General features: G+C 65.0%; 41 protein-coding genes and 2 pseudogenes. 22 read left to right on the top strand and 21 right to left on the bottom strand.

Features of this window, described 5'->3' with window-relative positions; translation table 11 throughout:
• Window positions 1-1,509 (bottom strand): helicase-related protein (locus tag QCD75_RS17405; RefSeq protein ID WP_301230658.1); only part of this gene is annotated, 1,509 nt, incomplete at its 3' end.
• A gap of 101 nt (window positions 1,510-1,610) precedes the next feature.
• On the opposite strand from QCD75_RS17405, the gene QCD75_RS17400 reads away from it, so the two are divergent.
• The gene (locus QCD75_RS17400; RefSeq protein ID WP_301230656.1) at window positions 1,611-3,125 is read left to right on the top strand and encodes a CYTH and CHAD domain-containing protein; all 1,515 of its coding nucleotides are present in this window, start codon (window positions 1,611-1,613) and stop codon (window positions 3,123-3,125) included.
• Between the two features lie 358 nt (window positions 3,126-3,483).
• On the opposite strand, the gene QCD75_RS17395 is transcribed toward QCD75_RS17400, so the two are convergent.
• Window positions 3,484-4,497, bottom strand: coding sequence for an isopenicillin N synthase family dioxygenase (locus QCD75_RS17395; RefSeq protein ID WP_301230654.1), 1,014 nt, complete (start codon window positions 4,495-4,497; stop codon window positions 3,484-3,486).
• 200 nt (window positions 4,498-4,697) lie between these two features.
• Between QCD75_RS17395 and QCD75_RS17390 the strand changes: the two genes are divergently transcribed.
• Both QCD75_RS17390 and QCD75_RS17385 read left to right on the top strand, forming a co-directional pair.
• Window positions 4,698-5,699, top strand: coding sequence for a dienelactone hydrolase family protein (locus QCD75_RS17390; RefSeq protein WP_301230652.1), 1,002 nt, complete (start codon window positions 4,698-4,700; stop codon window positions 5,697-5,699).
• A gap of 203 nt (window positions 5,700-5,902) precedes the next feature.
• Entirely contained in the window at window positions 5,903-6,238 is a 336-nt protein-coding gene (locus QCD75_RS17385; protein WP_301230651.1) for a YegP family protein, read from the top strand.
• Window positions 6,239-6,294: 56 nt separating this feature from the next.
• Here QCD75_RS17385 and QCD75_RS17380 read toward each other — a convergent pair whose 3' ends face one another.
• The 6 genes from QCD75_RS17380 to QCD75_RS17350 all read right to left on the bottom strand — a co-directional run bounded on the left by QCD75_RS17380 (window position 6,295) and on the right by QCD75_RS17350 (window position 14,372).
• Complete coding sequence (locus QCD75_RS17380; protein WP_301230649.1) at window positions 6,295-7,311, bottom strand: hypothetical protein; 1,017 nt, start codon at window positions 7,309-7,311, stop codon at window positions 6,295-6,297.
• 91 nt (window positions 7,312-7,402) lie between these two features.
• The gene (locus QCD75_RS17375; protein ID WP_226761767.1) at window positions 7,403-7,705 is read right to left on the bottom strand and encodes a DUF4193 domain-containing protein; all 303 of its coding nucleotides are present in this window, start codon (window positions 7,703-7,705) and stop codon (window positions 7,403-7,405) included.
• A 708-nt stretch (window positions 7,706-8,413) separates the two neighbouring features.
• Window positions 8,414-9,325 carry an acyl-CoA dehydrogenase family protein gene (locus tag QCD75_RS17370; RefSeq protein ID WP_301230647.1) on the bottom strand — a complete coding sequence of 304 codons (912 nt, stop codon included), beginning with the start codon at window positions 9,323-9,325 and terminating at the stop codon, window positions 8,414-8,416.
• A gap of 396 nt (window positions 9,326-9,721) precedes the next feature.
• Entirely contained in the window at window positions 9,722-11,188 is a 1,467-nt protein-coding gene (cls, locus tag QCD75_RS17360) for a cardiolipin synthase (protein WP_301230645.1), read from the bottom strand.
• A gap of 67 nt (window positions 11,189-11,255) precedes the next feature.
• Window positions 11,256-11,642 (bottom strand): SHOCT domain-containing protein, encoded by a 387-nt coding sequence (locus QCD75_RS17355; RefSeq protein WP_301230644.1) that lies wholly within the window; start codon window positions 11,640-11,642, stop codon window positions 11,256-11,258.
• Window positions 11,643-11,744: 102 nt separating this feature from the next.
• Window positions 11,745-14,372, bottom strand: coding sequence for a LuxR C-terminal-related transcriptional regulator (locus QCD75_RS17350; RefSeq protein WP_301230642.1), 2,628 nt, complete (start codon window positions 14,370-14,372; stop codon window positions 11,745-11,747).
• Between the two features lie 159 nt (window positions 14,373-14,531).
• Between QCD75_RS17350 and QCD75_RS17345 the strand changes: the two genes are divergently transcribed.
• The 4 genes from QCD75_RS17345 (at window position 14,532) to QCD75_RS17335 (ending at window position 17,812) form a co-directional block, all read left to right on the top strand.
• Window positions 14,532-15,092, top strand: a complete 561-nt coding sequence (locus QCD75_RS17345; RefSeq protein WP_301230641.1) for a potassium channel family protein — start codon at window positions 14,532-14,534, stop codon at window positions 15,090-15,092.
• 338 nt (window positions 15,093-15,430) lie between these two features.
• Window positions 15,431-15,859, top strand: coding sequence for a DUF6325 family protein (locus QCD75_RS17340; RefSeq protein WP_301230639.1), 429 nt, complete (start codon window positions 15,431-15,433; stop codon window positions 15,857-15,859).
• A gap of 29 nt (window positions 15,860-15,888) precedes the next feature.
• Window positions 15,889-16,215 (top strand): SHOCT domain-containing protein, encoded by a 327-nt coding sequence (locus tag QCD75_RS22255; protein ID WP_367400670.1) that lies wholly within the window; start codon window positions 15,889-15,891, stop codon window positions 16,213-16,215.
• Between the two features lie 178 nt (window positions 16,216-16,393).
• On the top strand, window positions 16,394-17,812 hold the full coding sequence (locus QCD75_RS17335; RefSeq protein WP_301230637.1) for a hypothetical protein: 1,419 nt from the start codon (window positions 16,394-16,396) through the stop codon (window positions 17,810-17,812).
• A 112-nt stretch (window positions 17,813-17,924) separates the two neighbouring features.
• Here the strand turns inward: QCD75_RS17335 and QCD75_RS17330 are convergent, their stop codons facing one another.
• From QCD75_RS17330 to QCD75_RS17320, 3 genes are all read right to left on the bottom strand, one after another.
• On the bottom strand, window positions 17,925-18,755 hold the full coding sequence (locus QCD75_RS17330) for a class II glutamine amidotransferase (RefSeq protein ID WP_301230635.1): 831 nt from the start codon (window positions 18,753-18,755) through the stop codon (window positions 17,925-17,927).
• Window positions 18,756-18,864: 109 nt separating this feature from the next.
• Entirely contained in the window at window positions 18,865-19,242 is a 378-nt protein-coding gene (locus QCD75_RS17325) for a PLD nuclease N-terminal domain-containing protein (protein WP_301230633.1), read from the bottom strand.
• 120 nt (window positions 19,243-19,362) lie between these two features.
• Window positions 19,363-20,763, bottom strand: a complete 1,401-nt coding sequence (locus QCD75_RS17320; protein WP_301230632.1) for a DUF2252 domain-containing protein — start codon at window positions 20,761-20,763, stop codon at window positions 19,363-19,365.
• Between the two features lie 568 nt (window positions 20,764-21,331).
• Between QCD75_RS17320 and QCD75_RS17315 the strand changes: the two genes are divergently transcribed.
• From QCD75_RS17315 to QCD75_RS17295, 5 genes are all read left to right on the top strand, one after another.
• Window positions 21,332-21,574: a hypothetical protein gene (locus QCD75_RS17315; protein ID WP_301230631.1), complete on the top strand. Its 243-nt coding sequence runs from the start codon at window positions 21,332-21,334 to the stop codon at window positions 21,572-21,574.
• 93 nt (window positions 21,575-21,667) lie between these two features.
• Window positions 21,668-22,054 carry an SHOCT domain-containing protein gene (locus QCD75_RS17310; protein WP_301230630.1) on the top strand — a complete coding sequence of 129 codons (387 nt, stop codon included), beginning with the start codon at window positions 21,668-21,670 and terminating at the stop codon, window positions 22,052-22,054.
• A gap of 93 nt (window positions 22,055-22,147) precedes the next feature.
• A complete protein-coding gene (locus tag QCD75_RS17305; RefSeq protein ID WP_301230629.1) occupies window positions 22,148-24,031 on the top strand; it encodes a glycoside hydrolase family 15 protein in 1,884 nt (627 codons plus the stop codon).
• Window positions 24,032-24,082: 51 nt separating this feature from the next.
• Window positions 24,083-25,237: an AI-2E family transporter gene (locus QCD75_RS17300; protein WP_301230628.1), complete on the top strand. Its 1,155-nt coding sequence runs from the start codon at window positions 24,083-24,085 to the stop codon at window positions 25,235-25,237.
• 39 nt (window positions 25,238-25,276) lie between these two features.
• The gene (locus tag QCD75_RS17295) at window positions 25,277-25,942 is read left to right on the top strand and encodes a GAP family protein (protein ID WP_301230626.1); all 666 of its coding nucleotides are present in this window, start codon (window positions 25,277-25,279) and stop codon (window positions 25,940-25,942) included.
• A 19-nt stretch (window positions 25,943-25,961) separates the two neighbouring features.
• Here QCD75_RS17295 and QCD75_RS17290 read toward each other — a convergent pair whose 3' ends face one another.
• From QCD75_RS17290 to QCD75_RS17270, 6 genes are all read right to left on the bottom strand, one after another.
• Window positions 25,962-26,336, bottom strand: a complete 375-nt coding sequence (locus QCD75_RS17290; protein ID WP_301230624.1) for a PLDc N-terminal domain-containing protein — start codon at window positions 26,334-26,336, stop codon at window positions 25,962-25,964.
• A gap of 197 nt (window positions 26,337-26,533) precedes the next feature.
• The gene (locus tag QCD75_RS17285) at window positions 26,534-28,129 is read right to left on the bottom strand and encodes an MFS transporter (protein ID WP_301230623.1); all 1,596 of its coding nucleotides are present in this window, start codon (window positions 28,127-28,129) and stop codon (window positions 26,534-26,536) included.
• Between the two features lie 103 nt (window positions 28,130-28,232).
• Complete coding sequence (locus QCD75_RS17280) at window positions 28,233-29,975, bottom strand: SulP family inorganic anion transporter (protein ID WP_301230621.1); 1,743 nt, start codon at window positions 29,973-29,975, stop codon at window positions 28,233-28,235.
• A gap of 23 nt (window positions 29,976-29,998) precedes the next feature.
• Window positions 29,999-31,135, bottom strand: coding sequence for a hypothetical protein (locus QCD75_RS17275; RefSeq protein WP_301230618.1), 1,137 nt, complete (start codon window positions 31,133-31,135; stop codon window positions 29,999-30,001).
• A 394-nt stretch (window positions 31,136-31,529) separates the two neighbouring features.
• Window positions 31,530-31,700 carry a hypothetical protein gene (locus tag QCD75_RS22250; protein ID WP_367400669.1) on the bottom strand — a complete coding sequence of 57 codons (171 nt, stop codon included), beginning with the start codon at window positions 31,698-31,700 and terminating at the stop codon, window positions 31,530-31,532.
• A 7-nt stretch (window positions 31,701-31,707) separates the two neighbouring features.
• On the bottom strand, window positions 31,708-32,271 hold the full coding sequence (locus tag QCD75_RS17270) for an NAD(P)H-binding protein (protein ID WP_367400671.1): 564 nt from the start codon (window positions 32,269-32,271) through the stop codon (window positions 31,708-31,710).
• Window positions 32,272-32,419: 148 nt separating this feature from the next.
• Here QCD75_RS17270 and QCD75_RS17265 point away from each other — a divergent pair, with 148 nt between their 5' ends.
• Window positions 32,420-32,911, top strand: a complete 492-nt coding sequence (locus tag QCD75_RS17265; RefSeq protein ID WP_301230616.1) for an MBL fold metallo-hydrolase — start codon at window positions 32,420-32,422, stop codon at window positions 32,909-32,911.
• Between the two features lie 21 nt (window positions 32,912-32,932).
• Here the strand turns inward: QCD75_RS17265 and QCD75_RS17260 are convergent, their stop codons facing one another.
• Window positions 32,933-34,141: an alanine racemase gene (locus tag QCD75_RS17260; protein ID WP_301230614.1), complete on the bottom strand. Its 1,209-nt coding sequence runs from the start codon at window positions 34,139-34,141 to the stop codon at window positions 32,933-32,935.
• A gap of 203 nt (window positions 34,142-34,344) precedes the next feature.
• On the opposite strand from QCD75_RS17260, the gene QCD75_RS17255 reads away from it, so the two are divergent.
• From QCD75_RS17255 to QCD75_RS17220, 8 genes are all read left to right on the top strand, one after another.
• Window positions 34,345-34,980: a hypothetical protein gene (locus tag QCD75_RS17255; RefSeq protein ID WP_301230612.1), complete on the top strand. Its 636-nt coding sequence runs from the start codon at window positions 34,345-34,347 to the stop codon at window positions 34,978-34,980.
• Window positions 34,980-35,456, top strand: a complete 477-nt coding sequence (locus QCD75_RS17250) for an NUDIX domain-containing protein (RefSeq protein ID WP_301230611.1) — start codon at window positions 34,980-34,982, stop codon at window positions 35,454-35,456. The genes QCD75_RS17255 and QCD75_RS17250 overlap by 1 nt, the downstream gene beginning before the upstream one ends.
• A gap of 200 nt (window positions 35,457-35,656) precedes the next feature.
• Window positions 35,657-36,181 carry a hypothetical protein gene (locus QCD75_RS17245; protein ID WP_301230609.1) on the top strand — a complete coding sequence of 175 codons (525 nt, stop codon included), beginning with the start codon at window positions 35,657-35,659 and terminating at the stop codon, window positions 36,179-36,181.
• Window positions 36,182-36,184: 3 nt separating this feature from the next.
• The gene (locus QCD75_RS17240; protein ID WP_301230607.1) at window positions 36,185-36,604 is read left to right on the top strand and encodes a type II toxin-antitoxin system VapC family toxin; all 420 of its coding nucleotides are present in this window, start codon (window positions 36,185-36,187) and stop codon (window positions 36,602-36,604) included.
• A gap of 210 nt (window positions 36,605-36,814) precedes the next feature.
• On the top strand, window positions 36,815-37,123 hold the full coding sequence (locus QCD75_RS17235) for a hypothetical protein (protein WP_367400668.1): 309 nt from the start codon (window positions 36,815-36,817) through the stop codon (window positions 37,121-37,123).
• An 84-nt stretch (window positions 37,124-37,207) separates the two neighbouring features.
• Complete coding sequence (locus tag QCD75_RS17230; RefSeq protein WP_301230605.1) at window positions 37,208-37,576, top strand: hypothetical protein; 369 nt, start codon at window positions 37,208-37,210, stop codon at window positions 37,574-37,576.
• Window positions 37,573-38,673: a DUF7800 domain-containing protein gene (locus QCD75_RS17225; protein WP_301230604.1), complete on the top strand. Its 1,101-nt coding sequence runs from the start codon at window positions 37,573-37,575 to the stop codon at window positions 38,671-38,673. The genes QCD75_RS17230 and QCD75_RS17225 overlap by 4 nt, the downstream gene beginning before the upstream one ends.
• A 121-nt stretch (window positions 38,674-38,794) precedes the next feature.
• Window positions 38,795-40,099: an LssY C-terminal domain-containing protein gene (locus QCD75_RS17220; RefSeq protein ID WP_301230602.1), complete on the top strand. Its 1,305-nt coding sequence runs from the start codon at window positions 38,795-38,797 to the stop codon at window positions 40,097-40,099.
• A gap of 38 nt (window positions 40,100-40,137) precedes the next feature.
• On the opposite strand, the pseudogene QCD75_RS17215 reads toward QCD75_RS17220, so the two are convergent.
• Window positions 40,138-41,039 (bottom strand): annotated as a pseudogene (locus QCD75_RS17215) (rhamnulokinase); the annotation flags it as partial.
• A 27-nt stretch (window positions 41,040-41,066) separates the two neighbouring features.
• Between QCD75_RS17215 and QCD75_RS17210 the strand changes: the two are divergent.
• Window positions 41,067-41,483, top strand: a pseudogene (locus QCD75_RS17210) (substrate-binding domain-containing protein); the annotation flags it as partial.
• A 54-nt stretch (window positions 41,484-41,537) separates the two neighbouring features.
• Here QCD75_RS17210 and QCD75_RS17205 read toward each other — a convergent pair.
• Window positions 41,538-44,258, bottom strand: coding sequence for a hypothetical protein (locus QCD75_RS17205; protein ID WP_301230600.1), 2,721 nt, complete (start codon window positions 44,256-44,258; stop codon window positions 41,538-41,540).
• Window positions 44,259-44,358: 100 nt separating this feature from the next.
• Window positions 44,359-45,386, bottom strand: a 1,028-nt coding sequence (locus QCD75_RS17200; protein WP_301230599.1) for an MFS transporter, incomplete at its 5' end; no start/stop codon positions are given.

Below are 45,386 nucleotides of genomic sequence, written 5' to 3'. Positions count from 1 at the left end.
CTGGTCGCCGGCGACCAGCGCGACGGCTTCCGCGGCGGTGCGGTCGCCCACGGCGGCGGCCCCGTCCAGCAGGGCGCGGGCCAGCCGGGGATCGGCGGGAACCCGGGCCAGCGTCTTGCCAAGATCGGTGGCGAGGCCGTCCGGAGCCACCGCGCCGAGTTCCCGCAGCACCTCAACGGCCTCGTCCATCGCGGACTGCGGCGGCGCGTCCGGCAGAGGCAGTCCACGGCCACCGGGCGATCCCCAGCAGGCGAGAATCAACGCCGCCCCGGTGAGATCCGCCACGGCAATTTCGGGGCTCTGGTGGGCCGGTGCGGCGCCGAAGGTCTTTTGGTCGTAGCAGCGGACCACGCGTCCCGGTCCCTGCCGGGCCGCCCGCCCGGCGCGCTGCTCGGCGGAAGCGCGGGAGCAGGACACGTTCACAAGTCCGGACATTCCGCGGCTGGCGTCCCGCCGGGGTTCGCGCGACAGGCCGGAGTCGATGACCAGCCGGACGCCGGGAACGGTTAGTGAGGATTCGGCGAGCGACGTCGAGACGATGATTCGAGGGCTGCCGCCGGGTTCGCGTCCTGCGACGGCGCGGTCCTGCTCGGTGGGGCCGATCTGCCCGTGCAGCTCCAGGACCTCCGCCCGGGTGCTGCCACGCAGGCGGCCTGCGACGTAGGAAACTTCCCACGCACCCGGGACGAACACCAGGGCGTCGACGTCCAGGCCCGACGCCAGCGCACCGGCGTGCGACGAGGCTGCGGTGTCTGCCACATGATCAAGGAAGGCGCGCGTCACCCCCCGTTCGTCGAGCCGGGGCGCCGCCGCCGGCACCCAGTCCACCGCAAGCGGGTACAGCGCGGAGGGACAGTCGACGACGGGGGCAGAGCCGCCGCCGTCGTGATCCCCCATGTCCCCGCCTGCGCCGAGGAGGGCGGCGAAGCGCGGCGCGTCCACGGTCGCGGACATGGCGACGAGCGCGAGGTCGCCGCGCAGCTGGCGGACCTCGGTGAGCATGCCGAGCAACAGGTCGGTTTCGAGGCCTCGTTCGTGCACCTCGTCGAGGACGACGGCGCTGGCGGTTTCCAGCCCCGGATCCGCGAGGAGGCGGTTCAACAGGATGCCCGGGGTGACGAATTCGATCAGGGTGCCCGGGCCGGCCTGGCGTTCGCCGCGGACCGTGTAGCCGACGCGGTCCCCGACCCGGCTGCCGTCCAGGGCCGCGAGCCGCCGGGCGGCCGAGCGCGCGGCCACCCGGCGCGGCTGGGTGACAATGATGCGCGGCACTGCCGCGCTCGCCAACTGACAGGCGTCCGCCAGGGCCAGGTTGGCCAGCAGCGGCGGAACCAGGGTCGTCTTACCTGTGCCTGGCGGCGCCTGCACCACGGCGGTCGCGGAGGGGCCTCCGGCCCGGAGCGCTCCGGCCAGCTCCTCCAGCGAGTGCGCGAACGCCAGACCGGACCCGATGACCCCCAGTTCGAAGGGCGCGGGTGGAGGGGACAGCGGAACGGCCGGAGAAGTCACGCCTCCATTGTGCCTACAAACGCCGGGCCAGCACGTTCCGCCCGACGACCCCGGGACTTTTGACTCCTGCGGCGCCATGACCGGCGGGCGTAGTTTGGGGCATGAGCACCTCAGGAATGCTCGAGGTAGAGCGAAAATACGACGTCAACGACGATGACCAATGGCCTGCCCTGGCCTCGTTGCCGGGAGTGGACCGGCTGGGGCCGCCCGAGGAAGAATCCCTGGATGCCGTCTATTTCGATACTGCTGGCTTGGACCTGGCTTCCCACCGGATCACCCTGCGCCGGCGGACCGGCGGCCGTGATGCCGGATGGCATTTGAAACTCCCAGTGGCTGTGGGGGAACGTCAAGAGTTCACGGCGCCGTTGGGAACGGACTCCCAGGCGGTTCCCCGGCGCCTGCGGCAGCTCGTGCGGGTCCACACGAGGGAACTGGACTTGATTCCGGTAGCCAGGCTGAAGACCCGGCGCACCGTGCAGCGTCTCTTCGCGGCCGATGGCAGCGCCCTTGCTGAATTCAGCGATGACCGGGTGGATTCCCAGACCCTGCTGGAGCCGAAAGCCCACGCCAATTGGCGGGAATGGGAAATCGAGCTCGTCGACGGTCCCAAGCGGCTGCTCAAGTCCGCAGACTCACTCGTGGCCGCGGCAGGCCACCACAGGTCGGCGCTGCCATCCAAACTCGCCCGCGGCCTGGGCGGACAGTATCCTCCCGGCAATTCGGTGGCCCAGGAAGCGGAGCCTAAGGGACCGGCCTCGGCAGTGTTCCTTGCCTACCTCAGCCAGCAGGTCGAGGCACTGAAAAAACATGACCCCGGTGTCCGGGAGGACAGCCCGGACGCCGTGCACCAGCTCCGGGTGGCCGCGCGCCGGATGCGGTCCGCACTGGCCACCTTCCGATCACTGACCGACCCTGCAACGGCCGGATCGCTGCGCTCCGAACTGCAGTGGCTTGCCGGCGCGGTGGGTGAAGCCCGGGATAACGAGGTGATGCGGGACCGGGTGCTGGGCCTAATCACCTCTGAACCGCCCGAATTGGTGCTCGGCCCGGTTGCTGAACAGGCCGAGGAGCACTTCAGTAGGGACGCACGTGCTGCCCGTGCCAAGGGTCTCGCTGCACTGAATAGTGCCCGGTACTTCCGTCTTCTCGATGCGCTGGATGCTTTCCTGGCCGAACCGCCACTGACCGATACTGCGGCGAAGGACGCCGTCCGTACGGTGGGCCGGCTCGTCTCGAAGGAGCGGAAACGGTTGAAGAAGGAAGTAGCTGCTCTCGACGTCGATCCCGCTGATCCAACCTTGGACGCTGCACTCCATGAAGTCCGGAAGAGCGCCAAGCGACTGCGCTATGCGGCGGAGTCGTCGGCCCCGATATTCGGGAAGCGGGCGACCACGCTTGCACGGGCCGCAGAGGAGATCCAGGAGAGTCTGGGCGATCATCACGACAGCGTGGTCACCCGTGACCTGCTGCGCAAGCTCGCCGCTGAAGATGCCGGCGCCAATGCGTTCACTTACGGGAGGCTGCACGCCATGGAACAACAGGCCGGTGAGGAAGCCCGCGAGCGGTTCTTCCGCACGTGGAGCACGTCTCCGCCCGAGCCCCTGAGCTGGAAATAGGAAGCTCTTCCTTACGCTGCCACCTGGCTGCGGTGGCCGGCCCGCATGAGTTTCCTGGCTTGGTGGCGACAATCCCGCCGCTGCTGGTGCGCCTGCCCCTGCTTGCCGTCCATGGAATCAGGCTATCGGGCACCTGCGACATTCAAAGCGGCCACCAAACATGCGAAAGAATAGCCCATTCCGGCGTCCTGTCAGCTCGGACGGTACTCCCCGGGGCCAACGTGGCTCCCAACAGCGCGATTTCGCTACCCTTCCGGGCTGGCGACACGCGGACGATCTGGCGCTGCCGTATACCCGCAGCGCCAGCGCGTTCCCGCGTCATGAGGCTAGTGGCGCCGCGGACACTTGAGCGGGCGGGTCAGCCTTTCTGCAGATCGGAGTGGTGGGCGTCCACCACGTTGGGATGGGCCCGCAGCCGGTAGCGAAGGGCGTTGTCCCCATAGGTCTCAAGAATTGGGCTGTTCGTCGGATCAACCGACAGGCCACGGGCCCTGGACTGGAACTCCGGGCTCACCGCGAGCTGCGGCATCGTTGCGTCCAGTGCCGGATTGTAGAAGAACGGAAGGGAAACACGGTCGGTGCCGCGCAGGGGTGAGATCACGCGGTGCAGCGTCGCCTTGAGATAGCCGTTCGTGGCCAGTTCGAGCATCTCCCCGATATTGACGACAAATGTCCCGGGCACCTGGGGGGCGTCGATCCACTGCCCCTGGTACTCAACCTGCAGGCCGCCCTTTCCGGGTTCCACCAGCAGCAGGGTCAGCACCCCGCCGTCGCGGTGGGAACCCACACCCTGCTTCGGCTCCGGGTTGGACTCCCCCGGGTACCGCACAATCTTGAGCAGGGGAAACGCCCGGGCCGCGAAAGCCTGGTCGAAAGTGTCTTCAGGTGCGCCGAGGGAGACCGCAAGGGCACGCAGAAGGCTCAGCGAGATGGCACTAAGGCGCTCGGTCCACTCCAGGACGATGTCCCGCATTTCGGGGAGGGCGTCGGGCCACAAATTGGGCCCTTCAAGGCGCCAGTAGTCAGCGACGCCCGGTCCCGGTTCCACGGCAGCACGTTCGACGCCGATATCAATCTGTTCCCGCCAGTCGACCGCACCATCCGTGAGTTCGCCGCCGACCCTCGTGTATCCTCGGAACTGCGGGCTGTGGACGTTCTCGACCGCAAGCTTCTGTTGCTCGGGCAGCTCGAAGAAGCGTCGGGACACGCCGAGGATGGCATCCGTCAACTCCTGCGGGATCCCGTGCCCGGCCAGGTACAGGAAGCCGACCTCGTGCATGGCGTCGCGAAGTTCGTCACGGAACCGCGAGGCCTCCTCCGGGCCAGCGCTCAAAAGGGAGAAGTCCAGGACGGGCAATGTTTCGAGGGGCACCTAAATAGTCCTTTTCGATGAACTTGGCAAGCTGCGTACGCTACTTGCTTCAATGTTACGGACCGGTCTCCGCCGCGGACATTCACATGTCGAAATAAGACGGTCGGGCACACGCCGACACGGCGGCCCCACCATCCGGCCCGGCCTTGTCTGGTCACGGACTTCGGAGGAGGATATCCGCACACTCCAGGAGGCCCTTCATGACAAAACTTGGGAAGTACGAAAAGTACCTGATCGAGGAATTCTTCGACGATTACCGCGCCGGCGCGATGAGCCATGGCACGTTTACGCGCCGGGTGGCATTCATCACCGGCAGCATGGCCGCAGCGTCGGCAGCGATGCTGCTGGTGGGTTGCACGCCGGACGAGGTTCCGCGCGGCACCGACCCCATGCCGACCCCCAGCCCCTCGCCGTCGGGCCCGGGCACTGGCGCCGCGCCGGGCCCCGCACCCGGCACCGCATCCCTCGTCCCGGTGCCTCGCGCCAAAAGTCCGCTCTCAGTTCCTGAGGGTGAGCCGGGGCTGGTGACTGAAACGGTGCGGTTCCCGGCGGACGGAACTGACATCAGCGCCTACCTTGCCCGGCCGGAGTCCGGTGCCGCCGGGCCGGCGGTACTGATCTGCCACGAGAACCGCGGACTGACCGCTCACATTGAGGATGTGGCACGCCGCTTCGCCAAAGCGGGCTACGCGGCGCTGGCCCTTGACCTGCTCAGCCGGGAAGGTGGCACGGCGAAGATGGACCGCGACGCGGTTCCCGGAGCCTTGACAGCGGCAGGTGCCCAACGGCACGTGGGCGATTTCGCAGCAGCCTTCGATTACCTGCAGTCAAAGGACTTCGTCGCCGAGGGCCGGATCGCCATGAACGGGTACTGCTTCGGCGGGGGTATCACCTGGCAGGCGGCCACGGAGCTGCCTGGGTTGAAGGCGACCGCGGCGTTTTACGGGCCGTCCCCCGATCTGGAGAAGGTCCCGGCAATCAAGCCGGCGGTCTTCGGCGTCTACGCCGAGCTTGATCAGCGGATCACCGGCACGCTCCCGGCGCTGCGGGACGCCCTGGCCGCCACAGACGTCCGCCACCAGCTCACGGTATATCCCGGCGTCGACCATGCCTTCCACAATGACACCGGGGACCGCTACGTTGAGGCGCAGGCCACCGCGGCCTGGAACGACACGCTCGCCTGGTTCGCCCAGTACGTCTGAGCCGGGTGTTGCACAGCTTTTACCCAGGGTTTACGTGCCGTGCCTTGTGGGGCATCTGGAGGCTGCAACAGACTGGTTAGCACCAGATGAACTGATCTTTTGTGATCGTTCGACAAGGGCAGCGGGGCGAACGCAGTGATGCGTTCCGGCCTGATCCGAGGTATTGACGCCGCGGGGCAGGTTCCCAGACCGGGAGGATTGTTATGGCGGGCACGTTTGAACTGTTCCTTGACCGGGAGTCGAATTTCCGGTTCCGGCTCAAGGCACCTGACGGAACCGTGATGGCGGAGTCGGCTGCGTTCAGTGACAAGTCCGCTGCCGTTGCCGGCATCGCCGCGGTGCGGGAGTGTGCGGGCATGGGGCTGATCACCGACCTGTGCTCCGAGGGAGGCACGCAGAACAGCGTTCAGGAACCGGCACATTCCAGCGACGCACCCCAGGCGCGCCACGACTGGCATAAACGGGCTGACGGCTTCCACACCCGCGCCAAGACAATCCGTCGGGCCGCAATGGCGCCCAGGTGGACGGGCGCGGCGTAGGACGGGCGCGGCCTAGTACTACCGGGATGACCGTGGTGACGGGCCCTCAGGCAGGATTAGGGAGTCTGGCCGTTGTCGTACCAGCGCAGGACCCGCAGCGCCCGCAGTGTGTTCCAGCGGCTGGGCCGGCCGTCGCCATCCTCGAGTTCGAAGTGGGTCGCCCCGGGGTGGGTGTTTTCCAGCAGCCAGGTGCCGTCGGGCTGTCGCTTCGATCGAAGCAGCCCCACCGCCTCTGCAACTCGAGGGTCGGGAGCATCCCCGGTGGACCGGAAGTACTCCAGGGCGCGGAGAACGTCGTAGTGCCAGCGGGTCGGATAGGCGAACTCCAGCCAGGCCGGATCAACGACTTCGCCGGTGCTCTTGCGTCGGAACAGCCTCCGTTCGAGGAGGTACTCCCCGCCGCGTCGCCGCGCCCCGATGGATTCTGCTGAACCACCGCTTGCCCGCTCATGCGCGAGGAGTCCTTCAAGAACATTGATCGTCGTCGCAGCCGACGAAACCACTGCGCCGTGCTCCGCCCAGCAGTTCCAGCCGCCGTCGTCGAGCTGTTCACTGATCAGCCGGGCAACGACGGCGTCGACGTCCTGGCCAAAGTAGGCTCCCAGCCCCACCGCCATGCCGTTGATGCAGGGCTCGACTTCGCCATCGAAAAAGGGCTGGCCGCCCTCTTCCCAACGGCAGTTAGCCCTTACCAGTGCCACTGTCCGGCGTATCTGGTCACTTGCAGGGTCAACGCCGAAGTCACGCAACTGCAGCAGGGTGTAGGTGGTGGCAGTCCAGGGCTGACTCCCGCTGTCGGGTGCCTCGGGGCCACCGGACTCACTGTGGCCGTCCGCAGCGTCGGCTCCATCGGCAGGTTCGACGTCGGGATGGCCGCCTTGCGCGGGGAAATAGGCGCCCCCGGCCCATTGGCCATCCTCCCCGCGCAGCGCCAGCAACCGGGCCCCCCACCCCGCGGTGGCAACCCGTGCACGCTCGGCAGCCACGACGGCGGCCGGGGCGCCAGTCAGATCCCGCAGCGCCTGCCAGCGGACGGAGGGATCAGAATCCAGCAGCCACTCCAGGACGGTCATGCGCCGATTGTAGTGCCCGCAGCGTTTCCTTCACATAGCTTGCTGCCTCTGCTTCGGCGGCTGCTTGCCAGCCCGAGCCCGCAGCATCGGTTTAGCCCTCGCAGTCAATGCAGTACGCGTGGCCGTTCTTTTCACGCGCGATTTGGGAGCGGTGCCGCACCAGAAAACAGGAGTAACAGGTAAATTCGTCTTCCGCCTGCGGGATCACCTGGACCACCAGTTCCTCGGCAACGAATTCTCCGCCCGGGGTGATCGAACCGTCCAGTGAATCCGCCTCGTCCAGCTCGCTCACCACGCTGCGGGCGTCGGGCGCATTGGCAGACTGCAGCGCCTCCAGGGACCTGTCCTGCGATTCCTTGACGTCGGAACGTACTTCATCGTAATCGGTTGCCACTGAGGTGATTCTCTCTTCTTCGGTTTGCTGCTTGGATAGATGTTCAACATACAGAATCCCATCCGTATTCCCTCCCGGCAGAACTTCCTCGGTTTACGACGTGCGCCAGGGCGGATGCCGGGCCGCTTCACACCGAATGCGCGGCCAGGTTCCTTTTGTACATTCGTTAGATATTTGGCTATATTCGGGGTGAGTTTCTTTGGGGGGAATCATGAACAAAGCGCAACGCCGCGCCCATGTCGAGCCGCCTTGCCGGGCGTGCGGCTCGAGGGTCATACCGATCTGGAAAGACGCGCGTTCGCCGGATTCCAACCAGCCCGACTGGCGCGTGAGCGCCCGGCAGTGCAGCCGTCAGGGATGCGGTGTCGACGAAGCCCCGAACTGGCCCGAAGCGTGAGGCTCCAATTTCCTGGCACCGCATTGCAGTGATGAAGCCGTGACTGGGCATCGCCGCGATAGAGCGCAAGGGAGCTTCAGCAACTTTGCGGTGACCACGAGCCCGTAAGCCTGCGAGAAGCGGGCCTGCGCAAGCGGTGAATCCGCCTGCCGGTTCTCGACGGTGCTCTTGACCTGGCGCACGAGCATCCGCTCGCGGAACAGTTCGACAGCGTGTTCGGCGGCACCGAGGCTCGCGGCGGGTGCCACCATATTCAGCAGGTGGCCATGGGGATGTGGATGATTGGATCCGGATGAATCCGGCTGCCCGGGTTATCCGCTGCCCCCAGAAGCGCCCAGTCCAGGGTTAGGTGCTCTGGAACGAACAGCCCGCACTGCCCGGACGTCATTGCTTCCCGCGCCCCTCAGCCCGGCCGTATGCCACACGTCCAGCAATTTGACGTCGGATATCGGGACGAGGCACTGTAAGCGCGTGCTCTCGTGCTGGGCTGCCAGCAGAACCCACCCGGAGTGCATCACCCCGGACGGGAAACTCCACAAGCCCGATATCGCGTAGCCGCCCGGGACCTTCTCGGCAACGCCGACCGGTGCCCCGGTGGCGGCCGCCAACGGAGTGGGTCCCTTCGCGAAGACCGCGTCCTGGACCTCCCGCGGCCACCGCGCCAGCATCCAGACATGCTCGATCAGATGACCGGCAGTCCACGCTGTGGAGGCGCAGCCGCGGGCCAAGCGGCGGACGGCCTGGGCGTACGTCCCGACGCCCAGTCCAAACCCCCCGACAGCCTTGGGAGAAAGCAGATCAAAGATTCCGGCGTCCTTGAGGTCCTCCATCGTGGACTCCGGGATGCGGCGAAGGCGCTCCGCTTCCTCTGCCCGCTCCCTCAGCCGGGGAATGAGTCCGTCAATGCGGCCGAGCATGTCGTCGTGAGCGGGCAAAGTGGCGGCCTGTCCACTGTCCGTGGCGGCCGCCCCGCTAATCCCGGCCGGGAGGGCCTCCGGCCGGGGGCCGACGTCGGTTGGCAGGTCGAGGGTATGGCCGGTGTGATCGCGTCTTGCCGTCAGGCAGCTGCGGTTGGCCGGGGACAAGTGCACCCCGGTGGGGAGTTGTTCGGTGACATCGATGCCGTGGGCGGCAAGCTGGGCGGCCTTGTCCGGGTTGTTGCTGAGCAGGCGGACGGCGGTGGCGCCGAGGGTGTCGAGCATCTGCGCGGCGGCCGCAGTCACAGCGCTGGCTGCCGAACACGTGCCCGGTCAGGCGCTCGCTGTGCAGCCGAGGCCCGGCGCCTCCCGCAGCAGCGCCTGCTCCCACTCGCCCAGCGCGAGCAGCAGATGTTCCTTGCCGTCGGCCAGTCCCCCGGAACGTCAGCACCTCCGCCGCGGCGGTGAAGCCGTCCGGAAAGCGCAGTGGAATGGTGACCCGGTTGCGGACCGTGGCTGGCGAGGCTGCCAACAGCGGTGCTGTCGACTCGGACAATACGGTCATCTCAGGTCCAACCGGGGGGCATGCGGGTCCAATCCGAAAATTACTTGAAGATTAAAGTACAAGGAAGCCATGCGTGGTTGAAACTGCAAGTGATATGACGCCGCTGTTGGCCCCACTCCCCGCCGGACTGCGCGCCGCTACTGGAGCGAAGCGGTCAGGCGCGCCAGGTTGTCAAAGGCTTTCTGGGACACAGGCCGCCGGATCCAGTCCTCAAGCTGTTGCTCACGACTGTTTTCCCGGTACCCGTCTTCGATTTCACGGATTGCGTCCACAAATCTGCGCCCGTGCACAAGCACGGATACTTCCATGTTGAGGTTGAAGGAGCGGACATCCATATTGCTGGAACCGATTACGGCAACCTCCTCATCGATGGTGAAGTGCTTTGAGTGCAGCACCTGGGGAGCGCGGTAAAGGTAGATTCTGACGCCGGCCCGGAGCAGCGCCTCGTAGAAGGAGCGCTGCGCGTGGTAAACCATGCTCTGGTCTCCGACCTCGGAGACGAAGAGCTCGACGCTGAGCCCGCGCCCGGCCGCCGTGATAATCGCCATCAGGATGGATTCGTCCGGCACGAAGTAAGGGCTCGTGATGCTGACCCGACGTTCGGCTTTGTGAATAAGCGTGGCGTAGAGCTTCAAATTGTTGTCGTTGTCGAAACTGGGCCCGCTGGGCAGGACCTGCGCGTCAATGAGCCAAGGACCTTGGTTGAGGACTGCGGAACTGGAATCCAGCGGCAGCAGGACATCCGTTTCGCTGTACCAGTCCGTCGCAAACACTGCATCCAGCTCGCGGACAACGGGTCCTTCAAGGCGCATCATCAGCTCGTGCCACTGGAGCCCGCGCTTCAGGTTGCCCTTCTTGTTGTAGCTGGCGTCGATAAGGTTCTGGGATCCGGTGAATCCCACGCGGCCGTCGACGACGAGGATCTTCCGGTGATTGCGCAGGTCCGGCCTCTGCCATTTGCCCTGCAACGGCCGCAGCGGAAGCATCGGATGATACTCCGCGCCTATGTCCTGGAGGTATTTGATGGTTTCTTTACGGCCGGGAAACATCAGCCCGGCCAGGTCATCGGATAGCACTCTGACGGCGATGCCCCGTCCCGTTGCCCGAGCCAGCGCTTGGAAAAACGGTGCCGTGGTCGGATCAAGCACCAGAATATAAAACTCCACATGCACGTAGCTCGTGGCAGCATCTATGTCTGCGATCATGGCGTCGAAGGTGCCGTTATAGTCGGGCAACAGCTCCGCGCTGTTGCCTTTGACCATGGGCAGCGCCCCCAGGTTGCTGTTCAACACCACCGCCGAATGCAGCCACTCCGGCCAGTCGTGCCCTTGGCTGATTAAAGGGCTTCCCTCCGTTCGCGCCAGGACGAGTTCATTGACTTCCCGCTGTTTCTGCCGGCGCGACCTTGGCAGTTTCGCATAGCCGACGAGGAGATACGCGGCTGCTCCGAGCAACGGTATGAAGATTATGGCCAGCACCCAGGCAATGGCAGATGACGGACGACGATTCGTCGACACGAGGACAGCTGCTACGGCCACGATGACGACATGGGCTGCCAGCAGGAGCAAAGGGATCGTTTCGGGGTTCTGGAAGAATTCGCGCACCGCTATCTTGAGGCCTTTCTGCTGGCGACGACATACGTCCTCCTGATGGGGAGGACCAGAACCGAGTTCAGACCAGCAGCCTGCTCTTTATCCTCGCAAACTCATCAGGGCTGATGGTTCCGGCGTCCAGGAGAGCCTTCGCTTTGGAAATCTCCTCGGCGGGACTCGCTGTCGCGACCTTGGGGATATAGGAATCGGCATCTTCCCGGTTCCGTCGGCTGTGTTCCACCGAGCGCTCGGCCATGCCGTCGCCCCTGGCGGCCAGGTACACCAGCAGAGACACCAAAGGCAGGGAGCACAGGAAGAAGATCCAGACCGCTTTCCACCAACCATTCAGCCCGTGATCGCGGAAGAGATCACCAATGATCGCGAATACGCCAAAAAGGTAAGCGAAGAAGACACTCGCGGTGAAGAACCACCAGAAAATATCCCAAAAGTTCTCCCAGAAACTCATTTGTCTTCCCTGCTTTCAAGTATTGCAATTGTTGGCGCCACGCCGGGGATGGCCATCATCCGCGGCGGGTGAATTCCGAGCAGGCACCCGGGACCGTAGAGCTCAGACAATGCCGCGCTCGGCCGCAGTCTTCAGCGCATCACGACGCCCCGCCGCACCCAGTTTTCGGTAGATGGACCGTTCGTGCGTCTTGACCGTGTTCACCGAAATGAACAGCGCCTCGGCAATCTCAGCCGCGGTCATCACTGAACGCATGTAGGCCAGGACCTCACGTTCGCGGTCCGTGAGGGTCCAGTACGACCTTGCCCGGAGGTGAGGTTGAACTTGCGCGTGGCGTGCCATCCGGGCCGCGATGAACGACTCATGGGTGGTGCCCCATACCGCGTGCCGGCTCAGCAATTCCGCGAGTTCGCTCGTCCGCTCGGCAAAGGGGCGCAGGATGGACTGAGGCTCGGCCCGATGGACTGCATGTTCTATCCGCTCGTGTGTCGTGGCCTCATCCCTGTCCCCGTGGGCCAGGAGCGCCTCTGTCAGGCTGACACTCGTGTCGAGGTAGCTGTTGCGGTCTTGAAATGTCAGGGCCCTGGCGCAGCGCTGGGCTGCGCTGACCTCGCCCCCACGACGCAGGAGTTCTGCGAGCAGCGTATCCACCAGTGGCGTATGCCCCCCGGAACCCAACGGCCGGACGATCGCCAGCGCACCGTCCATGTCGCCCCTGGCTTCGGCGATCTTTGCCCTCGCGATGGTATGGAAGGCGTTCCACGACACACCGTAAAGCCCCCGGTCGTGGAAGGCGCCCAGGACGGTGCTGGAGTTGGCAAGATGCGATTCGTCGCCGGTGGCGCAATCAACCAGGACCCGGTAAACGACAGACACCGCGCCAAGCGTGGACAACTTGTTCCCTAGACGCAGGGCCTTAGCAAGGTGGGCCCGCGCGCCCTTCAGCTCGTCGCGCCAGTAGCATGCAATTCCGCGGGCCAGCCATGCGGCAGCCATCCGGTCCTGCGAACTCCTGTCCAGCTCATCTGCCCACTCCAACGCCTGCGTCGCCAGTTCGTCAGCAGCGTCGAGATCTCCGGCCACGGCATATGCCAGGGCCAGTTCGGCCTTGGCGAATATTTCCGCCTCCTCCAAATGCTTGTCGCTTCGGTCGGCCACTGCTGATTCGAGCAACATGGTGGCCTGATACGCATTGCGGTGCAGCCGGAATTCGGTCTGGGCAAGCAGGAACAGTGCTGTCGAGTAGGTGGCGGGATGGCCTTCCGCGGGGAAGTCGGGAAGTGGCCCGCCGTCGTCGGCCGGGGGGCGCGGATCCAACCGGCTGGCCACAGGCAACGGCTCTAGGAGGCTTCGGCAGCTGTCAAGCATTCCCCGCCGCACAGAATCCAGTTCAGAAGTGCGCGACAACGCACGTTCACTGAGTTCCGAGGCCGCGTCATTGTCTCCGTCAAGCGCCCGGCAGACGGATCTGACCATCAGCACCTCGGAGTCCTCGCTCCACGGCGCCGGCAGGTCGAGACACAATTGCTCGAGGGCGGCGGACCCATTCCGCAGCGAAAACTCAAGCCAGTGCCTCCCGATTGACGTGACAGCCTGCCGGGGCGCATGCCCCTGCAGCGCTTGGTTCACCCCCTCACAAACGTCGGTGTCCTGGTAGTAGCGTGCCGCGACGCGGTGGAGGCGCTCGGCGAGAAGCGGGTCCCGCCGCTCGAGAATCCGGCGGCATTGCGCAGCGAACAGTGAGTGCCACCGGTACATGGATTCACCGCCGCAATATTCGTGCTCCTCAATGAACAGACCGTTGCGGAGGCAGGTCTCCAGCAGCAGCCCGCCCTCGGGCTGGCCGTAAAGCTCGACGGCGAGCCGGCGGCTAAGCCATTCGCACGTCGTGGCGTGCAGCACAAAATCCGCCAGTGGCGGGTCCAGCTGCTCCAGTACTTCCTCCGCAATGTAATTGGAAAGAGGCAGGTTCTCGGGCGGGGTGTGCGTGATCCTGCCCGGCACGTTACGGGCCTGCACCAGTGCGGTAAGGCTCGCGTGGACGGCGACCGGCCATCCGTCTGTCAACTCCCAGAGGGGCCCGGCGTCGAAGGATGCGTCCTGACCCAGCGAATAGGCAACCTGGGCGACTTCATCCTGTGTGAAGGCGAGTTCAGCGGCACAGAGCTCCCCGAGTCCTTCCCCAAACCGGTGCCTTTCCAACTGAATGGGCGGATGGCCGCGCCCAGAGAGGATCATCCGGAGCGTCGGCGGTGCTGAGGCGGCGAGCACTCCGACGATCCCGCCAGCCAGCTCCGGCCCGGCCAGGTGGAAATCGTCGATGACCAGCGCAATCGGTTCCGTGAGCTGTTCAAGGGCGCCGAGCAGGACGTCATAGGACACGGCACAGTCGTCATCGAGGCCCTGCTCCAGGGCCAGCAGCGCACTGTTGCCGGGCAAGGGAAGCTGACAGGCGGCAGCCTGGATAGCCCCGACAACCCCGTGAAACAGCCTTGCTGGCTGGGCATCGAATCGGTCAAGCGACAACCACGCGCAGGGCAAATCGGTGGTGCGGGCCCAGTCGCCCAAAAACGTGGACTTGCCGTACCCGGCCGGAGCAGTGATCACGGTCAGACGGTGAGCATCGGTGGCCGCGGTCAAAGCGTCTCCCAGCCGCGGGCGTTCCAATGCGCCGAGACCGCGCAGGGGCGGCCGGGTCTTGGATTGCGGACCAGGCACAAATGCAGACATTCGAGTCTCTCCCACGTATTTCATCGTAGGAGCCCGCAAATTCGTCCAACAGGGGCATAAGGACCTTGTGTGCTGGTCTGCAGGGCCCACAATTCGGGCCAGGGAAGGGATCCTGGCACCCTGCGGTCTATTCATTTGTTCGCGGGAGTACCATCAGTCATGGCCGCTAAGCAGGGGAGCCGGAAGGATCCGGTTTTTGTACGTGAACTCAATAAGGCCGCCAGACGCCATGTGCTCATCGTTGCCCTCCTGCGGATGGCGGTCTTCCTGGTAATGGTCCTCCTTTTCTACTTCGCTATTCCGGTGGGTGGGTTCAATGAGAGCAACCCCGCCGCCGCATGGATCCGGCTTGGCGGTGTGTTGCTCATTTTTCTGAGCGCTTTGGCCCTGCAATTGCGAATGATCTTCGCGTCCGAAGTACCCCAAATCCGTGCGGCTGAAGCAGTCGTCGAGACCGTCCTGATGTTCTTGTGTCTCTTCGCTTTGCTGTACATGTCGATGTCGACAACGGACCCGGCGGCATTTACCGAGCCGCTGACCCGGATAGATGCCCTTTACTTCACCACTGTCACCTTCGCCACTGTGGGATTCGGCGACATTACGCCGGTGAGCCAACTGGCGCGGGCAATTGTGACGGTTCAGATGATCGCTGGCCTTGGCGCCCTAGTCATGGTTGCCAAGGTCGCCTTTTTCGCGGCGGGCCGGCGTCTCCGCGGCTAATCACATTCCTGCAAACTGCCACCCCCGCACCGGACCGACCATCCCCTGCTGCGCCGGAGCGAAACGTGGGCTCACCCCGAACGGATGAGCGCAGCCACCAACGCCCGGGCTGTTCCTCTGCCGGGGTCAGGCAGCACCGTCGATGTCCCCACTGACACCCGCTGCGACCATACGGACAAGCTTCTCGAGGGGGTGAGGTGCCCGGCGCTCCCTCCGGCTGCAACTCGGATTTCCTGTGCCGGAACGACAGATCACCCCGGGTGGGTGGGGTTGGGCGGACACACCACCGGGACAATGAGGATTGTCCCGACTGCCCTACAGGGGAACAGGAGCACCTCATGAAGATTGGCCCATTGGAAGTGATTATTTGTGCCTTTCCGAAACCGACAATCGACGCACCCGTCATCAAAGCCCTCAGCGAGACTGTCAAGTCTGGTGCGGTGACACTGGCGGATTTGGCCTTGGTGAGCCGGGATGGGCAGGGCGCGGTGCACGTCCGGGACTTGCATGATGATCTGCCTGCGCCATGGTCCGGGATGATCCTCGATTCCCGGCCCCTGACCCTGCTCAACGACGCCGACCTCGAGTTGGCGGCGGAAACAATCGGACACAACGAGATAGCGCTGGTCGCCGTCGTCGAACACCGCTGGGCGCAGCGACTTTCGGAGGAGGTACGGCGCTCAGGAGGCGTGACAGCACTGCAGGCGAGAATCCCCCAGGAAGATGCAGTCGTGGCGATCGAAGCAGATGGCGTCACCACAAGTTGAACGGGCTAAATCGACAAGAGGAACCTCCCATGCCATTTGCCAGAAGCGGCCGCCCTGGGCTGCTCGGGACCGTTGCTCGAACGGCTTCCATTTCGGGGACTGCACAGGCGAATGCCAACGTTGTCAATCGCCCCGCAGCGCGACGGGAACACAAATCAGGGCTTTGGGATGATGCGGCTGGGGACGCGGCCCCGCACGCCCGAACCCCGCACGCCCCGGCCCCGTCAGTTGGCGGAACCCCGTCAGTTGGCGGAAAAGGACTTGCTGAGCAGCTCTCGCGGCTCGCCGATCTGCGCAGCTCCGGCCTCCTCACGGATGCAGAATTCGCACGGGCGAAGGCCCGACTCCTGATGTGACATCAGCCTGGGAAGCCAGGCGTCCTTACCCGAAACCAGAAGTTGGAGGTGGCTCCCGTGTTGCGATCAACGATTCCCGTTCCAGTCCCTGTAGTGAGGGCCGAACCGACCCGTCCCGTCCGGTCGGGCTCGAAAATCGAGTCCGGGCGACGAGACGCAAACCAGGCGGAGCGCCGTTATGTCATTCCATGACGACACCAAGGTCCCCGGCAGCCCGGAGCAGGAAGAAATACTCCGGTTACGCGCCGAAGTTGCCCGGCTTCAGCTCGAACGCGACGACGCCAGAAATTCCAGCCTGAGACCTCCAGGGCGGGGAGCAGTTTTGGCGCGCCAGATTGTCGCCATTGTCCTCGTGGTTCTGACTGCTGTCCTGGCTTGCGCCACAGTTCCTGCCCTCTATCTGCGAAGTGAAGTACTCGATACGGACCGCTACGTGGCCACTGTCGCGCCCTTGGCCTCGGATCCTGCCATTCAGGCAGAGATCACCGACAAGGTCACCACCCAAATCACCACGGCAGTGGACGTTGAAGGCATCACCCGGGATGCGATGACGGAACTCGGCAAAGTAGCACCGCGTGTGGCCGCAGTGATCACCGGGCTGGCGCCGGCAATTGCTGAGCAGACAAAGTCCCTGATCCATTCGGCTGTGTCCAAATTTGTCGCCAGCCCGCAGTTCCAGGATCTTTGGACCCAGATCAACCGGGTGGCGCACCAGGGAATCGTCAACCTTGCTACAGGAAACACCGGCGGCACCGTCAGCATCGACCAGAGCGGCACTCTCACGATCTCGACCAAAGAGATTATTGCCCGGGTCAAGACTCTCCTCGTCGAGCAAGGAGTGGAGATAGCGGCCAGGATTCCGGAAGTTGACACGCAGATTGCCCTGCTGCAGTCGCCGGAACTGGTCAGGGCGACAGACGCCATCCAGACACTGGACCGGACCGCCCCGATACTGGCATGGCTGACCGCGTTGAGCGCCGTTGGTGCCATTGCGGTGGCGCCACCGGGCTGGAGACGGCGCACCACCAGCCGCGTCGGGTTGGGGATAGCAGTGGCCATGGCAGTGCTGGCCCTCGGACTTACTATCGGGTTGGACATTTTCCTCGGAACGATCCCATCGGCCACAGTCTCCCCCGCGGCGGCTCAAAGCCTCGTGGATGCCCTCCTGACGCCGCTGCGGACTGGCGTGCGGTTTGTTTTTGTCGTGGCTTTGCTCATTGCCCTGGGTGCTTTCCTCACCGGTCATTCGCGCCCGGCCGAGTACGTCCGACAAGGCCTCGCCCGGACAGGGGATTACCTGACTGGAAAGGTCGGCTTCGGCGAGGCCCAACCATGGCAGCACTGGTTGGCACGGTTCCGGCGGATCCTGGAAGCCGCAGTCCTCGGCGTCGCCGTGCTGGTGCTCATCCTTTGGCAGTACCCGACGGCGGCCGTGGCCGTCTGGACGGCAGTCCTTACCGGGCTGGCAATTCTCCTCATCGAACTCCTATGCCGGCCCGCCGTTGTCGCTGCCCACACGAACGGCGCTGGGGCCGCCGCCGAACCCGTGATGGGCGGGCCGCCGGAGGATTCCCAGCCAACGCGCCCCATCCTCTGAAAACATGTCAGTTCTCGCAGTTTGCGGGTCTCCACGGTGCACGGAAGCCCCGCACGTACTGGGCGTTCGCGGGGCTCCCAAGGTTCACCAAAGGCTTGGCGCGGTGCTGGCGCTAGGCAGCTGAGGGCGAAAACGAGAACACCTCTTCCCCACCGCCGTGCACAACGACACAGGTGGCGTCCGGTACCTCCCGCCAGGCACCGCGGAGGTCGCCCAGTGGCTCGGACAGGACAATGCGGGTATTGTCCGAGAGCTCCTGGAGTACCGGGTTGTCCGGATACTGGGCGCGAAGCGTGGAGACATCAGTGTTGTGGAAGAGCGACCGGGACCGCCCTTCGCTGGAGTACCGAAATGCCCACGTGGAGTCGCCGTCGGTAGTTGCCACGGTCATCTGAATCGGGAACTCGATTCCGTGGCGCCGTCCGACGTCCTCGATGAGTCCAACCGCTGCGGAGACCCCTTCGCGGGGGTCCCGTTCCAGGCCGAAGGTGAGTGCGAGGAAGAAGAATATTTCCGAGTCCGTTGATCCCTCGATGTCGGGATAGAGACCGGGATCCACGGCCATGGCCAATTCCCGCTTCACTGTGGGAAAGTCGGTGATGAGTCCATTGTGCATCCACAGCCATCGGCCGTGACGGAACGGGTGGCAGTTCGTCTGTTGGACCGCGGACCCGGTAGTGGCCCGGATGTGCGCGAATACCCGACCGGCTGATGCCTGCGATGCGAGCTCGCGCAGGTTTCGGTCATGCCAGGCCGGCTCGGTGCTGTGGAACACTCCGGGAAATGGCGCAGTTCCATACCAGCCGACGCCGAAGCCGTCCCCGTTGGTGGTCTCTACGCCCAGACGTGCGTGCTTGCTCTGCATAACGAGCGAGTTGGCGGGTTTGTAAAGGAGCTCATCCAGGCGCACGGGAGACCCCGAATACGCGAGCCAGCGGCACATGTCATTCTCCTTCTACTCAGTCCGGGATTCCCCCACGATTCCAGCAGTGCCACGGCGCCTGCGCATCATCTTCCGCGGGTGACCCGCCCGCGGCTAGAAGTCTTTCCGTTTACTGGCTGAGTACGCGCTGTTTGAGCGCGGCGAACTCGTCGGCCGTCAGTGCGCCGTCATCCAGCAAGGTCTTGGCTTGGGCGATCTGTTCTGCCTGGTTGGTTCCGGCCGCACGGCGAATGTATTCTTCAAGATCCTCCCTGGCCACGTCGCTCCGGGCAGCCTGCCGCAGGGACATGGACTGCCCGTGGGCGATCAGGTACGCCAGACCCCCGATGACCGGCAGAAAGATCAGAAAGAGGACCCAGACAGCCTTGCTCCACCCGTTGTGGGTCGAATCAGCGAAAATGTCTTTGACGATCAGAAAGAGCACCACAAGGTAGGAAACGTAAAGACCAAAAGAAATCATGAGCCAAAAGAAATCCCAGAAGGTCATTTATTTTCCTCTCAGCCAACTTGCTGGATTGTTGATTCCAATCCGTTGATGCCGCCAAATATTGGCGGCAGTCCGGGCCCTTCGGCACGCCGCATCCGGAAGACCCGATGCCAGCCGGGACTACACGCCCCGCTCCGCAGGCAACCGCCCCGACTTGACCGCTTGACCCAGCGCCGCATGATCAGCTTCTGTCTGATCCGCATAACTCCTGGCCCAGTCCGCCAGCGCATCATCAAAGACCTCGCTTCCGCCCAGATACCCGAGGATAAAGGCACTGCCGGCGCTTTGGGAGTGGGCCCGCGCGAGGAGCCCGCCGCACAGCCTGCCGTAATCCTCAGTCTCTTGGGCGTTCATTTCCGCCAGCGTGAAGGAACCCTTCATGTCACGGAATTGGCGAATGTAGAAGTCCCTTTGCCGCCCGTCTTCCCCCGTCACGTCCTTTATCCAGCCCAGGAACGGATCGGACTGCGCCTGCAGGATTCGTTGGGCACCGACCACCCGGAATCCCTGTCCGCGCGTGATCAGGCTCTTCTCCACCGGCTCGGGCGCGTGGAGAATGCGCCCGTGGGTCTCCAGGACCGACTTTCCGGCTTCCTTGGCCTGCAGAAACAATGGCTCTCCGGCAGGACCTTCAAACAAGAGCACCCAACTGCGTGTCCCTACGCTGCCGACCCCCACGATCCGCCGCGCGAAGTCCACCAGCCGGTACTGGCTCAGCAACAGTGAGGTATCCGGCCGCAGGGTACTCCGGTACGTTTCCACGAGGCTCTCCATCGCCTCGTAATCCATGGTCTCCGGGTGACGAACTATCGGCGGCTGGTCGACGATTCGGGGCTCACCTGATTCCGTCGTTGCCGTCAGCTTAGTGAGCACCTGTTCAGACGTTCGCTGCCGGGCCTTCTTCTCTTCTGTCTTGATTCGTTTGCGCGCCGCCGACTGCCGCGCCTCAAGAAATTCCGCATCCACTTGGAAGTAGTAGCGTTCAGTCGCCGTATGGCTGTACAGCGTTTTGAGCGCCTGTCGATAGTTGCGAACACAGGACTTCACTGCGGTGCGGCATTGTTCCTCCGTGTGGGAACTATTGCGGCCGTTCAGCCAGATGCTTGCGGCGAGGCGTTTGACGTCCCACTCCCAGGGCGCCGGGTAGGCTTCGTCAAAGTCGTTGAGATCGAAGATCAGCCGTCGTTCAGGGCTGGCGAAGAGCCCGAAATTGGCCAGATGCGCGTCGCCACTCGCAATGAGGGTGTGGCCGGTGACCGGGGAATCGGCCAAATCGTGTGCCATGACAGCGGCCGCCCCGCGGTAGAAGGAAAACGCGGTTTCCAACATCCTCCCCACACGCACAGGAATGAGTTCAGGAAGGCGGGTGGCATGTTGCCCTTCGAGGATTCCCACGGGGTCCCGCTCCGGCAACGTGAGGGTCGCGAAGTCACCGCGAGGCAGTAAATTCCGGGCGAGCCGCCCTGCTGCCTGGGCGCGGGCGATCGACTCCTTATGCGCCGGGCCCGGTTCGGTTTTCACGGCTGGCCCGTGACGTAAGGGTGCGCGAATCTACCCGCTCGAGGCTTACACAAGGCCAGTGATTTGATCAGTTCTATGGCTCGCATGTCCGCATCATTGCACAATCATCGCTGGTCCGGAACGGCCCTCCGGCCTCAAACCTGCCCGTCTCCTGCCCGGAGTGGTACGGATAAGTTGGGCACGTTTCGTTGCGCCATTCCCTGGCTGCCGCGCCATCCGATATCACCCCCCGGGGGTGATACGCACGCCCGGCTCCGGGCTAACGATGGTTCTACCTGCCAGTGATTGGGCTGCCAGGCGAATGCCCATCTGAGAGGGGCCTCCCATGTCGAGACCACAACCAGTCCTCGCACGATTGCTGGCAATCGGTGTAATGCTCGCGTTTCTCGCCGGGTGCAGCACTGCCAGCCCGCCAGCAGGCACTTCCAGCCCACAGGCAAGTTCATCCAGCCCGCCAGCGAGCACTTCCAGCCCGCAGCCGACCGTTTCGCCGGCCTGTGCCTCCGCCGACGCCTTTGCAGCCGCACTAACAAGCTTCAAGGACACGCTGAAGAAGCCAAGTTCCACGTTGGAGCAAGTCCATGCGGCCCGGGACCAGGTCGCGACGACCTACAACGCGCTAATCAAGGACGTGGGGAACGCGGCCAAGGAACGTGTGGACGCAGTTACAACGGCCGAGGACAAGTTCGCTGCCGCAGTCGCCAACGTTCCCAACGACGCAACCCTCGCCGAAGCCCTTGGTTCCCTGCGGGACGAAGCAGCAAACGTCCAGGGCGCGCTCAGCGACCTTGCTGCTGAGGTCAAGTGCTAAGGCCGGATTTCTTCGAGGAGCTGCCGTGCGCCTCAACCCCAGCCAAGGCTGCGGCCATAGCAACGCCACATCAAATGAAAGTAGGGAATCCAAATGAGTTTCTGGGAAAACTTCTGGGACATTTTCTGGTGGTTCTTCGTCGTCTATGCCTTCTTCGCATTCCTGTACGCCCTGTGGCTCGTCATTGCCGACGTTTTTCGTGACCATCAGCTGAACGGATGGTGGAAGGCCGTCTGGATCGTCTTTCTGGCTTTCCTGCCCTTTTTGACGCTGCTGGTGTACATGGTTGCCCGCGGCAAGGGCATGGCCCAGCGGTCCATGGAACGGGCCCGCCGCGACCAGCAGGAAGCTGACTCCTATATCCGCAGCGTCGCCACAGCGAGCCCGACCGAGGAGATTTCCAAGGCCAAGGCTCTGTTGGACGCCGGAACCATCAGCCCTGATGAGTTCCAAAGGATCAAGACCAGGGTGACAGCCTGACCCGTCCGGTCGATCTAACAGCCCGCGACGCCTACTCGCGAACATGATCCTCGATTCGGTTGCCAGGTTGAGCACGTCCAGGAGGCTGTCCAGATGAAGGAATACCCGCTGATCGCAGATCATGGTCTTATCGGTGACCTGCAAACGGCTGCGCTGGTAGCCACGGGCGGAACTCTGGACTGGTTCTGCAGTCCGCGTTTCGACTCTCCCAGCATTTTCGCGGCTCTGCTGGACCGTTCCCGAGGCGGCCACTTCAGTACCCGGCCTCTCGACAAGGCCTTCGCCACGAAGCAACTCTACTTACCCGATACGGCTATTCTCGTCACTCGGTTTTTGACGGAGGGCGGGGTTGGCGAACTGATCGACTTCATGCCAACCACCGGCGAGTCGGCCAGCGAACAGCATCGCCTGGTTCGCATGCTGCGCTGCGTGCGGGGACAGATCTCCTTCGACGTCGAGGTGGCGCCCCGATTCGACTACGGCCGGCGACCGCACCGCCTGAGTCTCAGCGGCGAGGGCGCAATCTTCGATAGCGGTGAAACGCGCCTGGCACTCAGCCTCATCCGCGAGGAGGGGGACGAGCTGCTGGGCCCCCTTGTCGCCAGCGAGGAAGGTGACCTGCGCAGCACGGTGAGTCTCCAACAGGGCCAATTGCGCGGCGTCGTCCTGGAGACGGGGCCGGATGTCGCACCCCGGATGTTGCGTCCGCTCGAGGCCCGGAGGATGCTCGATGACACAGCGCACTTCTGGCACGATTGGCTGAGCCGATCCACCTATGCCGGGCGGTGGCGTGAGGAACTCCAACGTTCAGCTATAACCCTGAAGCTCCTAACTTATGCGCCCACCGGAGCCCTGGTGGCAGCACCCACCGCCGGCCTGCCGGAACAGGTTGGCGGGGAACGCAACTGGGACTACCGGTACACCTGGATACGCGATGCGTCCTTCTCGGTGCACACGCTGATCCGGATGGGTTTCGCTGACGAGGCTGCCGCCTTCAGCCGGTGGCTGCGCGACCGCATTACCGAGCAGCTGGAGAGCGACACTGGCCCGCTGAATATCATGTACCGCGTCGACGGCAACCCCGAGCTTCAGGAGGAAGTCCTTTCCGGTTGGGAAGGCTATCGGGGCTCCTACCCGGTGCGGATCGGAAATGGAGCTGCGGGGCAACTTCAGCTGGACATTTTCGGCGAAGCGCTGGACGCCGTGTACTCTCTCGACCGAATCGGGGACGGCATCGGGCAGCCCGGATGGATGGCCATCTGCGAACTGCTGGAATGGCTCGCCGACAATTGGGACCAGCCGGAAGAAGGAATCTGGGAGACCCGTGGCGGGCGGAAGGATTTCACTTACGGGCGGTTGATGTGCTGGGTCGCGTTCGACCGGGCCATCCGACTCGCGTCTGCTCACGGCCGTCCGGCGCCCGTTGCCCGGTGGACTGCCGAGCCTGACGCTATCTACAACCAAATCATGGCCAAGGGCTGGAGCGCCGAACGCGAGGCATTCGTGCAGCAATATGGCGACACGGTTCTCGACGCCTCACTGTTGAAAATGCCGCAGGTCGGCTTCGTGGCACCTAGTGATCCCATGTGGCAGTCGACCCTTCGCGCGATGGATACGGAGCTGGTGTCTGACAGCCTGGTTTACCGCTACGATCCGAGCGCATCACCCGATGGACTCCGCGGCTCAGAAGGCACGTTCTCACTGTGCACGTTCCTCTACGTGGATGCCCTGGCGCGGGCGGGGCGGGTGGATGAAGCCCGCCTCACGTTCGAGAAGATGCTGACCTATGCGAACCACCTCGGCCTGTATTCCGAGGAAATCGCGGTTACGGGCGAGCAGATCGGCAACTTTCCGCAGGCATTCACGCACCTCGCGCTCATCGATGCAGCCATCACGCTGAACGATAGTCTGGACGACGCGGCGGACAAAGGCAGCCGCACCGGCCGGGCGCGGAGGATGTCCCGCGGTCCCCGCTGAAGCGGCTGCCGCGACTCCAGATTGTTTCCGAGGCGAACGAAGGAGGACTCAATGGGGCCGGAACCATCGGAAGCTGTTCCTCGTCCTGGACTCCCCCGTACCGCCATCGTCCTGCTCACCCTGGCTTGCGCGACTGTTATCGCTTTCGGGCTTGCCGCGATGCGGGGAATTGTCGCCCCCGTGTTCTTAGCCTTCGTGCTCACACTCTGCGTGCATCCCCTGCGGCGCTGGTTGCAAGGGCGTGGCGTTCCACGGGGAATCGCCACAGGCTCCACTATCGCGGCGGTCTTCGCCCTCCTGGCGGGATTCGGTGCGGTGTTGGTAGCCTCGCTTGCCCAGTTCTCCGCATTGCTGCCGCAGTATGCCCCCCAAATGGCCGAATTGGGAGCATCCATCGCCCGGCTGCTGGAGTCTGTGGGATTCGGCCCCGAGCAGGCACAAGCAGCTCTGGAGGCGTTTACGCCCGGCGCCATAATCGGGTTCCTCGGAGGCCTCCTGGGCAGTATCACAAGCCTGGTGGGTGGCCTCGTGGTCATTTTGACCATGCTCATCCTTATGGCGGTCGACGGATCGCGCGTCCCTGCTTTACTGACCCATTTGCAGTTACACCGGCCGGCCGTCGTCGCCGCATTTACGGGCTTTGGGGCCGGCGTTCGACGGTACATGATTGCCACCACCGTCCTTGGAGTGGCCCAGGGTCTCCTCAACTGGCTTGTTTTGGTCATCCTGCAGGTTCCGGGCGCGCTGCTCTGGGGTTTGCTCTCATTCATTTGCAGCTACATCCCCAACATCGGCTATTTCATCGCGATCGTACCGCCGCTGTTTTTTGGATTCCTCAGCGGCGGATGGCCGACTCTCTTCGCTGTCTTCGTCATCTACGGTGGGATCAACGGCGTCGTCCAGTCCATCATCCAGCCAAAATACGTGGGCAACGCGGTGGCCCTCAGCGAGACGTTGACCTTCGTGTCCGTGCTGTTGTGGGCCGTCATCCTGGGTCCCGTGGGCGCCATCCTTGCCGTGCCGCTGACACTCCTTTTCCGCACGATCCTCCTCGACTCAGACCCGTCCATTTCGTGGTGGCGGCCTTTGACCGGAGACACGAAGGACCTTGAGGCCCTCCTCAAGCAGGAAGACGACGCCATCCGCGCCCGCCGGACTAGACGGGGCCCGGCCAGTCGCGGCCAAGACAGCCCACCGGCGGCATGACATGCCGTCGCACCATTCCCCAGGCCAGGTGATTTCCGCGTGCTGAGCCTCCTCGCGAGTCTGGTGCTGTTCGCCCTCGCGGGAGCGATCAGCACCGTGCCCGTGAGCATCACCATCATGATCCTGCTTTCCCCCGCTCCCCGCCGCGGAGCCCTGCCCTTCCTGATTGGCAGCGTGGCCGGATCCATCGTGGTTGTCGGCTTGTCAGCTGTCGGGCTGCAGTTCCTGCCACGCAGGCCGAAACTGGGCCAGGACGAGGCCCTGGCTTGGCTTGTCCTGTTGATTGGGGCCCTTCTTATCGGCAATGCCGTTTACCTTTTTGCGCACAAAACCCAGGCGGACAGCGCTGTTGTTGGCAAACTCAAAACGAGGTTTCAGTCCGCACGGACCTGGGAATTCGTGGTCCTGGGTCTTGGCCTGAATCTGCGCCCCAAAGCCATCCTGCTCGCGGTAGCCGCCGGTGCACTGATCGGCGGCCGGGAACCGCCGCCGCTCCAAGAGATCTTATTGGTCCTTGCCTACGCCGTCGTTGCCCAATCTGCAGTCGTCGTGCCGATCGCCATCTGGCTGCACTCCCCGGAGCGGGCCGAAGGGCCGCTGGCCGCCCTCTACACGTGGATGCAGAGCAACGGTCGCAAGATAGCGGCGATCGCCTCCCTGACTATCGGCGTGTTCATCATTGTGTACACCATTTCCCAGCGCTGATCGGGACGCCCTGGTGCGTTCAGATTTTGATCTTTTCGTACTCGTCCGGGCTGATCGTTCCAGCGTCCAGAAGAGCGTTGGCTTTCGAAATCTCCTCGGTGGGGCTCACAGAGGCGACCTGGCGGATGTACGCCTCGGATGCCTCCTGGTACTGGCGGGCCCGTTCCATGGTCCGTTCGGTCATACCCTTGCCGCGGGCAATCAAGTACACCAGCACACTCAAGAAGGGTAAGAAGGCCAGGAGTACGAGCCAGACGGCTTTCAACCAGCCATTCAGCTCTTGGTCACGAAATATGTCACCTATCACGACGAATAGCGCGTACAGGAAAGCGATGAATGCGTACACGCAAAGAAACCACCAGAATATATTCCAAAAGTTCTCCCAGAAACTCATTTAGCTTCCCTACTTTCAGTTGAGGCGGCTTGGTACGGCTCGGCAGCCAACGGGTGTCGGAATGCTCACCGCGTGCCAGGGTCACCCGCCTGCCGGCCTGAGCACTGGCCCTGTATAAACATTTTCTGCCCGGAATCCTGATGAATTCCTCATCCGCTGGGGGTGAACCCCGGACGGAACCGGCCATCGGCCACAGCTCAACCTAGTACCGTACTTTCCCCGGCACCGGAGGGCTTGGGATCCGGAAGCCTTATCATGAGGAAGGACGTGAAGAGCCCCGCGAGGCCGGCCAGTATCGGAACCACCAGCGCGATCTGAAGGGCCAGTGGCCGCGCATCCGTGTTGATGCGGATAATCTCGTTGCGGACTTCCTCCGTCTGGCCAGCGAGGAGTTCCTCAAGCTGCGCATCGCTCATGACCTGTGCATCCTGTTCCAGGCTCCGCGACACCTGCTGCTGCTGGTCGGGCGCCAGAACCGTACTCGACGTCGCCATGCCAATGAAGATGGACGAGAGCGATGCCAGCATGATGCCGCCTGCAAACGCGAGGCCAAGTGATAGACCGAATGACCCTGACGCCGAATTGACGCTGGCGGCCTCACTAACCCGCTCGTCCGAGATCGGGGACAGCGTGTAGTTGTTGAGCTGCGACACCAACAGACCCAGACCACATCCGGCGATGACCAGCGGGAGAAGGAGCCACCACCCGGACTCCGCACGCGGAACGATCGGTATCAGCACCACCAAGCCCACGATCAGGAGCAGAAAGCCCCACCGGATGAGGCTGGCCGGGCGGCGCGCCCCAGCCCTTTTCCCGGCGAGCATAGCCACCGCGAACATGGTCAGCGAGAGCGGCGCAATCGAGAGCCCTGCCTGCATGGCGTTGTAGCCGAGCACCATCTGAAGATAGATGGGCAACACGATCATGGTGCCGCCGAGAGCCACCTGCTGAAGCATTTGTCCCGTGGCGCCAAAGCGGAAGGCTTTCGATTGGAACAGGTCAGGGTCCAGCAGTGCGGCCTTGTCGTGGCGTTTGCGCCTCACCAGCCAATAGATCAGGCCGCCGAGGCCGACCCCACCCACGGCCAGGAGCGCAGCCACAGATTCGCCGCCCTCCTGCCAGACCAGGATGCCAAGCACGATTCCGCCCATACCCACGATGGACAGGACCGACCCGACGATGTCCAACGATCGGGTCCCCACAAACGGCACGTCCTGAACGAGCTTAATGCCGGACAGAACAACCGCGATGATGACGGTCTCCAGCATGAAGGCAACGCGCCAGGACAGGAAGGTGGTGATGAACCCTCCGAGCAAAGGCCCAACCGCCGCGGCGATCGCAGCTGAGGCACCGACCAGGGCATAGACCCTTTTCTGTGCCGCGCCCTCGAAATTCCCATGGATGAGGGACTGCATGGCGGGTAGCAGCAGCGAGGCGCCCAGCCCTCCGACCACGGCCCAGAAGATGATGATCGGGAGCAGGCTCTGAGCCAGCGTCATCGCCACCGCGCCAACGGCATAACAGACCAGCCCGATCACGTAGGCGCGCTTGCGGCCGATCAGATCGCCGATTTTTCCGCCGATCAGGATGAAAGCGGCGGACACCAGCGCTTCAAGCGCTATCGCTGACTGGAGGCCGCTGACGGTGGAGTTGATGTCCTTGACCACGGCCGAGATCGAAACGTTCATGATGGACGTGTCCACAACAAGCACGAACATCGCCATGGCGAGCAGCAGCGCGAGTCTGCCGTTGAACGGCTCGGCCTGGGTGTTGCCGGCGTCTGGCGAGGTCATCTGCGGTCGTCTCCCCGACTTGTCGGATGTGCTGCTCCCCCAACGCTAGCCACGGGGACCAGTGGGCAAATCATTCCCGGCGGGTGAGCTTGGAGTCACGCGGTTAACCGTCCTGGTCGCCGCGCTCCGTCTGCACCGCAGCCTGTTCGGCCTCCACCGCGGCCTGTTCCGCTTCCACCGCCCGGAAGACGTTACCGTGGATCTTGTTCTCGCCGATGCGCTCGATCACGCCGCCCCTTGCAAGGATGGCCCGGACCGCCGGCTTGAGCCGGGCGAGACGCAGGGTGACGTCCGACTCGCGGGCGAGGTCCACGACGTCTGCCAATTTGGCTGCACCTTGGGAGTCGACGAAATTGATCCCGCCGCAGTCGAGAACAATGCCTGTGAGGCCCGGGGTTGAGTGGATGGTCTCACGCAGGCGATCCTCCAGTGCGTCGGAGGTGGCGAAGAAGAGGCCTCCGTCGAACCGGATGACCGCAATGCCCGGAATCACCTCGTCACCGGGGTGCTCATCAGCCTCGCGGAAGACCTGCGTACCGCGTTCACGTCCCAGGGACGGCATCTCGGGATGGGTGGCCACGCCGACAAGCCAAATCAGCGAGAGCCCGATCCCGATAATAACGCCCGCCAGCACACCGAAGATGAGCGTGCCGGTAATGGCCGCGACGGCGATCCAGAAATCAAACTTTTGCACCCGGGCCAGCCGCCGCATCTCAGGCACGTTCATCATGCCCATCACCACGGCTTCGATGATCAGCGCCGCAAGCACCGGCTTGGGCAGGATCGAGAAAAGCGGCGCCAGTAAGAGCAGCGTGAGCAGAACGGTGACACCCGAGGTGAGGGAGGCCACGCCGGTTTTTGCCCCGGAGTGGTCGTTCAGGGAGCTCGCTGACAGGCTCGTCGAGACGGGCATCCCCTTGAAGATTCCAGCGGCCATGTTGGCGAACGACTGCGCGATGGACTCCTGGTTGATGTCAATCTGGTAGCGGTGCTTCGCAGCGAACGCCCGTGCGTCCCCCGCTGTCTGGGAAAAACCAATCAGGACCAGCGCCACCGCCGCGACGGCGACAGTTCCCACGTGGTCCCACATCAGCTGGCCGTCCGGGATTTGCGGCGACGGCAACCCGCTGGGCACGTCTCCCACCAGGGCCACTCCCTTGTCCCCGAGATCGAACACCGCCGCCGCCAGCAGTCCACCCACCACGAGGACCAGGGCACCGGGGATTCTGGGTGCGATCGCCTTCAGCCCGAAGACGACGGCCAGCGAGACGACACCCACCACCACGGTGGTCTGCTGCGCCTCGCCCCAGGTCCCCAGCCACGATCGCAGTTCCTGGATCGGGTTGGAGCCGGTAACCTCCGTGCCGGTGAGCTTCGGGAGTTCCCCAATCACGACGTCGATCGCCGCGCCGAAGAGGAAGCCGGTGACGACGGCCCGCGAGAGGAACTGCGCAATCCAGCCCATCTTCAGGACCGCAAGAAGCAGGAACAGGATGCCTGAGGCCAGAGTGATCCCCGCAACGAACGATGCGACGTCCTGCTCGCTGGTGATGCCGGCCGCGAGCACCGCGCTCGCAGCCACCGCCGCCAGGCCGGAGCTGGGCCCCGTCGAGATCTGCCGGCAGGAGCCGAAGATTCCGTACACAATCGCGCCGGCCGCCGCCGCATAGAGGCCGTTCTGCAGTGGGATCCCCGCGATACCGGCATACCCCAGATTCTTGGGAACGATCAGGGCAGCGACGGTCACCCCTGCAATCAGATCGCCCCTCAGCCAGGCGCGGTCATAGGACCGGAGCTGGCCGGCAATGGGCACCCCGGTCGGGCGGCCTCGCTGCAATTTCTTCATGCCTCGTCCTACTCGTCGGTTCCCTATCGGAACTCCGTGGCGGTCCGGTCCGGTCCGGGTGCTGGGGCGTGGCCGCCGGCGTCCGTCCAATGGAAGGGCGGGCGCGTCGGCTGGTTCGCGTCCGGCTGGTCGGCGTCGACCGCGGCGAGGTTGCGGATCAGGACGATCAGCCAGGCAAAGACGAGCGACGCGGCGATGAGTTCGACAGCGGTGAGGTTGTAGTAGCCGACCGGGAAGTACATCACGACGGCGAAGACGATGACCGCCAGGAACATCAGCCCCAGTACGTTGAATGTCGCCGGGATGGAGGGAACCAGCGACCGCATGCGGACAATAAGGGTCCCGAATACCACCACCATGCCGGACGCTGCTGCGGTGTGGAGCCAGAATTGCTCATCGACGGGGAACAATCCCACGCAGGCGAGGAGAACTCCGATCAGGATGATGCCGACTTCGAGCTGTCGCACCCGACGGCGCGTTAACGCGGTTTTTGCCGTCGATTCGAGAGCCCTGGTGGAGTATCCGGCCAGGGTCGTGACCACGACGCCGGCGATGATCAGTGTGACGTTGAACGCCACCCCGGAGACGTCGGAGCTCATGCCGAGGGCACTGAGGTTTTCCTGCCACCACTGAGGGTTCTCCGCAGTGAGCATACTCGTCAGCACACCCGTGACGAGGAAGACTGCCAGGAGCGCGGCGAGGCGATAGGCGTTCATGGAGATTGCCGAGAGGTACGCGCTGTAGGCACTGATGGCTCCCGTGATCGCGACAATGATCGCCCCTGCCAGCGGGTACAGGACTGCGCCGACGAAGGCCTGCTGGAAGAGCGAGAACAGCGCCAGCCAGCCAAGCAGGAGGATGCAGGCGTGCGCCAGCGCGAGGGCGGCGATGTCGATGACATCGCGGGTTCGGCCGTCCCCGGAGGCTCGTGGGGATTCAGGACCGCTGCGCTGCAGGCACCCGATCACCACGGCTCCGGCACCAAGAACAGCCGTCCCGAGCGCGGCGATGTCGCCTACCGAACCGCGTCCGGAGAGTGGAACCGGTTGTCGCCCCACGAGCAGAAGCGCCAGGACGCCAAGGATGAGGAATCCTGCGCTGCCGATGACGAGCGCCCGGGATTCGGAGGTGACTGCAGCGTGTTTGTTCTGGGCTGACATCGTTCACTCGCCTGGCCTGGGGCACAAAAAGTCATGGAGGGCCGCCGACGCCGACACTTCGTCCTGCCTGGACAAATGGCGGCGGGGATTGGTGCACTCCTGGGTATCCCAACGCTACGACTGCCCCGGACGGGTGCCGTCACCCGGAAAGGATGAAACTCTTCGGCCGTCTGCGCCTCGTGGGCCGGCCGCAGATATCTCCCCCGATACTTGCACCCAAGGTGTTGAATAGTAGTAGACGTTGCGCGACTAAAACGCCGCACGGGCTGGCCGTACTTTGCTTGCCGGAGCTGTAGCCCGGCGCGGGACGGGGCCGGCGACGCTTGAGAGCCCTCTGAGACCGGGGTTCTCTCCCCCAGCCGTCGTCGGCCCCTTTGGCCGTCCGTCGGCTGATTCAGCCGGCCGGGGAAAGCACGGCCGCCTGAACCGCCTCACGCATGGTCGTTGCCGGCCGGCCGATCAGCGTGCTGAGGTCACCGCTGGTCACGAGCAGTTCGCCGCGTGCGATGCCGAGATCGCTGTCCGCCAGGATGGCCGCATAGCCCTCCGGCAGGCCGGCACCCACCAGGACCTCAGCATACTGTGTCCTGGTACTTCACCGGCTTGTCGGTGGCGGCGGTGACTTCCTCGGCCAGCTCGCTGAGGCTGAACGGCACGTCTCCCCCGAGCTCGTGAACCCTCCCGGCCTGGTCATCCCGGAGCAGCACAGCTGCCGCAGCCAGGGCATAGTCCGCGCGGGTGGCGGCACTGACCCGGCCGTCACCGGCGCTGCCGAGCACCGCGCCGTGCTGGAGGTAGCTGCCCAGCTGGTCAGTGTAGTTTTCCAGGTACCAGCTGTTGCGGAGCAGCGTGTACGGCAGTCGGGACTCTTCCAGGGCCACTTCGATGGCCTCGTGCTCAGCGGCCAGCTCCATGTCCGTGCTGCCGGCGTGGGCGATGCTGGTGTAGGCGATTAGCCGAACGCCGGCGTCCTTGGCGGCCTCGATGGCATTCCGGTGCTGTGCAAGCCGCCGGCCGACCTCGCTGCCGCAGATCAGAAGCACCTTGTCAGCGCCGGCAAAGGCCTGGCGCAGGGAATCCGGGTCGTTGTAGTCGACAGGCCGGACCTGGACGCCCCGGCCGGCAAGGTCGCCGATCCTGGCCAGATCCCGGCCGTCGGCAACAATCTGAGCGGCGGTACATTGTGCTCAAGGAGCGCTTCGACAACAAGGCGGCCGAGCTGGCCGGTGGCGCCGGTGATAACGATGGTCATGGTGGTCCTTTCCAGAGGGTTGGTTGACACCCATGCCAAATTCGCCGCCGCATGAATACGTTCAGCAGAGAGTACGCGGACGGGTCCTTGAGGTGATCCCGGCGCCGGGGCACCATCCCTCCGCCGTCGCCATCTACGACGAGGCGACCGGTGTCCTGCTGACCGGCGACACGGTGTACCCGGGCCGGCTCTATGTGCAGGACTTTCCGGCCTTTCAGGCGTCGCTCAACACGCTTTGCGACTATGCCGCGGCGCATCCGGTCAGGGCTGTCCTTGGTGCGCACATCGAAATGTCCGTCAGGCCGTTCCGGGACTTCCCGCTGGGCTCGACCCGGCATCCTGACGAGGCTCCCCTTCCCATGGGTGTTGGGGATCTGCAGGCAGTCAGGGCCGCGGCCGCCCGGACTGCCGGCCGCCGCGGGGCGCACCGGTCCGCCAGGTTCATCATCTGGAACGGTCCATGCCGGCGGGAGGCCGCAGCCCAGTCCGCACGGCTTCTCCTATCCCGGGCAATGGGCCGATAGCGGTCGCCAAGAGGTTTGGGGTCACGGCAGCGGGGTTGTGGACAGGGACGCCCGGTGGAAGTCCGTGCGCCACACATCGGTGACGTGTCCGTTGCCGTCGGTGACGAGGTATTCCGGCCAGCGGTCAAAGGCGGAGCACGGGTGCGAAATCCCGAAGTCGACCACATCCGTGACGCCAACCCTGCTCACTCCGGTGAGGACTGTGTGATGGTCGAAAAGGTTGCGTACAACGGCGGTTGCACCCGTTTGCGGGGCGCCCTCCGCGGTGTGGGCCGACAGGAAGACCGGCAGTCCGGCGTCGTACGGCAGGTCCCGCTTGCCGGCCCCGACGACGGCCATTCCCGCCTCGGGGGCGGACAGGACGACGGCCCGGACCGACAGCGCCGGAACCAGTCCCGGAACCGGACTGACCCCGGCGTAGGTGCCGTGATCGTGGGTGACATAGCAGCCCGACCGGAGAAGCCTTCTGGTGCCGGGCACCTGGCTGTCATCGGGCAGGTGCTCCACGACGCGGTCCGGAAATGCCGACCCGCCCATGGAGTAGATGGGTGTGGCGGTCTCAAAGTACTTTGCGGCCGCAAGATACACGTCCCGAACCAGTCTGCAGTGCCGGTCGACGGCCTCGATCGTGGACTCCGCCCGGCTGTTGGGAACAACCCCCTCGTACCCCGCAACACCGGCGAGCCGCAGCCCGGGCGTGCCGTGGACCAGCTCAGCGAGGCGAAGTCCCTCGTGGAGATCTCTGATTCCGGTGCGGCCGCCCGGGGTTCCGACGTCGATCAGCACCTTGAGGGAGACGGCCGCCCCGGCAAAAACCCGGGCCGCCGCCTCAACGCCGGCGGCCGAATCGACGAAACAATGGATTTCCCGCCCGGAGTCTTCCCCCAGCCAGGTGCGCAGGCGCAGAAGGCCGTACCGGTCGACGATCTCATTGGCGACGAGAACACGCTGATGTCCCCACTTCAGTGCTGACGCGACCTGGTCCACGGTGGCGACGGTGACCCCGACGGCGCCGGACGCCACCTGCCGCTCGATGATCGGTGCCGACATCGTTGTCTTGACATGGGGGGCCAGCTCCATGCCCCGTTGCCGGCACCACGCTGCCATCACACGGATGTTGTTTTCCAGGGCATCGATGTTGAGCCGCAATTGCGGAAATGCCGGGGCGGTAACCATCGTGGCAGGGACATCCCGGTCGGCTTCGCTCTGACGCTGGGTCGGGCTGCTCACGAGGCTCCTTTTAGTCATGGGACAAGTCCCCGCGCTCTCCGGAGGCGTCAGCGGGAATCCGGCAAGGGCGGTGCGTCGATTGTGTCATGGCGTCTTCCCGGTCCCGAACTGCCGGGCATTTCTCATGGCACCCCCACCACGGCCCGCCCGGGAGGATAATGGCTCGAAGAACCACAGCCCAGCACGGACGGGAGGGGGTCCGCATGCTCGCGCCAGCGCGCATCACCGTTGAGGTGCCCGTCCTTAGCATTGGCTCCGGGCCCTCCGACTATGAGGAACTGGGCAGCCATGTCAAAGCACTCCGCAGGCAAAAGGGGCTCCATCTGACCCTGCTGCACATCGGCATCCTCGCGGACTTCGCCCAGGATATCGCGGAATGGACCAAGGGCATCACAACGGCGGAGGACGCAGCAAGCACGGCGGTTTCCTGGCTGGGGGGACTGCCGGTGCTGGGAAGCTTCTCCGCCAGGTCCGAGAGGCTGGTCCTGCTCGGCGGAGGGCGCGTGAGCGGCCTGGAGGTTGAGGTGCCCCAACATGTCCGGGACTTTCAGGTCTCCCTCGTGAAGGCGCTGCACGAACTGTTGAGCGGTCTGCTGGTGGACAACATCGATGACTTCATCCTCAGCTCACGGGCACTTGGCTTCAGGTATCCCCACTGGACACCCCACATTGCCGTGGGACGCCCCAAGACGAGGGACCCCGGACCTTGGAAGATTGAGCCGTTGGCGCTCGAATTCGGCGAATCACGGATCAGGAACCGCCAGTTCCTCCCGGACCTCGATGCCGGGACGGACGGCGGGACCGCGGTTGCCGGGCACCCCGGAAACGTGGAGGACTGATGACCATTCGGAGCGCAGGCATACTGCTCTACCGGCGCGGCCCCGGATCGGAAATGGAGGTGTGGATAGCCCATATGGGCGGCCCATTCTGGTCCCACAAGGACCACCGCGCCTGGTCGATTCCCAAAGGCGAGTACCACCCGGACGAGGACCCGCTGGCCGCCGCTCTCCGCGAGTTCGCCGAAGAAATGGGAACTGCGGCACCGCCCGCAGAGTACGTCCGGCTGGGCGACTTCCGGCAACCCTCCGGCAAGATCATCACGGTCTACACGGCCGAGTCCGACTTTGCCCCCGAAATAATCGTGAGCAACACCTTCGCACTGGAATGGCCGAAGGGCTCCGGCGTTGTCCGTAGCTACCCCGAGATTGACGATGCCAAATGGACCGGTGTGCCTGAAGCCCGCACCAAGCTGGTCGGCGGCCAACTGCCCATCCTTGATGGGCTTATCCAGCATCTGGGAAGCCGCGGCACCTGACAGACCCGGCCCCGGTCACTCTTCTACTTTCACAACCCATTGCTGGCCCGGCAGCAGACTGCCATTCTTGGGTAATCCGCACTCCCGGAAGCGAGCGAAAGGCAAAGATGATGCCGCGCAGACTGAGAAGTTCAGCGAACCCGGCGCCTGACGATCCCACAGCACGCAGAGACACTCCACGCACAGAAAGGAGTCCCTCCATGAATGCGGTCGAACCGACCGGACGGCGTGAACCGACTGCCCGCCAACGCGCCGAGAGCCTCAAGGAGCGCGTCTATATCAGCTTCACCAGCCTGGCCGTAGTGCTGGCCCTCAGCAGCCACGCCGACGAGACGACGCCCGGCGCCGCGGCGGCAACGCTCAGCATCGTGGTGGTCGGTTCCCTGCTCGGGATCTTCGTCGCCGACCTGCTGAGCCACCTGACAGTCCACGCCGAACTCCCCAGCGGCCAAGAACTCCACCACATGATCGCCGTCAGCACCGAGGCCCTCAGCGTCCTGGTGACTCCGCTCCTCCTCCTCACGGCGGCCGGCCTGGGACTCTGGTCAACGGCTGTGGCACTGCAGTGGGCAACCGTCATCCTTGTGGTGACACTCCTCGTCGTCGGCTACCTCGCGATCCGGCGGCTCGACCTGCCGTTCCGCCACAAAGCCCTCATCATGTTCGCCGAAGTAGTGTTGAGCCTGGTAGTCATCGCGCTCGAACTGCTGGCGCACAACCTCTGACCGATGACCAGATACGTGATCGGCCCGGATGTGGCCCTGCGGCTCGCCCGGGACCGGGCCTGTATAGCGGGCACGCACCAGTTGGTGGCCCCAACGCTGTTTCGCTCGCACGTGCTCTCGCTTCTCTACCAGGCGGTCCGGCGCGGGGAGCTGGCCCGGAGCGAGGCGGAAAGCCGACTTGATTACCTCCAGGGCCTCCGGATCAGGCTCCTCGGAGACCGGGTGCTGCAGCGCGCTGCGTGGAAGCTCGCGGACCAGTTGGGATGGGATGAGACCTTCGACGCCGAGTACGTCGCGCTGACCCAAGTCCAGGCGGACGCCTTCGTGACACTCGACGCCGGACTCGCCCGGGCCGTGGCAGGTCTGGTCAGGCTTGCGGCGCCCGACGAACTGCTGGCACCGGGGCAGTGGAATCCGACTTAGCCCGCTGGTCCAGACCTCCCGGGGTCAACCAAGGGGATCAACCGGCGCCTTCACTAGTTGGAAGGTAGCGGCCCGACACCCACCCACCACAAGGAGAGTGCTTGCTGATTGTGCTCACCGGAATTGACGGCTCAGGAAAAACGACGGCGGCCGAGGCCATCGTCGAAGCCGCGGGCCAGGCGGGGAGCAGCGCCCTGCTCCTCGGAAACTATGCTGATCGCCAAAGGGCTCGCGCTGCGCGAGATGCACGGACTTCCCAGAGGACGCTTCCTTCCGTTCCTCATCCGCACCCTCCCACAGCCCGACCACATCATCCACCTGTACGTTGAACCCCGCGAGGCCCACGCGCGGGTCCTCGCGCGAGGCACCGAGGCAGAGCGCCTCGAGGACTTGGAGTCCTTGCGCGACGCCTACCAGTCACTTCCCGAATTCCCCTGTTTCACCAGCATCCCTGCCGACGGACCGCCGTCCGAAGTGCTCGCCCGGGTTCAAACGGCCATCTCAGGTGCCGGCGGCTGACCGGAGGGCGACACTCCCCCACCGGCTATGGCGCCGGGGATCCCTCCCGGCCAATTCGCACAGCATTTTCACAGGCAGGCGCTATTGCGGATTCATCCGGATCCACAAGACGCGTTCCTGCAGGCCGGCATCCCCGCCGGCGGCCTGTTCAGCGGCGCTGTGGAAAAGAAGACCAAGGCCCAGGTGCAGTCCTATGGCGGCGCCGCCGGCAGGAAACTCGATTCCTGCTACCACCAGGCTTACGACACCATCAGCAACACCGACTCGAACCTACCCAAGGAAATGTCCGGAGCCCTCGCCTACGCCACGGCAAGCTACGCACTGGCCGTCGCGGCTGAGCAGCCGACCCGTCCACTGTCCCGGGCCCCCGGACCCCGGGACGAAAAAGCCCGCAGGATCATTTCCGCCAGGCCATGGCCGCACCGGGGCCGAGCAGGTAGAACTGAGTCATGACGACCTCTGCCGTGGTGCTCGGCCCCATGATCCGGGACGTGGATTGGACCTCGGCGAGTATCTGGGTGGAAACCCGGTCGGCTGCCCGGGTCCTGGTCCGCGACAGCAGGGACTGGACCGCCCGCACCTTCACGGTTCACGGCCACCACTGCGCGCTGGCGGAGTTGGACGGACTTGTGCCCGGAACAGTGACGCCCTATGCCCTTGACGTCAACGGAACACGGGTTTGGCCCGACCCGGAGTCCGGGTTCCCGGCGTCGATGATTGCGACGCTAGAGACCGGCAAGCCGCTGCGGATGGCCTCTGGCGGTGACGTGCCTTGGCCGGATCTGGTGGCTTTCCTCGGCGACCAGGTGTACGCCGACCTAACCAGCGAGCAGTTGCAGGAGTTCATCCGCAGCCGGCGGGATATCGAGGCACCGCCGGGCGAGGGAGTTGAGAGACTTCGAGGAGTACGCCCACCCGTACTTCCTGGCCTGGTCAGACACCGCGAACAGGTGGCTGCTGTCCGCCCTGCCAAGCGCCTTGATCTTCGATGGCCACGACATCCGCGACGACTGGAATACCTCGCTCAGCTGGAAGAAAAAATGGAAGCCACCTCGTGGTGGCATGAGCGGATTGTCGCGGGGCTGGCGTCGTACTGGGTCTACCAGCATCTGGGGAACCTGTCATCGCAGGAGCGCGCCGGGGACGCCATCTGGCAGCGGATCACCGCGCACAAGGGTGAGGACAACGAGATCGACGAGGGCGCGGCGCTGGACAATTTCGCAGATCGGGCTGATCAGGACCCGGGATCCTACCGATGGAGCCACTGCCGGGATTTCGGTGACACCCGGCTGATTGTGGTGGACTCCCGCGCTGCCCGCGACCTGACGCCGGACCACCGCGCCCTGGTTGACAAGGCGGAAATGGCGTGGGTCGACACCCGGATGCGCGGCGGATTCCGACACCTGCTCGTGGCGACACCGCTGCCGTTCCTGCTGCCGATGGGCCTGCACTACGTCGAGTCCTGGAATAAGGCGGTGTCCCAGGGCACCCGCTGGTCCGGCGTCAGGGCAAGAATCTGGCCTGCCTGGAGGTGGCGCCGGATGCCCTGAACCTGTGGTGGCAGACCGGCGTGGTGGACAGCGGCGACCCCCTGCATCCCGGGCTGAACGCTGTCTCCTCCGTCACGATCGCTCCGCGGCGAACCGCGCCCGGCGGTGAAAGGTTGGAAATATGACCGGTGGGGAACGTCGGGGCGGGAGGCGCCGCGGCCGGATACCGGACGCGGACACCATGCTGGACACGGGGTTGTTTATTTTCAGTGGCGTGGCCGCCGTGTGGCTGGCGACGATCCTTCTGCAGGAAAGCCTGCAATGGGGCCGGTTGTGGTTCTCGATCGTCTTCTGGGCCGCGCTGGCGTATCTGGTGCTGCCCCGGATCCATTGGATTCTGACCAGGATCTACCTTCCCGGCTACTTCATTGGCCGGGCCCGGACCAGCGACGGACTGCTGGGTGACCCGGTCAACATGGCGCTGCTCGCAACGGAAGATCAGGTACATGCCGCCATGCGCCGGGCCGGCTGGACCCAGGCCGACGACGTCAATCTGGCCAGCAGCCGGCGGATAGTCGCTTCAACCCTCATGCGCGGAAGCTATGATGAGGCGCCGGTCAGCCCGCTTTTCCTCTTTGGCCGCCAGCAGGACTTCGCCTATCAGCAGGAAGTCGACGGGAATCCGGGCAAGCGGCACCACATCCGATTCTGGCACTGCCCGCCAGGGTGGGTGCTGCCGGGTGGCGTCCGTGTCGACTGGCTGGCGGCCGGGACCTATGACCGCGCGGTTGGGTTGTCCCTGTTCACTCTTCAGATCACGCACAAGATCGAGGAGAACACCGACGACGAACGGGACCATGTCCTGGCAACCCTGAAGCGGGCCGTACCCGAAGCCGAAGTGGCCGTCATCCGGGATTTTTCCACCGGTTACCACGCGCGCAACGGCGGAGGTGACACGATTTCAACGGACGGAAACTTGCCGGTCGTTGACCTCACGCACTTTGGCACCGCCCCCGCGGAGACGCACCGCTCGCAGACGGACGGTTCGAACAGGTGCCCTGCCCCGACCCTTTTCGGCGGCGTTCTCCTGTGCCTGCGCGGTATCGCAGCCCTCGCCCTGGCCGTGTCATTGCAGCTGGGCGGCAACCCCGCCGCGGGCGCAGGAACGGACAGCTTGCTGTTACCGGCCGTTGTGACGGTCATTGCGGTCTTTGCTGCGGGCGAGATCGTTTTGGCCTGGCTCGTCCTCCGGGGCGGAAACCGCTCAAGGGTCACGGCCATGCTGCTCAGCGTTGTTGCCATCCTCATACAGGCCGCAGACGTGCTCAACGGCGGCCCACGTGTGGCCCTGGAGACAAACCTCGTGGGCCTCTCCCTGGATATCCTCCTTATCATCGCCCTCTCAAGCCAGCGTTCCCGCACGTTTGCGCGGAGGCACTGCCAGGGAACGGTGGCGCCGTCCGGCGTCGTGGCCGAATCGCGGTGATTCTGCCGGGCCGGCAGCAGTTTGCTGTTGCGCGCTTCGGGCTCGTACCGTGCAAGGTTGGTTCCCCCGGAGACGAGCCGCCTTAGCTCGGCCAGTCCCCCGCGGACTGCGCCGGCGGCACGGGCCCGTATCAGCACGTTGCCGAGGGCGGTGGCTTCGACCGGCCCCGCGATGACAGGTTCGCCGGTGGCGTTGGCAGTGAGCTGGCACAGGAGCCTGTTTTGCGATCCACCGCCCACGATATGCACGACGTAGACGGCCCGGCCGGCGAGCCTTTCGGCGTCACTGATGGTCCGGGCGTAACCGGCTGCGAGGCTGTCAAGGATGCAGTGGACGATCGCGGCGGGCTCGTCCGGGAGGACGGCCCCGGCCCTGCAGGCGGCGGCGCGGATCCGCTCCGGCATGTTGTCCGGTGCGGTGAACGCCGGGTCATCGGCGTTGATCCGCGGTCCGCCCGGGGGCAAGGTTGCAGCCGCTTCCAGCAGTTCTGCGCGTTCCGGGCGGTGGCCCTCGGCCGCCCAGGTGCGCTGACATTCGCTTAGCAGCCAGAGGCCGCCGACGTTGCGCAGGTAACGGATGGTGCCGTCGACGCCACGTTCGTTGGTGAAATTGGCTGCCCTGCTGGCTTCGGTGAGGACGGGGTGCGTGAGTTCGACGCCCACCAGGGACCAAGTGCCGGAGGAGATGTAAGCAAAGTCCCGGGTCTCCGCGGGGACGGCGACAACGGCCGAGGCGGTGTCGTGTGAGCCGACCGCGATCACCGCAGTCTCCCCCCGCAGCCCGGTCCGGGCGGCGATGGCCGGCAGCAGGGTGCCGATGGTTTCGCCGGGCTGGATGAGCGGCGGGACAAGTCCACCGGCAGCTTCAGGGCGGTCAGGAACTCCGTGGTCCATTCCCCCGCGACAGCATCGAACAGCCCGGTGGTGGAGGCGTTGGTGGCCGGGCCGTGAGGAGGAACGCGTTGAGATTCTCGTCGGTCGCCGTCGACGACCTGGCCGGCGGTGAGATGGCCGTCGCGCACCTGCTGTCCGTTGGCCGGCAACGAATCGCTTTCGTGGGCGGACCGGAGAAAATCCGCCAGGAGGCGGCCCGGCCCGATGCGATCTTCGCGGCCAACGATCTGCTCGCGGTCGGTGTCCTGCAGGGCCTGATGCTGATGGGCGGCGTCCGGGTGCCAGAGGAAATAGCGCTGATTGGCTACGACGATATCGAATTCGCGGCCGCAGCCGTGGTCCCGCTGTCCTCCATCCGCCAGCCCAGCGCCCTATTTGGTTCAACCGCCCTGGAGTTATTGCTCCGGGATGCCAGCCAGGAGTCCGGGTTCGTCCCACGCCAGGTAGTTTTTCCTCCTGAACTGGTGGTCCGGGCGTCCACCCAGGCCTGAGGGCGCCGGATGGCATTCCCGACACCGCTGCAGACGCAGCGGTGTCGGGAATGCCTACCGGTACTGGAGGGGCGCCGTGGGGTCAGGCGCGATGGTGTCCGCGGAACCCGGCCGGCCGTCATCAGCCAGGCTTCCGGGTGCCGTCTCCTTTCCCGCAGGCGTTTCCCGGGGAAATCCGCGGGTCGGTTCGGCCCCGCCGGTGCCAGGGCTGCCCGGCGTTGGGGAAGCCGCGGGGGCCGCCGCGATGTCGTCGCAGACCCTGTCCACCTCCTGCCAGAATCTGGCATCAACCCAGTAGCCCGTGTGGCTCAGGATTTGCGGCAGCGGCTGGGCGAACACGAATTTGTCCGTCGGCGGGTCGACAAGGCGTAGGTCCGTCGCTGTGGACGCCGGCCAGTCCACCGTGGCGACCGGTCCACCGATGTAGTCGGTCTCGTAGTAGACGTTGCGCCAGCGGATTGGACCAATGCCTGCGGTGCCCGCCGCGAAGTTCTGTAGGAGCCGGTCGCTGACCAAGGCGGGAAACGCCCAACGGTACAGCTTCGCCAGCGGCGAACCGAGGGTCACCAGGCCGACTGTCTTCTCTTCGTGGCGGGCGGACTGGCGCGCCAGCACGGCGGCGGCCACCATGCTGCCCTGCGAGTGTGCGGTGAGCACCACCCGGCCCTGGTTGTCATGGAGCCGCCAGATCCGGCGTGTCAGTTCGGGCACCGCCCGCTCGGTGTAGGAGGGCGGGGCGAACGGGTGGAACGACCGCGGGAAGAACGTGCCGACGTCGAACGGGGACATCAGGACCTTGCGCCACTTCTCCTGCCGGAACGCGAGCCTGAGCACCACCCCGTACACAATGGGCAAGGATGCACTGATCCACGTGGCCACTCCGATGTTCAGGAACGGCGGGTCCTGACCCAACACGAAGACTTGGGTGGCGAAGAGCGCCGCCCCCAACAGGGCGGACCCGGCGACCGCAATCATCAGGTATGCCGCCAGCGCGGGGGCGTACTCGCCGATCAGCCGCATCCCCGCCACCTTGCGGACCCAGGGACTGGGCTGCATTCCGACGCCTGCCCGTGTGGTTGCGGCCCGGTGCCGGCTGAACGGCGCCGGCTCAAACGCCGACACCGTCCAGGCGTCCCGGCGGTTCCGGGAGGTCCCGTCTGCCTGCGCGGGGGCTTCCCCGGCCGAACCGGCCGGCATTGCCTCCGCCTCGTCGTAGTCGCGGTGGAGTTCGACCACGAGGGTTGCTGCCCGCTGCCTCGACGTGACCGCCAGCCACACCCCCGCGGCCGCCGCGAAAAGTACCAGCACGCCGATGAGACCCAGGGCCAGAATGGACGCGATGGACGCCACCGCCTTCGGCACCCAGAGCACCGGGCCCGCATCGCCTGGAGCTGGACCTGAACCGGGCGCTCCCGGGGGCCCGGGCCCGTATTCGATCGTTCCGAGCCCCTCAGCGACGAGCATCATCAAGGACAGCAGCACAGTGTTGGCCAGGATCAGGGCCACGACATTCAGGACCAGGGGCGCCGCCCACGGGAACACGCTGAGGGAGCCGCGCGCCTTCGCTTTCAGGCGCTTCATCCGCCCGGGCCCGCGTTGCTCGACCGTCAGCGCGTTCCGCCACCGGATGACCCACGCTGCAACCAGCTGAAACACTAAGGGGACCAGCAACCCGAGAGTGAGCGTCCAGCCGGCAGCGACCGAGGCAACGATGCCCGGCAGGACGCCGGCCGGCTGGGCGGCAACCTGCCCGGCGCCGGCATCATTTAGTGCCAGGGGCAGGGCAAGGGCGCCAACGACCGAGGCCAGCAGGGTGCCGATCGCAGCACAGAGCGTTCCTCGCGCGAGCGGCTCGTGTGCCTCGTCCGATGCGAGCATCACGATGACAACGGCGATGACGACGGCTGAGGCCGCGCTGGCCGCGAGGGCCGTCACCTGGGCATCCGTGGCGGTGAGGTCCGTACGCCGGCCGAGTTCGGACACGCACCAGCCCAGCGTCCCCGACGTCACTGCCACACCGGCCGCCAGGTGCAGTTCGGAAAGATGCTGGTGCCACCGCCGCCCCGACCAGAAGTCAGTGCTCCGCAACCCGCCCGCCTGCGCCGCGGCACAGCGGCCATATGGCACGGGCCTGGCCGCCCCCGGTGCCGGCGGTTCAACGCCTTCGTAGCTGGTCCGCGAGCGGGAGGCCATAACGTAGAAGAAAACCGCGACGGCAACCGGGGCGATGATGCCCGCGGCCAGCCGGACGCCGGGACGGTCGTACGGCGCCAGGAAATCCAGCAGCGGGGTGCCCCACAGCCGGGAGCGGCACTGCTGCTGCCCCAGGCATTGGTAGGCGAACGTATCCAGGCTGGGCATCGTGACCATAATCGCGGTACTCAGGGTCAGGGCGAGGGCGGCGAGGCGCGCAAACCACCGGAACACCCTCGTCGTCGGCTCTGCAGTTGCCTCCGCCTCGCCGGACATCACCCGGCGCCGCGCCATCCACCCGGCCATGTTGGCAAGCATCGACGGCAGCAGTGGCGCCCACAGCACCCGAAGCGGGGAGTGGGAAGTCAGTCCGCCCCACGAGTACGCCTCACGGTGGCGGCCTCGGGCGTCGCCCGTCCGATAGAACCCGGCGATGCGGTCGCCTGCGACCCTCGTCGGCCGCAGATCGCCGAGGAGATTCTCCGGTGGTGTGCCGCCCACGCCGTGCACACGAATCTCCGTGAGACCGTCGAGGCTTACAGCGTCCGGAACGAGCCCGGCTGAGTTCTTGATCTCGCTCATCACGCCCCGCAGATGCCGTCAACCGGACTGAACTCGATATTGGACCCTGCGGCCGCGGATTGCAATGGCCGGGCGCGCTGACCTGGCGCGGGGGCCTCCGCTAGTCGGGGCGGTGGCTGTGGTGGTCGGTGCCGCGCATCCGGACGGCCACGAGGAGGCCAGAGAGCGCTGTCAGTCCTGCGACCACTCCGACGGCGGCTGGTATGCCATATGCGTCCGCAATGATTCCGGACAGCAGTGCGCCGACGGCGAATCCGCCGTCGCGCCAGAGCCGGTAGATCCCCACCGAACGTGCCCGCCAGGCCGGGTGGGCGACGTCGCTGATGGCCGCGAGCAGGGTGGGGTAGACCATGGCCGTTCCGAGACCCAGGAATATGGCGGCGGTCAGCCAGATCCCGAAGTCGTGGCCGACGGCTATCATCGCCAGGGCGGCGGCCTGGACCAGCATGCCGCCGACGATCAGCCATTTCCGGCCGTATTTGTCCGACAGTGCCCCGGTGACGAGTTGTGCTGCGCCCCAGACGGCGGGGTAGACGGCGGCGAGGATGCCGATCTTTTCGATCGTCAGTCCGGCGGCGGCGAACAGGACGGGGAAGAGGCCCCAGGCGAGGCCGTCGTTGAGGTTGTTGACCATGCCGGCCTGGCTGACCGAGGACAGGGATTTGTCCCAGAAACTGGTGAGGGCGAAGATTTCCCGGTTGCCCAGTTGTCCGTGGGCGCCGGAATGGGCGGAGACGTGGTTGGCGGCCTCCAGCCGGGCGTGGCCCCGGGTCTCCTTCACGGCGAAGACTGACAGCCCCAGGCCCAGGGCGATGTAGGCAGCGCCGAGCAGGAAGGGTCCGGGCCGCAGCCCGTAGTTGGCGGCGATGTAGCCGGTGGCGAGGGCGGTCGCGGCGACGCCGAGGTACCCGGCGGCCTCATTCAGGCCCATGGCCAGGCCCCGCCTGGAGGGTCCTACGAGGTCCATTTTCATCACCACGGTGGTTGACCAGGTGAGGCCCTGGCTGATGCCCAGGATCACGTTGGCGGCGACGATCCAGCCCCAGCTCGGTCCGATAATCAGCAGCAGTGGAACGGGAAGGGCGATGACCCAGCCGGCGATCAGGACGGGTTTGCGGCCGTAGCGGT

It is taken from the genome of Arthrobacter sp. PsM3 (genome assembly GCF_030433895.1).
Lineage (GTDB): Bacteria > Actinomycetota > Actinomycetes > Actinomycetales > Micrococcaceae > Arthrobacter.
This window is presented reverse-complemented; position numbering and strand designations above follow the sequence as displayed.

Coding starts and splice junctions, on each gene's coding strand:
- QCD75_RS17400 (WP_301230656.1), top strand. CDS start 1,611: ATGAGCACCTCAGGAATGCTCGAGGTAGAGCGAAAATACGACGTCAAC.
- QCD75_RS17390 (WP_301230652.1), top strand. CDS start 4,698: ATGACAAAACTTGGGAAGTACGAAAAGTACCTGATCGAGGAATTCTTC.
- QCD75_RS17385 (WP_301230651.1), top strand. CDS start 5,903: ATGGCGGGCACGTTTGAACTGTTCCTTGACCGGGAGTCGAATTTCCGG.
- QCD75_RS17380 (WP_301230649.1), bottom strand. CDS start 7,311: ATGACCGTCCTGGAGTGGCTGCTGGATTCTGATCCCTCCGTCCGCTGG.
- QCD75_RS17355 (WP_301230644.1), bottom strand. CDS start 11,642: ATGAGTTTCTGGGAGAACTTTTGGGATATTTTCTGGTGGTTCTTCACC.
- QCD75_RS17350 (WP_301230642.1), bottom strand. CDS start 14,372: ATGTCTGCATTTGTGCCTGGTCCGCAATCCAAGACCCGGCCGCCCCTG.
- QCD75_RS17345 (WP_301230641.1), top strand. CDS start 14,532: ATGGCCGCTAAGCAGGGGAGCCGGAAGGATCCGGTTTTTGTACGTGAA.
- QCD75_RS17340 (WP_301230639.1), top strand. CDS start 15,431: ATGAAGATTGGCCCATTGGAAGTGATTATTTGTGCCTTTCCGAAACCG.
- QCD75_RS22255 (WP_367400670.1), top strand. CDS start 15,889: ATGCCATTTGCCAGAAGCGGCCGCCCTGGGCTGCTCGGGACCGTTGCT.
- QCD75_RS17335 (WP_301230637.1), top strand. CDS start 16,394: ATGTCATTCCATGACGACACCAAGGTCCCCGGCAGCCCGGAGCAGGAA.
- QCD75_RS17330 (WP_301230635.1), bottom strand. CDS start 18,755: ATGTGCCGCTGGCTCGCGTATTCGGGGTCTCCCGTGCGCCTGGATGAG.
- QCD75_RS17325 (WP_301230633.1), bottom strand. CDS start 19,242: ATGACCTTCTGGGATTTCTTTTGGCTCATGATTTCTTTTGGTCTTTAC.
- QCD75_RS17310 (WP_301230630.1), top strand. CDS start 21,668: ATGAGTTTCTGGGAAAACTTCTGGGACATTTTCTGGTGGTTCTTCGTC.
- QCD75_RS17305 (WP_301230629.1), top strand. CDS start 22,148: ATGAAGGAATACCCGCTGATCGCAGATCATGGTCTTATCGGTGACCTG.
- QCD75_RS17300 (WP_301230628.1), top strand. CDS start 24,083: ATGGGGCCGGAACCATCGGAAGCTGTTCCTCGTCCTGGACTCCCCCGT.
- QCD75_RS17290 (WP_301230624.1), bottom strand. CDS start 26,336: ATGAGTTTCTGGGAGAACTTTTGGAATATATTCTGGTGGTTTCTTTGC.
- QCD75_RS17285 (WP_301230623.1), bottom strand. CDS start 28,129: ATGACCTCGCCAGACGCCGGCAACACCCAGGCCGAGCCGTTCAACGGC.
- QCD75_RS17280 (WP_301230621.1), bottom strand. CDS start 29,975: ATGAAGAAATTGCAGCGAGGCCGCCCGACCGGGGTGCCCATTGCCGGC.
- QCD75_RS17275 (WP_301230618.1), bottom strand. CDS start 31,135: ATGTCAGCCCAGAACAAACACGCTGCAGTCACCTCCGAATCCCGGGCG.
- QCD75_RS17265 (WP_301230616.1), top strand. CDS start 32,420: ATGCCAAATTCGCCGCCGCATGAATACGTTCAGCAGAGAGTACGCGGA.
- QCD75_RS17255 (WP_301230612.1), top strand. CDS start 34,345: ATGCTCGCGCCAGCGCGCATCACCGTTGAGGTGCCCGTCCTTAGCATT.
- QCD75_RS17250 (WP_301230611.1), top strand. CDS start 34,980: ATGACCATTCGGAGCGCAGGCATACTGCTCTACCGGCGCGGCCCCGGA.
- QCD75_RS17245 (WP_301230609.1), top strand. CDS start 35,657: ATGAATGCGGTCGAACCGACCGGACGGCGTGAACCGACTGCCCGCCAA.
- QCD75_RS17240 (WP_301230607.1), top strand. CDS start 36,185: ATGACCAGATACGTGATCGGCCCGGATGTGGCCCTGCGGCTCGCCCGG.
- QCD75_RS17235 (WP_367400668.1), top strand. CDS start 36,815: ATGCTGATCGCCAAAGGGCTCGCGCTGCGCGAGATGCACGGACTTCCC.
- QCD75_RS17225 (WP_301230604.1), top strand. CDS start 37,573: ATGACGACCTCTGCCGTGGTGCTCGGCCCCATGATCCGGGACGTGGAT.
- QCD75_RS17220 (WP_301230602.1), top strand. CDS start 38,795: ATGACCGGTGGGGAACGTCGGGGCGGGAGGCGCCGCGGCCGGATACCG.
- QCD75_RS17205 (WP_301230600.1), bottom strand. CDS start 44,258: ATGAGCGAGATCAAGAACTCAGCCGGGCTCGTTCCGGACGCTGTAAGC.